General features: G+C 53.2%; 48 protein-coding genes, 1 pseudogene and 1 riboswitch (2 of these 50 running past the window's edge). Of the genes and pseudogenes, 31 read left to right on the top strand and 18 right to left on the bottom strand.

What is annotated here, in order from left to right; genetic code table 11:
* The 5 genes from ACTJKB_RS12475 to ACTJKB_RS12455 form a co-directional block, all read left to right on the top strand.
* Positions 1 to 713, top strand: partial view of a response regulator gene (locus tag ACTJKB_RS12475; protein WP_440834752.1) — the 3' portion only. The gene continues 937 nt to the left of window position 1, outside the view; the window shows 713 of its 1650 coding nt (coding positions 938-1650); its start codon lies off the left edge, out of view; its stop codon occupies positions 711 to 713.
* Between the two features lie 90 nt (positions 714 to 803).
* Positions 804 to 2192 (top strand): ABC transporter substrate-binding protein, encoded by a 1389-nt coding sequence (locus tag ACTJKB_RS12470; RefSeq protein WP_440834334.1) that lies wholly within the window; start codon positions 804 to 806, stop codon positions 2190 to 2192.
* A gap of 140 nt (positions 2193 to 2332) precedes the next feature.
* Positions 2333 to 2707: a winged helix-turn-helix transcriptional regulator gene (locus tag ACTJKB_RS12465; RefSeq protein ID WP_074088430.1), complete on the top strand. Its 375-nt coding sequence runs from the start codon at positions 2333 to 2335 to the stop codon at positions 2705 to 2707.
* 175 nt (positions 2708 to 2882) lie between these two features.
* A complete protein-coding gene (locus tag ACTJKB_RS12460; RefSeq protein ID WP_440834333.1) occupies positions 2883 to 4019 on the top strand; it encodes an NADH-dependent flavin oxidoreductase in 1137 nt (378 codons plus the stop codon).
* Between the two features lie 154 nt (positions 4020 to 4173).
* Complete coding sequence (locus ACTJKB_RS12455; RefSeq protein WP_074088432.1) at positions 4174 to 4614, top strand: winged helix-turn-helix transcriptional regulator; 441 nt, start codon at positions 4174 to 4176, stop codon at positions 4612 to 4614.
* Between the two features lie 59 nt (positions 4615 to 4673).
* On the opposite strand, the gene pepT is transcribed toward ACTJKB_RS12455, so the two are convergent.
* The 4 genes from pepT to ACTJKB_RS12435 all read right to left on the bottom strand — a co-directional run bounded on the left by pepT (position 4674) and on the right by ACTJKB_RS12435 (position 9303).
* Complete coding sequence (pepT, locus tag ACTJKB_RS12450; protein WP_440834332.1) at positions 4674 to 5906, bottom strand: peptidase T; 1233 nt, start codon at positions 5904 to 5906, stop codon at positions 4674 to 4676.
* Positions 5907 to 5965: 59 nt separating this feature from the next.
* Positions 5966 to 6637, bottom strand: coding sequence for a sortase (locus ACTJKB_RS12445; RefSeq protein ID WP_440834331.1), 672 nt, complete (start codon positions 6635 to 6637; stop codon positions 5966 to 5968).
* A gap of 30 nt (positions 6638 to 6667) precedes the next feature.
* Positions 6668 to 7756 carry a hypothetical protein gene (locus ACTJKB_RS12440; protein ID WP_440834330.1) on the bottom strand — a complete coding sequence of 363 codons (1089 nt, stop codon included), beginning with the start codon at positions 7754 to 7756 and terminating at the stop codon, positions 6668 to 6670.
* Between the two features lie 482 nt (positions 7757 to 8238).
* Complete coding sequence (locus tag ACTJKB_RS12435) at positions 8239 to 9303, bottom strand: LLM class flavin-dependent oxidoreductase (protein ID WP_440834329.1); 1065 nt, start codon at positions 9301 to 9303, stop codon at positions 8239 to 8241.
* A gap of 334 nt (positions 9304 to 9637) precedes the next feature.
* Between ACTJKB_RS12435 and ACTJKB_RS12430 the strand changes: the two genes are divergently transcribed.
* The 5 genes from ACTJKB_RS12430 (at position 9638) to pgmB (ending at position 17758) form a co-directional block, all read left to right on the top strand.
* Entirely contained in the window at positions 9638 to 10642 is a 1005-nt protein-coding gene (locus ACTJKB_RS12430; protein WP_440834328.1) for a LacI family DNA-binding transcriptional regulator, read from the top strand.
* 208 nt (positions 10643 to 10850) lie between these two features.
* Positions 10851 to 12278, top strand: a complete 1428-nt coding sequence (locus tag ACTJKB_RS12425) for an ABC transporter substrate-binding protein (RefSeq protein WP_440834326.1) — start codon at positions 10851 to 10853, stop codon at positions 12276 to 12278.
* A 204-nt stretch (positions 12279 to 12482) separates the two neighbouring features.
* Positions 12483 to 13598, top strand: a complete 1116-nt coding sequence (locus ACTJKB_RS12420) for a carbohydrate ABC transporter permease (protein ID WP_440834324.1) — start codon at positions 12483 to 12485, stop codon at positions 13596 to 13598.
* Positions 13599 to 14690, top strand: coding sequence for a carbohydrate ABC transporter permease (locus ACTJKB_RS12415; protein ID WP_440834323.1), 1092 nt, complete (start codon positions 13599 to 13601; stop codon positions 14688 to 14690). It abuts the gene before it with no gap.
* A gap of 53 nt (positions 14691 to 14743) precedes the next feature.
* Positions 14744 to 17758, top strand: a complete 3015-nt coding sequence (gene pgmB, locus ACTJKB_RS12410) for a beta-phosphoglucomutase (protein WP_440834322.1) — start codon at positions 14744 to 14746, stop codon at positions 17756 to 17758.
* Positions 17759 to 17869: 111 nt separating this feature from the next.
* Here pgmB and ACTJKB_RS12405 read toward each other — a convergent pair whose 3' ends face one another.
* A complete protein-coding gene (locus tag ACTJKB_RS12405) occupies positions 17870 to 18331 on the bottom strand; it encodes a DinB family protein (RefSeq protein ID WP_440834320.1) in 462 nt (153 codons plus the stop codon).
* Positions 18332 to 18513: 182 nt separating this feature from the next.
* Positions 18514 to 19491, bottom strand: a complete 978-nt coding sequence (locus ACTJKB_RS12400; protein ID WP_440834319.1) for a LacI family DNA-binding transcriptional regulator — start codon at positions 19489 to 19491, stop codon at positions 18514 to 18516.
* A gap of 260 nt (positions 19492 to 19751) precedes the next feature.
* On the opposite strand from ACTJKB_RS12400, the gene ACTJKB_RS12395 reads away from it, so the two are divergent.
* On the top strand, positions 19752 to 22718 hold the full coding sequence (locus ACTJKB_RS12395) for an ABC transporter substrate binding protein (protein ID WP_440834317.1): 2967 nt from the start codon (positions 19752 to 19754) through the stop codon (positions 22716 to 22718).
* Positions 22719 to 22910: 192 nt separating this feature from the next.
* On the opposite strand, the gene ACTJKB_RS12390 is transcribed toward ACTJKB_RS12395, so the two are convergent.
* Entirely contained in the window at positions 22911 to 23294 is a 384-nt protein-coding gene (locus ACTJKB_RS12390) for a RidA family protein (RefSeq protein ID WP_440834316.1), read from the bottom strand.
* 151 nt (positions 23295 to 23445) lie between these two features.
* Entirely contained in the window at positions 23446 to 24153 is a 708-nt protein-coding gene (locus ACTJKB_RS12385; RefSeq protein WP_440834314.1) for a Crp/Fnr family transcriptional regulator, read from the bottom strand.
* 141 nt (positions 24154 to 24294) lie between these two features.
* Between ACTJKB_RS12385 and hcp the strand changes: the two genes are divergently transcribed.
* The 4 genes from hcp to ACTJKB_RS12365 all read left to right on the top strand — a co-directional run bounded on the left by hcp (position 24295) and on the right by ACTJKB_RS12365 (position 29368).
* The gene (hcp, locus tag ACTJKB_RS12380) at positions 24295 to 25947 is read left to right on the top strand and encodes a hydroxylamine reductase (RefSeq protein WP_440834312.1); all 1653 of its coding nucleotides are present in this window, start codon (positions 24295 to 24297) and stop codon (positions 25945 to 25947) included.
* Positions 25948 to 26166: 219 nt separating this feature from the next.
* Positions 26167 to 26826 carry a response regulator transcription factor gene (locus ACTJKB_RS12375; protein WP_440834310.1) on the top strand — a complete coding sequence of 220 codons (660 nt, stop codon included), beginning with the start codon at positions 26167 to 26169 and terminating at the stop codon, positions 26824 to 26826.
* 3 nt (positions 26827 to 26829) lie between these two features.
* The gene (locus ACTJKB_RS12370) at positions 26830 to 28188 is read left to right on the top strand and encodes a sensor histidine kinase (protein WP_440834309.1); all 1359 of its coding nucleotides are present in this window, start codon (positions 26830 to 26832) and stop codon (positions 28186 to 28188) included.
* Between the two features lie 94 nt (positions 28189 to 28282).
* Positions 28283 to 29368: a hypothetical protein gene (locus tag ACTJKB_RS12365; protein ID WP_440834308.1), complete on the top strand. Its 1086-nt coding sequence runs from the start codon at positions 28283 to 28285 to the stop codon at positions 29366 to 29368.
* Positions 29369 to 29454: 86 nt separating this feature from the next.
* Here ACTJKB_RS12365 and ACTJKB_RS12360 read toward each other — a convergent pair whose 3' ends face one another.
* Together ACTJKB_RS12360 and ACTJKB_RS12355 are read right to left on the bottom strand one after the other, a co-directional pair.
* Positions 29455 to 30435 (bottom strand): aldo/keto reductase, encoded by a 981-nt coding sequence (locus ACTJKB_RS12360; RefSeq protein ID WP_440834307.1) that lies wholly within the window; start codon positions 30433 to 30435, stop codon positions 29455 to 29457.
* Positions 30436 to 30469: 34 nt separating this feature from the next.
* On the bottom strand, positions 30470 to 31381 hold the full coding sequence (locus ACTJKB_RS12355) for a LysR family transcriptional regulator (protein WP_440834306.1): 912 nt from the start codon (positions 31379 to 31381) through the stop codon (positions 30470 to 30472).
* A gap of 95 nt (positions 31382 to 31476) precedes the next feature.
* On the opposite strand from ACTJKB_RS12355, the pseudogene ACTJKB_RS12350 reads away from it, so the two are divergent.
* Both ACTJKB_RS12350 and ACTJKB_RS12345 read left to right on the top strand, forming a co-directional pair.
* Positions 31477 to 32369 (top strand): annotated as a pseudogene (locus ACTJKB_RS12350) (DMT family transporter).
* 13 nt (positions 32370 to 32382) lie between these two features.
* Positions 32383 to 32985 (top strand): flavin reductase family protein, encoded by a 603-nt coding sequence (locus tag ACTJKB_RS12345; protein WP_440834304.1) that lies wholly within the window; start codon positions 32383 to 32385, stop codon positions 32983 to 32985.
* A gap of 98 nt (positions 32986 to 33083) precedes the next feature.
* On the opposite strand, the gene ACTJKB_RS12340 is transcribed toward ACTJKB_RS12345, so the two are convergent.
* Together ACTJKB_RS12340 and ACTJKB_RS12335 are read right to left on the bottom strand one after the other, a co-directional pair.
* Positions 33084 to 34970 (bottom strand): flagellar assembly protein A, encoded by a 1887-nt coding sequence (locus ACTJKB_RS12340; protein WP_440834302.1) that lies wholly within the window; start codon positions 34968 to 34970, stop codon positions 33084 to 33086.
* Positions 34971 to 35073: 103 nt separating this feature from the next.
* Positions 35074 to 35167, bottom strand: a riboswitch (cyclic di-GMP riboswitch).
* A 304-nt stretch (positions 35168 to 35471) separates the two neighbouring features.
* Entirely contained in the window at positions 35472 to 36572 is a 1101-nt protein-coding gene (locus ACTJKB_RS12335) for an FUSC family protein (RefSeq protein WP_440834300.1), read from the bottom strand.
* Between the two features lie 298 nt (positions 36573 to 36870).
* Between ACTJKB_RS12335 and ACTJKB_RS12330 the strand changes: the two genes are divergently transcribed.
* The 4 genes from ACTJKB_RS12330 to ACTJKB_RS12315 are packed head-to-tail and all read left to right on the top strand — an operon-like array spanning position 36871 to position 40685.
* Positions 36871 to 37995: an ABC transporter ATP-binding protein gene (locus tag ACTJKB_RS12330; protein WP_440834299.1), complete on the top strand. Its 1125-nt coding sequence runs from the start codon at positions 36871 to 36873 to the stop codon at positions 37993 to 37995.
* A complete protein-coding gene (locus ACTJKB_RS12325; protein ID WP_440834297.1) occupies positions 37985 to 38788 on the top strand; it encodes an ABC transporter permease in 804 nt (267 codons plus the stop codon). The genes ACTJKB_RS12330 and ACTJKB_RS12325 overlap by 11 nt, the downstream gene beginning before the upstream one ends.
* On the top strand, positions 38788 to 39615 hold the full coding sequence (locus ACTJKB_RS12320; protein ID WP_440834295.1) for an ABC transporter permease: 828 nt from the start codon (positions 38788 to 38790) through the stop codon (positions 39613 to 39615). Before ACTJKB_RS12325 ends, ACTJKB_RS12320 begins: the two co-directional genes overlap by 1 nt.
* On the top strand, positions 39612 to 40685 hold the full coding sequence (locus tag ACTJKB_RS12315; RefSeq protein ID WP_440834293.1) for an ABC transporter substrate-binding protein: 1074 nt from the start codon (positions 39612 to 39614) through the stop codon (positions 40683 to 40685). The genes ACTJKB_RS12320 and ACTJKB_RS12315 overlap by 4 nt, the downstream gene beginning before the upstream one ends.
* Before the next feature lie 807 nt (positions 40686 to 41492).
* Here the strand turns inward: ACTJKB_RS12315 and ACTJKB_RS12310 are convergent.
* The 4 genes from ACTJKB_RS12310 to ACTJKB_RS12295 form a co-directional block, all read right to left on the bottom strand.
* Positions 41493 to 42176: a hypothetical protein gene (locus tag ACTJKB_RS12310; RefSeq protein ID WP_440834291.1), complete on the bottom strand. Its 684-nt coding sequence runs from the start codon at positions 42174 to 42176 to the stop codon at positions 41493 to 41495.
* Between the two features lie 206 nt (positions 42177 to 42382).
* Positions 42383 to 43207 (bottom strand): methyltransferase domain-containing protein, encoded by an 825-nt coding sequence (locus ACTJKB_RS12305; protein ID WP_440834289.1) that lies wholly within the window; start codon positions 43205 to 43207, stop codon positions 42383 to 42385.
* A 335-nt stretch (positions 43208 to 43542) separates the two neighbouring features.
* A complete protein-coding gene (locus ACTJKB_RS12300) occupies positions 43543 to 44382 on the bottom strand; it encodes a 1,4-dihydroxy-6-naphthoate synthase (RefSeq protein ID WP_440834751.1) in 840 nt (279 codons plus the stop codon).
* 11 nt (positions 44383 to 44393) lie between these two features.
* The gene (locus ACTJKB_RS12295) at positions 44394 to 45095 is read right to left on the bottom strand and encodes a futalosine hydrolase (RefSeq protein ID WP_440834287.1); all 702 of its coding nucleotides are present in this window, start codon (positions 45093 to 45095) and stop codon (positions 44394 to 44396) included.
* 263 nt (positions 45096 to 45358) lie between these two features.
* Between ACTJKB_RS12295 and ACTJKB_RS12290 the strand changes: the two genes are divergently transcribed.
* The 9 genes from ACTJKB_RS12290 to ACTJKB_RS12250 all read left to right on the top strand — a co-directional run bounded on the left by ACTJKB_RS12290 (position 45359) and on the right by ACTJKB_RS12250 (position 54771).
* Positions 45359 to 45829 (top strand): MarR family winged helix-turn-helix transcriptional regulator, encoded by a 471-nt coding sequence (locus tag ACTJKB_RS12290; RefSeq protein ID WP_440834285.1) that lies wholly within the window; start codon positions 45359 to 45361, stop codon positions 45827 to 45829.
* A gap of 177 nt (positions 45830 to 46006) precedes the next feature.
* Positions 46007 to 46408, top strand: a complete 402-nt coding sequence (locus ACTJKB_RS12285) for a DoxX family protein (RefSeq protein WP_074087425.1) — start codon at positions 46007 to 46009, stop codon at positions 46406 to 46408.
* Between the two features lie 50 nt (positions 46409 to 46458).
* Positions 46459 to 47409: a ring-cleaving dioxygenase gene (locus ACTJKB_RS12280; protein ID WP_440834283.1), complete on the top strand. Its 951-nt coding sequence runs from the start codon at positions 46459 to 46461 to the stop codon at positions 47407 to 47409.
* A complete protein-coding gene (locus tag ACTJKB_RS12275; RefSeq protein ID WP_440834281.1) occupies positions 47406 to 48026 on the top strand; it encodes an alpha/beta hydrolase in 621 nt (206 codons plus the stop codon). Before ACTJKB_RS12280 ends, ACTJKB_RS12275 begins: the two co-directional genes overlap by 4 nt.
* 144 nt (positions 48027 to 48170) lie before the next feature.
* On the top strand, positions 48171 to 49400 hold the full coding sequence (locus ACTJKB_RS12270; protein WP_440834279.1) for a multidrug effflux MFS transporter: 1230 nt from the start codon (positions 48171 to 48173) through the stop codon (positions 49398 to 49400).
* Positions 49397 to 50308, top strand: a complete 912-nt coding sequence (locus ACTJKB_RS12265) for a DMT family transporter (RefSeq protein ID WP_440834277.1) — start codon at positions 49397 to 49399, stop codon at positions 50306 to 50308. Before ACTJKB_RS12270 ends, ACTJKB_RS12265 begins: the two co-directional genes overlap by 4 nt.
* A 131-nt stretch (positions 50309 to 50439) precedes the next feature.
* Positions 50440 to 50796, top strand: coding sequence for a FlxA-like family protein (locus tag ACTJKB_RS12260; protein WP_440834275.1), 357 nt, complete (start codon positions 50440 to 50442; stop codon positions 50794 to 50796).
* Positions 50797 to 51053: 257 nt separating this feature from the next.
* Complete coding sequence (gene mprF, locus ACTJKB_RS12255; protein WP_440834273.1) at positions 51054 to 53714, top strand: bifunctional lysylphosphatidylglycerol flippase/synthetase MprF; 2661 nt, start codon at positions 51054 to 51056, stop codon at positions 53712 to 53714.
* A gap of 193 nt (positions 53715 to 53907) precedes the next feature.
* Positions 53908 to 54771, top strand: coding sequence for a nitroreductase family protein (locus ACTJKB_RS12250; protein ID WP_440834271.1), 864 nt, complete (start codon positions 53908 to 53910; stop codon positions 54769 to 54771).
* Here the strand turns inward: ACTJKB_RS12250 and ACTJKB_RS12245 are convergent.
* Positions 54764 to 56458: an ATP-binding cassette domain-containing protein gene (locus ACTJKB_RS12245; RefSeq protein ID WP_440834269.1), complete on the bottom strand. Its 1695-nt coding sequence runs from the start codon at positions 56456 to 56458 to the stop codon at positions 54764 to 54766. The two genes, ACTJKB_RS12250 and ACTJKB_RS12245, sit on opposite strands and share 8 nt — an antisense overlap.
* Positions 56455 to 57267, bottom strand: a complete 813-nt coding sequence (locus tag ACTJKB_RS12240) for an energy-coupling factor ABC transporter ATP-binding protein (protein WP_440834267.1) — start codon at positions 57265 to 57267, stop codon at positions 56455 to 56457. The genes ACTJKB_RS12245 and ACTJKB_RS12240 overlap by 4 nt, the downstream gene beginning before the upstream one ends.
* A 107-nt stretch (positions 57268 to 57374) precedes the next feature.
* Here ACTJKB_RS12240 and ACTJKB_RS12235 point away from each other — a divergent pair, with 107 nt between their 5' ends.
* On the top strand, positions 57375 to 57671 hold the 5' portion of the coding sequence (locus ACTJKB_RS12235) for a biotin transporter BioY (protein ID WP_440834265.1). It continues 330 nt past the right edge of the window; only the first 297 of its 627 coding nucleotides appear in the window; its start codon is at positions 57375 to 57377; its stop codon lies beyond the right edge, outside the window.

Genomic DNA, 57671 nt, shown 5'->3' with positions numbered 1-57671 from the left:
CAGAGTCGGATACTGTACTGCCAAGATACTCGTATGACAAGGAGAAAGAGCTGCTCTATTGCCTGCGCTCGGCGAACCTGCCCAAAGCAGAGGAGCAGCTGGATGACATTTGGGATGAATGGCTTACGGCATCGGAACTTCCCAACCCGGCCATTGTCAAAACGCTGTGTCTTGAGCTCGCCCATTCCATCCATCGGATATTCTCGGAAAAAGCATCGGATGCCGAAGTCAAAATGCTGGAAAAAAAGCTCGCCGACATGAATGGTGCGGCTTCCTTCGAAGAGCTCCGCAGACAGATCCGGGAATTCTGCAGCCAGGGCTGTGCGTATGTGCACATACGCCAGTCCAGCGACGCGCGCGTGCTTGTGGAGCAGGCCATTACCCATATCAATGGAAATCTGCATCAGAATCTGTCGGTAGCCGACTGTGCAAGAGCGGTCCATCTCAGTCCCAGTTATTTCTCCAATCTGTTTAAAAGGGAGACGGGGATGACACTGGCCCAATTTATTATCGGCAGAAGAATGGACAAGGCCAAGGAACTGGTGCTGGAAGGCATGCAGGTTCAAGACATCGCCGTCTCTCTGGGGTATGAGGACCGCCCCTATTTTACCGAGCTGTTCAAAAAATATACCGGGTTGACGCCGACAGACTTTCGCGCAAAATATGCCTCAGCCCATGAGCAGGGAAACAGTGATTTCGTCTCCCCTGAATAGTTGTTTTCTCCTTCACCTACAATCAGGCTGGCATTTTATACTTCTCATATGAAATGAATGCGATTACAAGAGAAAAGGGAGGCAATTTAGATGAAAAGAAATAAATGGATGCTGGCTGGGGCTTCGCTGCTGTTGGCCGGTTCACTGACGGCTTGTTCGTCATCGAATGAAAAAGCGGAGAACGGACCAAATGACGCCGCCGCCAAAAAAACAAAGCTGGTCTATTGGACCATCGACCGTCATGACTCTGATTTTATCGAGCAAAAGATCAGTGAATACGAGGGTCTCCATCCCGATATCGATATTGAAATGAAGGTGATGGCGGAGAACTACACCCAGTCGGTGGATATTGCCTTCGCCAGCAAGCAGGCGCCGGATATTCTCCGTGTAGATACGGGCAATGTGCCTACCTGGGTCAAAAAAGGCTACCTGGAATCCTTCGACAGCTACATTACACCGGAGATGAAAAGCCGCTTCGAGAACGTACTCATCAATGAGAAAAATACCGTTGACGGAAAAATATACACCCTGCCGAACATCGGCCAGTTCTGGCGCCTGATCTACAACGTGGATCTGTTCGAGAAAGCCGGCATCACTACCCCGCCGAAGAACCTGGCCGAGATGGTTGAGGATGCCAAGAAGATCACGGAAGTGGGTAAGGACAGCGGAGCTTACGGCTTCGCCGGAAACTTCAAAAGCGCCAGCGGATTTGAGCGCATTGCTTATCCAATAACAACACTTAGCAAGACTGTGGGCACAGAGGGGTTCAACTTCCAGACCGGCCAGTTCGACTTTGGCATGTATAAGGAGGTTGCCGAGGCACTGCGGCAGATCAAGGTGGACGGAAGTATGATGCCAGGCTCGGAATCACTTGATATCGACCCGCTGCGTGCGCAGTTCGCCCAAGGCAAGATCGGCATGTATTTCAACCATTCTGTTGAACCGAGTGTCTACAAAACCCAATTCCCGACGAATATCCGCTGGGCAGCAGCACTCCCCCCGACTGTGGATGGCAAGCAGAACGGTGCCAGTCAGGTTATCGCCGGCAGCTATCTGGCTATGAGCAAAGATTCAGTCCAAAAGGAAGCGGCCTGGAAATTTATCGAATGGATGTACAGTGATGATGTGCAGATAGCCTACCAGGAAGGCGGATACGGGGTTTCGGTTATTCCTTCGGTTGCCGCTGTGGCAAAGGCACCGGACATTGCGGGTATCGAGGCCTTCCTGCCAACAAAGCTTGACGGGATTTATCCTGCAACACCGATGGTCATTACCGAAGGACGTCTCGAAGGAATGAAAAAAGTCGATGTCTTCAACAAATATATTTTTGCCGGCGGTGATCTGGACAAGGAGCTCCAGGACTTGAATACCCGCTACAATGCGGCACTGGAAAAAGCCAAGGCTGCGGGCGACACTGATATTGCAGCGCAACCGGATTTCAGTTCGGTCAGTCTGCAGGGATCATTAGCTGACAAGTAGATTTGAAGAAATGGACACAGACCGCCCGCTTACAAGCTGGCGGTCTGTGTCGTATATGGAGCCATATTTGGCGCCTCCGCAGTCATGTGCGTCTCCCTGGTGATCTGTAGTATGATTAAGAAGGAAGGGGGCTGTTTCAATTGGCAACGGAGATTAAGGACCGTATTAACCTGAAGGAAATCAACTGCGAGAAGGAGCTTACGCTTGCTGTCATTGGCGGGAAGTGGAAGCTGATTATTCTGTGGCATCTGGGCCTGGAAGGGACCAAACGCTTCAGCGAGCTGAAGAAGCTGATTCCCCATATTACACAGAAAATGCTGACCAACCAGCTCCGTGAGCTGGAAGAGGATCAGCTTGTATTCAGACAAGTGTATGCCGAGGTTCCGCCGAGAGTGGAATATTCTTTGACGGAGTACGGGCAAAGTCTGCTTCCTGTGCTGCATATGATGTATGACTGGGGCAAAAACTACGGAGAGAATGTAATCTGGAAGGACATCCCTCCAGGCGAGAGATAGCAATGGGATAGAAATTTCTATGCTCATATCGATAGTATCTGCAAGGAAAGTACGTTACATAAATGTGCCTGCTTTCTTTTTGTGCCCAACTAGATTACACTAAGTATGAAGCTTACTAAAAGATATTAGATATTCGGTATTTGGTATATAAACGATATTGGAGGGATTACAGAAAATGTTAAAAACAGATTACAGTCCGTTGCTTGAATCATTCCAGTTCGCAAGCGGGATTTCGTTGAAAAACCGCGTAGTAATGGCGCCTATGACCAACTTCTCCTCGAATGAGGATGGGACGGTATCCGGACCGGAGCTTGATTATTACATCCGCCGCTCCAAAGGAGCAGGAATGGTGATTACCGCCTGTGTATACGTATCGCGTGGAGGCAAGGGATTCGCAGGTGAATTCGGCGCTGACCGTGATGAGCTGATTCCCAGCCTGCGCCAGCTCGCTGAAGCTATCAAGGGTGAGGGCGCGAAGGCGGTTCTGCAGATTTTCCACGGCGGACGCCAATGCCCGCCGGCGCAGCTGCCTGACGGACAGCCCGTCAGCGCAAGCAATGTGCCGTCAGAGCTTCCGGGCGGCGGACATGGACCTGTTCCCCGTGCGCTGACCGATGAAGAAATTGAAGGGATCATCGCCGATTTTGGTGCGGCTACCCGCCGGGCGATCGAAGCCGGATTCGACGGCGTGGAGATTCACGGAGCAAATGGTTATCTGCTACAGCAGTTCTTCTCTCCGCATTCCAACACGCGTGAAGACCGCTGGGGCGGAGATGTACAGAAACGCCTGGCCTTCCCGCTGGCCGTTCTGCGCGCAGTAAAAAGTGCAGTGAACGAACATGCATCATCGCCGTTTCTTGTCGGCTACCGCTTTTCTCCTGAGGAACCGGAAACACCTGGAATTACAATGGCCGAATCCTTCGTACTGATCGATGCGCTGAAGGAAGAAGGGCTGGATTATCTCCATGCCTCGCTGCAGGAACTCTGGTCGCTGCCGCGGCGCGGAACCGAAGATAGCCGCCCGCGGATTGAACAGATCGTTGACCGCGCGGGCAGCGGACTGCCGGTGATTGGCGTCGGTTCGCTCTACAGCGCAAATGATGCGCTGAAGGGCCTGACCAGCGGAATCCGTCTGGTGGCGCTGGGCCGTCCGCTGCTGATTGAACCGGACTGGGTGCAGAAGGTTGCTGAAGGCCGTGCCGATGAGATCCGTACAGAGCTGGACACTGCTGCACAGAGCACACTTGTCATCCCCGATCCGCTGTGGGGTGCTCTGACCCATACTCCAGGCTGGATTCCAGTGAAGTCTTAAGAAGACCGCCAGCTTAATGAAATATGCTGTTCATAACCTCTCGCTGCTGCTTCATCAGGGCAGTGAGAGGTTATTTGCGTAGATTCCAAGGGATGTGTGATACAATCATATTTATTGGCGATATACATAATTTGGGCAAAGGGGATCACACCTAATGAATGTACAGCGGAGCAGCGGAGCATCTACTTCAAATGAATACCCGGAATCCCTTCAGAGCACGCTTGAACTGATCAGCGGGAAGTGGAAGGGGATTCTTCTCTATCATCTAATCAGCGGAACTAAGCGATTCAACGAAATCCGCAGGCTCTGCCCGGACATCACCCAGCGGATGCTGACTCTTCAGCTCAGAGACATGGAGCGTGCAGGGCTTGTTCATCGAAAGGTGTATCCGCAGGCTCCCCGGAAGGTGGAATACTCCTTGACGGACTGTGGCCGAGGCTTGGAGACAGCCCTTCTGAATATCAAAAGCTGGGGTGAAACTTACCGCCAGGAACTCTTCAGGGAGCATCCCGGGCTGCCTGAATTGCCAGCCTCTGCTTCTCCGGCTGCAGAACCGCAGGCAGAGCCAAAACAAATATCCCCGGCTAGGAGCTAATGCTCCTGCCGGGGATATTGTTGCATATAAGGGGGTGTGTACCCGCTGCACCTAAGCCGTTAGGCTTTCTGCTCAGTCAGCTTGGCGATCTCGACAATGACCTGCACGGCCTTTAGCATTACATCCACGGAGGCATACTCGAATTTTCCATGGAAATTCTCGCCGCCCGTGAAAATATTCGGTGTCGGCAGCCCCATATACGACAGCTGCGAACCATCGGTGCCACCGCGGATCGGGCGGATCACTGGGGTAATACCGAGGTTCTCCATGGCTTCCTGGGCGATATCGACGATATGCCTTACAGGCTCGATTTTTTCGCGCATATTATAGTATTGATCCTTCATTTCCAGAACTACATTCTCTGCTCCATAGGTAGACTGGAATTCCTCAACAATCGCTGCGATATGCGCCTTGCGGTTCTCGAAGGACTCACGGTTAAAGTCACGGATGATATACTGCAGCTTGCTGTGCTCCGCTGTACCCGACATAGAGATCAAATGGTAGAAGCCTTCATAGCCCTCAGTGAATTCAGGCGCTTCACCGGACGGTAGTCTGAGGTGGAATGCCATGGCGATTTTGGATGAATGAATCATCTTGCCTTTGGCAGTTCCGGGATGCACGTTTACACCGTGGCAGCTGATTTTGACACCGGCAGCGTTGAAGCTTTCGTATTCCAATTCCCCGAGCGGTCCTCCGTCCACCGTATAGGCATGGGAAGCCCCGAAGCGCGCAACATCGAATTTATGCGGCCCGCGTCCAATTTCCTCATCGGGGGTAAAAGCGACTCTGATCTTCCCATGCTTAATTTCCGGATGCTCCAGCAGGTAGGCCATGGCAGTCATAATCTCAGCGATTCCCGCTTTATTGTCTGCCCCCAACAGAGTGGTGCCATCGGTTGTGATCAGCGTGTGTCCTTTGTATTCAGGCAGCTCCGGAAAGCTCTGTGTAGAGAGCACGACACCCAGTGCTTCATTCAGGACAATATCCTTGCCATCGTAGTTCTCGATAATCTGCGGCTTCACATCCGCTCCGGTGAAATCAGTCGCAGTATCCAGATGTGCCAGGAAACCGATCGTCGGAACTTGCTTTTGTGTGTTGGCAGGCAGTGTAGCCATGACATAGGCATGCTCGTCCACTGTAACCTCCACAAGACCCAGCTCCTGAAGCTCTGCTACCAGCTTGTGGGCCAGGTCCATCTGCCCCGGTGTGGAAGGACAGGCTTCATTGTCATCATTCGATTGAGTATCCATTTGGGCATACGAAATAAACCGTTCTATCAGCTTTTCTTTCATTAACAGGTCATCTCCTCTATCTCATCGTATATCTATAGTATCACTTTCCATACAATGTCTCATCCCTTGTCTCCAGATTGGGAAACCGGCTCTTTGCGGAGCAGAGAGGCTGAGAGCAGATAGCGGTCTGGTGCCGGGCCGATATAGGTAAACGGATAGCAGGTAATCAGAGTAAGCACTGCTTCGCTGTGCTGCTGCTTGATTACACCTCTTGCGTCACCGTCTACAATCGTACTGCCGGTAATGCTGTAAATGAATTTTCCGCCGACAGTTTCAACCTCAATTAGATCACCCTTCTTCAAAGTGCCAAGCCCCCGGAACACCGTATCACGGTGGCCGGCCACCACACTGTTGCCCAATGTACCGGGCGGGGCGCTCCCTATATCATGCCCTGCACCCTTTTTAAGCTGCGGCCGCTGCGTGCCTTCCAGGATGGCAATCCGTTTATTCAGTTTGGGCAGATAAATCTCTCCGATAATGTCTCCTTCCTTGTAGACAGGCTTTGAAGTACTTTTTGTTTCCGATGGACTGATCATGCCGTCAGGCAGGGGTGTTTCGTCATTAGACTGGGATATAATGGGAGCTTCCTCCCTCTTTTTCTCCCATTCCTGCAGTGCCTGGCGTGCTTCGGCGGGTGCCCGGAAGATTTGGAAGGCTGAATAGAGCATGATACACAAAGAGAGTACGAAGATCAGCTTCACGGCAATGACCAGCCCGGAATGCTTCTTCATACTCTCGCCTCCAACTTATAGTGAAATGGGTTACTTCTTCGAGCTCAGTCTGCGCAAGACGATTATACTCACAACTGCTACCGCCAAGCTGATTAGAATCAGGTTATACCAGGGTTCTGCAGTGTCCGGCAGCTTCTCGCCGCCGTCTGGTCCCCCTAGCGGAAGCTCATCATCCCCTAGTGTCACTCCAGGATCCGGTGATGATGTTGCTTCATTGCCGGTTCCCGGTGAAGCCGAAGGTGGACTTCCGCCGCTGCTGTTATTGCCGCCCAGTGGAACCGGCGGGTCGGTGACCGTAGCTTCGTTTAAACCCGGTGAAGCTGTTGCTGCAGGTGAAGCAGCAGGTGTAACGATTGTTCCCGGCACCGAGCTGGCGGTTGGCGCTGCGGTCGGGCCGTCTGTCGGATTCGGAGTAGCAGAAGCCGAAGGTGTAGCGCTAGGAGTAGCCGACGGATTCGGAGTAGCAGAAGCCGAAGGTATAGCGCTAGGTTCAGCCGACGGATTCGGAGTAGCAGAAGCTGAAGGCGTGGCGCTAGGCGAAGCCGACGGATTCGGAGTAGTAGAAGCCGAAGGTGTGGCGCTAGGCGCAGCCGACGGATTCGGAGTAGCAGAAGCCGAAGGTGTAGCACTAGGCGAAGCCGAAGGATTCGGCTCACCGGAAGCGGAGAATATAAAGGCTACACGGGTTGTTTTCGCCTGATATTCATTACCAGCCTCATACGGAAAAGTTACATCCATTTGGATAGCCTCCTGGGCTCCCCCGGACAGTGTTCCTACTGCCACCCGCCCCTCCGCCTCGCTCATCACCCCCGAATAGAGGATTACTCCCTCTTTTTGCAGGGTCATTTGCAGGATATTGTACAATTCCTGGTCCCCGGACATAAATTTGAAGTCTACATAGTAATTGAAGGGCTCATTCCCTTCATTAATCACGGTATAGTCTGAGGAGGTGACATCACCCGGCTGCATATTGTTCATCTTCGCCAAACTGGTTGTGTGCGAATTCACCGTAAGCTTTATCGTGTCCTCTGCACTTGCGCCCCCGGCATGCCAGACAACCCCAGCCAGAACGATCAGAATATAGACGCCAATAATTGCCTTGTGGTATTTTTTCTTCACTTGCCCGCTCCTTTCTTTCTGGAAGCTCTGCCTTGCTACCCGCAGACATTCGGCATAAACTCCGCTTTATTCCCAGCTATTTGCGCACACCTTGTCGAAAAGAGTGGTTTTTTGAAGAACCACTACATATATAAAGCGATAAGGAGGTATCAAGGTTGTAAGGGGATATGTATGTTCGTTATAACGAATAATATCAGTATAATCAAAATCTCAGATAAGTAAAAATGGGAATTAGTGTGTATATTCGTCTTATAGGATCAAAAAGCAGAAAAAATAGATGGATATTTAAGAATAGCTTCCGATTTCTGTTTATTTCTCAGGATTAAAGAATAAGTGTGTATTTTATAAAGAACGTTTGCAATAGTTCGTTCGACTCCATCAGCGGGTGTGTTGTTTCCAATACGTCAAAAAAGAGAAAGCAACAATACGTTGCCTTCTCTTTTTGATCTGAATATGATTATCTTAACCCGGCGTTAGATAGCTTAGCTTTCCTTCGCCAGTTCGGCGACAAGCTCATAGGAATGCAAGCGTGCAGAGTGGTCATAAATCTGCGAGGCCACGATGAATTCATCGGCCTGGGTTTCTTCTGCGATTTGCAGCAGTCTTTCCTTGATCGAGGTTTGATCTCCTGCGATGGAGTAGAGTTGCTTGCTGAGCAGCATGGCTTTTTCCTGAGGAGACCACAGTCCCTCCATGCTGTCTACAGGAGGCTGGAGCTTGCCGGTCCGGCCGCGGATAATATTGAGAAATTGCTGCTGCTGCGAAGTCGCAAGCCAACGAGCCTGTTCTGTGGTTGCGGCCGCCGTAATTCCAAGCCCCACCATGACATGCGGCTTATCCAGCGTCTCTGACGGCTTGAAGCTGGTGCGGTACAGATGAAGGGCCGGCAGCAGATAATCGGGTGCGAAGTGGCTGGCAAAAGCAAATGGCAGACCAAGCTGGCCTGCGAGCTGGGCACTGAAGCCGCTGGAGCCTAGCAGCCAGATAGGCACATTCAGGCCTTCACCTGGAACTGCACGGACACCAAGCGGCCGTGAGCCGGCTCCGTCCGGATTAAAGTAGGCTCTGAGCTCACTCAGCTGCTCGGGGAATTCACTGCCGTCACTGCCAAGGCTGCGGCGCATGGCCCGGGCAGCAGCCTGATCTGAACCGGGAGCTCTGCCCAGTCCCAGGTCGATCCGTCCGGGATACAGAGATTCAAGTGTCCCGAATTGCTCGGCAATCATGAGCGGCGCATGGTTACTGAGCATAATGCCTCCCGACCCTACCCGAATGCTCTTGGTGCCTGCGGCAACATGACCGATGACAAGTGAGGTAGCAGAGCTGGCAATACCAGGCATGTTATGATGCTCAGCGAGCCAATAGCGGTGATATCCCCAGTCTTCGGCATGGCGGGCCAGATCTAGCGTGTTATGAAAAGAATCCGCCGCCGTTCCACCCTCCACAATTGGAGCCAGATCCAGCACGGAAAACGGAATGTCCTGCAGTTTTTTCACGAATATCCCTCCCAAATGGATGCTTCTATTAATAACCAGTATTTGCAGCATGGAAATGATCTACCCGGCAATTATAACATGAAAATAAATTATTTACACACTTTAAGTAAGCAGGTGTCCGGAAGTTTGCTGAGACCCCCTTTTTTCCAAGAGCGGTCATGAGACTAAATGAATTCTTTATTGCCTAAATGGCAACAATGAAAGCGCTTAAAAAAAATCTGTTGTCAATTATGGAAACCCCTGCTATAATCGCTTTGAAAAGCTTTTCCAAGTACAAACGGCATCGTCATTCTTTGTAGGACGGTATCCGTTTCAGAGAGAAATATAAGGATAATTTATTGTGAAACAAATATATTCTTATATTTTAAAAAAGGAAGTTACGCTAATGAAGCCAACCATCAGAGATGTTGCCAAAATGGCGGAGGTGTCGATCAGTACCGTATCCCGCGTGATGAATGCACCGAATACCGTAGTTGAGAGTAAACGCAGCCGTGTAATTGAAGCCATAGAGAAGCTGAAGTATCAGCCCAATGCCTTCGCCCGGGGATTGATTTACAAGAAGTCTAATATGCTGGGCTTGCTTATCCCTGATATTGAGAACCTTTATTTTGCCGGAGTGATCCGGGGAATGCAGGATGCCTGCATTAAGCTGGGTTACAGTCTGATGATCTGCAATACCGACCGTGATAAGGACCGGATGCTGAGCTACATTGACACTTTTCATGAGAAGCAGGTAGATGGAATTGTGTATGCCAGTGATGTCCTGTACCCGGAATGTTATGAGAAGCTGACCGGCTGCAGAATTCCCTTTGTGCTGGTCTCATCCCACTCCGAAGAATTCGATGTGCCTACGGTGGAGATTGATGATGAAAAGGCAGCCTACGACGCGGTCCGATTTCTGATTGAGCTGGGTCACACCGAAATTGGCATGATCGGGTTCGATCATGTGAATTCTGTATCGGGTCCACCAAGGTATGACGGGTTTGTAAGGGCATTGACGGAAGCCGGACTTGAATACAATGTGGAGAAAGTCAGATATGCCAATCACCGTTTTGAGCATGCCTATCAAGCTGCGCATGAGTTGTTTGTGGATTATCCGGAAGTGACGGGCTTATTCTGTGTCGCTGATGAGTTCGCGATGGGGGCAATCTCGTATTTGAAAGACCGCAATATTCTCGTGCCGGGTCAGGTATCCGTTATCGGGTTCGATAATCTGCGGATGTCTGGGATGTTCATTCCGAAGCTGACCACGATTGCACAGCCGATTTATCAACTGGGCTATAGAGCCGCCGAGAAGCTGCATGAGCTGCTGACCACCGGAAAAGTGGAAGTAACCACAGAAAAAATGGAGCATAAGCTGATTGTGAGGGAATCCTCACGGGAACGATGAGTCCTGCTCATTTTGAAAAGCTTTTCATAAAAGTGGAATGAAGGCTAACTATTTTAAATATAGTATTGGAAACGCATACAAACCAAGATAGCCTTATGCTCCACTACTTCTTGCAAGGAGGTGATCCCGCAGGCAAGCGAGCAACAACCGAACGTAAGCACAAGAAATGCAGTCTCACAAACCATAATTAAAGGGGATGTATGACGAAATGAAAAAGGCTACGGGACGAAAACTGTCACTCGCCATGGTGCTATGCTTATCCTTCACCATGCTGCTTAGCGGTTGCGGCGGGAATAATAACACGAATAATGCGGCTAAGACCGATCCGCCAGCGGCTACAGAGGCACCGGCTGCATCTAACAATCAGGCATCACCTGATCCTACAGAGGCCGCTGCTGCGGGCTCACCGCTGGATTTGGCTATGAAAGGTGATTATAAAGGAACCAAAGTCACGATGTTCGGACCCTTCGTAGATGCTGACCAGGTGAAGTTCGAGAAAAGCATCAAGGAATTTGAAGACAAGACCGGCATCGACATTCAATATGAAGGCTCCAAGGAATTCGAAGCGACGATCAATATCCGCGTCGACGGCGGAAATGCGCCGGATATCGCTGACTTCCCGCAGCCTGGCCTGCTGGCTTCCATTGCCAAAACCGGCAAGGTGGTTGACCTGACAGGAGTGTTGGACCAGGAGAAACTGAAGGCCAACTACAATAAAAGCTGGCTCGATATGTCCACTATGGATGGCAAAGACGGCAAGATTATGGCCGGGATCTGGAACCGCAGCAATGTGAAGAGCCTGGTGTGGTATCCAAAAAAACAATTCGAAGATGCCGGATATAAAGTTCCTGAAACCTGGGATGAGATGATGGCACTGACCGAGCAAATCGCCAAGGACGGCGATCCGGCCTGGACCATCGGTATCGAAAGTGGTGCAGCTACAGGCTGGGCGGCAACGGACTGGGTAGAGAACATCATGCTGCGGACAACCACGCCGGAGAACTATGACAAATGGGTGAAAGGCGAGCTGCCGTTCACTTCCCCGGAAGTGAAGAACGCCGTTGAAGTCATGTCCAAGATCTGGCTCAACAAGGATTATGTCTATGGCGGAACCAAATCGATCGTAACAACAGCTTTCGGGGATGCGCCAAAACCGATGTTTGAGAACCCTCCAAAGGCCTGGTTCAACCTGATGGGCAACTTTATCACAAGTTTCTTCCCGGAAACCGCTAAGGTGGATCAGGATTACGACTGGTTCTACCTGCCGCCGATTGATCCGCAGTACGGCAAGCCGGTGCTGGTAGCAGGCGATATCTATGCCATGTTCAATGACCGTCCGGAAGTCCGTGCAGTAATGGAATTCTTCACCACCGGTGAATCCATCAAGAGCTGGGTGCAGTCCGGCGGTGTAATCGCTCCAATGAATGATGCTTCTCTGGATTGGTACACCTCTGAATCCGACCGCCGCATGGCGAAGCTGGTGCAGGATGCTTCCACGCTCCGTTTCGACGGTTCTGACCTGATGCCGGGTAAAGTGGGTGCGGGCACGTTCTGGAAAGGCATGACCGACTATGTGAGCGGAACGGCAACACTGGATAAGGCTCTGGAACAGATCCAGTCAGGCTGGAAAAACTAAGCGGAACTTATTAAGTCATATAATCATCTAAAAGCGGGGCAGTGTGCAGCGAGTATGGCCTGTCCCGCTTTTTCTCTGTTAAGGTATTTTGACCGAACAGATCGACCATGTACAAGGCTTACGAAGAAAGTTTTGCTCGGCAAAACCAGAGCCTATGCTTGCGAGGAAAGTTTTGCTCCAGCAAAACTTATAGGAGGAGCTAATATGGATGCACAAATAAAGCCGGAATCCAGTGTTGCGGGTGCCGGGGCGAAGCAGAAAATCAGCCTCAGGGCAGTGCTCCTGTCCCTTGTTGTACTACTCTCCAACATCGTTATCAATGGTCTGATTTTCATGTTTTTCCGGGATTCCACGCTGAATCCTCTGCTCACGGCGGTTCTTGCTGTACTGTGGGGCGTGCTGGGGGTGTATCTGATTTACTATACGCTGACTTGGGCGGTGGAGCAGTACCCGGACTATATCCGCAGGAAGGTGCTGCCGTATATTTTTATCGGGCCGGCAGTAATCATTCTGGGCTGGCTGCTGGTGTTGCCTGCACTGCGTACATTATACCTGAGCTTCTTTAATGCTTCCTCGGAGAAATTTGTCGGATTCAGCAACTACGCTGCGATATTCAGCGACCATCTCATGGCGACTGCACTGCGTAATAATCTGCTCTGGGTGTTCGTGGGGACGCTGGCTTGTGTCTGCTTCGGGCTGCTCATCGCCATCCTTGCCGACCGCAGCAGCTACGAGAAAATCGCCAAGTCAATCATCTTCATGCCGATGGCTATATCTTTTGTAGCCGCAGGCGTAATCTGGAAATTCGTCTATTACTATCAGCCGGGTGATGAGCAAATCGGACTGCTGAATGCGGTCGTGACCTATTTTGGCGGCGAGCCGCAAGCCTGGACGAGTATGCTGCAGCCCTGGAATAACTTTTTTCTCATTGTCATTTTGATCTGGATGCAGACCGGGTTTGCGATGGTGATTTTCTCTGCTGCGATCAAAGGAGTCCCTGACGATATTCTGGAGGCTGCGCGTGTAGATGGGGCGGGTGAGGTGAAGATTTTCTTTGGCATAATGATCCCGTTCATTTCGGCGACGATCCTGACCGTTACCACCACCATTATCGTCTTTACATTGAAAATTTTTGACGTCGTCATGGTGATGACAGGAGGTCAATACGATACGGAAGTGGTAGCGACACAGTTCTACCGGCAGTTCTTTATGTACCGTAATTTCGGGTACGGCTCGACGCTGGCTATTGTTCTCCTGATCGCGGTCTTGCCGGTCATTATTATTAATCTTCGTCAGTTCCGCAAGCAGGGGGGATTCTAAATGGTCGGCAAAAAGAAAAGAAAAGGCGGTAAAACCATCGTCAATCTGGTGCTGGGTGTCATTTGCTTCATCTGGCTGCTTCCCACGCTGGGCCTCTTTATCTCCTCGTTCCGTCCGGCAGCGGATATTCTGCAGACCGGCTGGTGGAAAGTGTTCCCCCATCAGGAGTGGAAGGCAGGCGAAACGCTGCAGCTGTCCAAGGATGTGGATCTGCGCCAGCCGATTGAGGTGAACGGCAAAACCTACACAGACGACCAGTTGAAGGCAGGCGTGGAAGTGGACGATAGCCGTCTGATGTGGGAAAACCGCAGAGCGCGCACGGTCAATATGCAGGAGCAGGGCTGGGAGACCAAACCTGATTTCACACTGGATAATTACAATAATGTGCTGTCCGGCAAAGAGTACAAACTCACGGAGGCTGACGGCAGTGAAACGGTGCAAAAAGGAACGGGGTTGTCGCAGGCCTTCTGGAACACGCTGACGATTGCGGTTCCGGCTACGGTTATTCCGGTGCTGATCGCCTCTTTTGCCGCGTATGCCTTCGCCTGGCTGCGGTTCCCGGGCCGCAAAACACTGTTCGTGATCATTATCGCCATGCTCGTGATTCCGATTCAGGTCGCACTGATTCCTGTGCTTAAGGATTATACCGCACTGGGTCTGAACGGAAGCTATCTGGGGATCTGGCTGGCGCATACCGCCTTCGGTCTGCCGCTGGTCACCTATTTCATGTATAACTTCATCAGCCAGCTGCCTAAGGATTTGTTTGAGTCGGCCTTTATTGATGGCGCGAGCCATTTCACTATCTTCAGCAGACTGATTCTGCCGCTGTCCGTTCCTGCCCTGGCTTCCATCGGTATCTTCCAATTCCTGTGGGTATGGAATGATTATCTGGTCTCACTGATCTTTATCGGTAACCAGCCTTCGGTACAGGTCATGTCGATGAAGATCGCCGATCTGGTCGGCTCGCGCGGCAACGACTGGCATCTGCTGACCTCGGCGGCGTTTATTTCGATGCTGATGCCGCTGGGAATCTTTTTCCTGCTGCAAAAGTACTTCGTCCGCGGCCTGATGGGCGGTTCAGTGAAAGGATGACCGAAGGGCTGGAGGGTTCATAAGAGTCTCGCGATCAGGAGGAGATGTTCAAGATGAAGATGAAGATGAAGCCCTATGAGCATCCGGCGGCACTGTATCCCTACCGGGATTGGAGCCTTGGCGAGGATGCCTACGAGGATGAGCACAACCAGAGGAGCGAGAGCGTGTTTGCGCTGGGCAACGGATATATCGGCATGCGCGGCAATTTCGAGGAAGGCTATCATGGCCTGGCGGGAACCTCGGTGGCCGGTAACTACCTGAACGGATTCTTTGATTCTGAGCCGATTGTGTATCCAGAGGGGGCGTACGGGTATCCTGAGCACAACCAGGCCATGCTGAATGTAACCGATGCCCGGATCATCGAGCTGAGTATTGAAGGCCATGCCTTCCATCTGAACAGTGGTACGGTACACCGCTACGGGCGCAGGCTGGATATGCGAAGCGGCATCCTCCACCGTGAAGTGGAGTGGGAATCGCCGTCAGGCCACCGTGTCCTGCTGCAGATCCGGCGGATGGTGTCCCTGAAGCATAAGCATCTTGCCGCCACCCACTATAGCGTAACGGCGCTTAATTTCGACGGTACGCTGACGTTCAGCTCCGCTATGGACGGGAATATCGTCCGGCAGGAGGCAAGCGGAGATCCCCGGCTTGGATCGGGTAGCAGTGAACCGAGCCTGCTGCTGGAAGGCACGGGCTATGATGAGACTGCAGGAATGCTGTGGATGAAGCAGCGGACCCGGCATACGCAGTTCGCACTGCTGACAACAATGAGCCATAGGCTGCAGGCGGAGTCTGGCCATAAGTTAAGCCGCCAACTGACCGGGCCGCGGATCTCGGAATGTTATACCGCTGAAGTGCTTAGCGGACAGAGCGTTTCGCTCAGCAAGTATATTTCGTATCATACCTCCAAGGATTATGATGAGGAGGAGCTGCATAGCCGGAGCATGGCCGTACTGGAGATGGCAGCGGATTGCGGCTTTGACGGGCTTGCTGCTGAACAGCAGGCCTACCTGGATGTCTTTTGGAGTCACACGGATGTAGAGATTACCGGTGACCCGGCGCTGCAGCAGGGGATCCGCTTCAATGCCTTTCAGCTGCTGCAGTCTGTAGGCCGTGACGGTGTAACGAATATCGGAGCCAAAGGCCTCACCGGTGAAGGCTATGAGGGCCATTATTTCTGGGATACCGAAATGTACATGCTGCCGTTCTTCACGTACACACAGCCCGAAGTGAGCCGTGCACTATTGGAGTTCCGCTATGCCACACTAGGTAAAGCGCGGGAGCGGGCGGCAGTGATGTCGCAGATAGGGGCGCTCTATCCCTGGCGGACGATTGACGGCGCGGAGAACTCGGCTTATTTCCCGGCAGGCACGGCCCAGGCGCATATTAATGCGGATATCGCGTATGGCATCAAGCAGTATGTGCAGGCGACAGGCGATGTAGAGTTTCTCGCCGCCAAGGGTGCGGAGGTTCTGTTTGAAACGTCGCGCTTCTGGGCGGATCTGGGCCATTACAATCCGGCACGCGGCGGAGCCTTCTGTATTGATGCCGTAACCGGTCCCGATGAATATACAGCCATTGTGAACAATAACGCCTATACGAACCTGATGGTGCGGGATCAGTTTCTGTACGCTTTTGAAACGGCTGATCTGCTGCGCCGGGATTACCCCGAAGATTACGAACGGCTGGAACGAAGTATAGGACTGACCATACAGGAGGCAGAGGGCTGGCTGGAAGCTGCGGAGAAGATGTATATCCCTTTTGATAGGGGCTTGGGCATCTATGCGCAGGATGATACGTTTCTTAGCAAGCGGAAATGGGATTTCGAGCGGACCCCGGCGGATAAATATCCGCTGCTGCTGAACTATCACCCGCTTGTAATCTACCGCCACCAGGTGCTGAAGCAGGCCGATCTCGTTATGGCATTGTTCCTGCTTGGCGATCAGTTCAGCCTGGCTGATAAAATCCGCAATTATCAGTATTATGAGCCGCTGACGACCCATGATTCTTCCCTGTCGCCGTGCATTCACAGCATCGTCTCCGCTGAAATCGGTGATTTGGCAGGAGCCTATGCCTACTTTGACCGCACGGTGCGGATGGACCTGGATGATATCAACCGCAACGCTAAAGACGGGCTGCACATGGCGGCAATGGCAGGCTCGTGGATGTCGATCGTGAACGGCTTCGGCGGAATGCGCCAGTATGACGGCGTGCTGTGCTTCCATCCGGCGCTGCCGGAGCAGTGGCAGAGCTACCGCTTCAAAATCACGTCCAGGGGTCAGCTGCTGGATGTGTATGTAGACCGTGAGACGGCAGTTTATACGCTGCTTGAGGGGGAAGGCCTCACGATTCGGCACCTGGAGCAGACGCTGCAGCTGTCTCCGCGGGAGCCGGTGACCGTGTCGCTTGCGAGACGGCTGGAAGCGGTGATCTTCGATCTGGACGGTGTGATTACCGACACAGCCGAATATCATTATCTGGCCTGGCAGGCGCTGGCCGATGGCCTGGGTGTGCCCTTCAGCCGGGAGAAGAATGAACGGCTGAAAGGCGTGAGCCGCATGGAGTCGCTGGATATTATCCTGGAGGACAGCGGCCTCGCCTTCACGGAAGCCGAGAAGCAACAGCTGGCGGAGCAGAAGAACGATCATTACAGGGAAATGATCGGGCGGATCACCCCGGAGGACCTGCTGCCGGGGATCCCGGAGCTGTTAGATTCCCTGCGGGAGCGGGGAATCCTCTTAGGGCTGGCCTCGGCGAGCCTGAATGCTCCGCAGATTCTGGAGCGTCTCGGCGCAGCCCGCTGGTTCCAGGCGATCGCCGACCCGGCTAGTCTGCGGAAGGGCAAGCCCGACCCGGAGATCTTCCTGCAGGCGGCGGAGCTGCTTGGGGTCACGCCGGGCCATTGCATCGGCGTGGAGGATGCGGCAGCGGGCGTTGCCGCGATCAAGGCTGCCGGCATGAAGGCAGTGGGTATCGGTAGCGCAGCGCGGCTAGGCGCGGCTGATCTGCTGGTACCCGGGCCCTCGGGGCTGAGTGTAGAGAAGCTTATGGAGCTGATCCAGCTCTAAATGGAAATACCCCGTCTACCCTCCATGGTTGGAGGAGAGACGGGGTATTCGCATTTAGAACTACGTTCCGGAATGGAGGCTCTGTTCCGAATATGTATTAGAGCCAGCCGGTTACAGCAGATGTTGATCCGGGAAGATTTGCTCCAAGTGATGCTTCATGTGATCCAGATAATCCTCAATTAACCATTGCAGGGTGACGGTTCCGCCGTTCTCCATCAGGAAAACAAGCTGGAGCTGGTCCGGGGTAAGTCTTGTAATCACCCGCAGAATGGCCTGATTGAGGCTGGTCCATAGGGCAGATACCTCCCCTGGAGCAGAACTGCCGTGCTGCTGGGCGGCCATCCATTCATCCTGATCATACAAGGCTAGGCGCAGCGGTTGCGGTTCGTATTGTACTTTAATGAAGCGTGCGAGATTATTGGTAGCCGAATCGCACAAATGTCCGAGCAGCTGCAGCTTAGACCATTTGCCCCCTGGGCGCAGGGCGGTGGCTTCTTCAGGAGAATAGGAGGCGAACGCGGCGGGTACCTCCTTCAAGAGTGACTGCAGTGCTATTATCGTAGTCTGAATCATTTCTCCTCACTGCCTTTCAATCTGAATTTAAAATATTGAAATTCCGGAAAAATAGGATAATCCCGGTTCGCATTATGGCTAGCTGTAGAAGGGGTGGTTGTATTTCGTACAACTACACTCCGCCTTACGTTAGCTGTTCGCGATCCACCGCTTTCGTCATGCGGTTCGCTCTCGCCTAAGCTTTATGTCGTGGCCCCTACCGCGAGTTCTACCGGCAAAATATTCTCGGCAGCAACGGAGGCGCCTTCGACCTGCTTCACGATCAGTTCTACCGCCAGCCGGCCCATCTCATCCATCGGCTGGCGGATGGATGAGATAGCGGGATGGAACAGGCTGCGCAGTGCGATTCCGTCATAGCCGATAATCCGCACATCTTCAGGCACGCTGCGGCCGCTCTCCCGGCAGGCCTTCAGCGCGTAGGCAGCGATGAGGTCACTGCCGGCGAAGATACCGTCAATCCCGGGATGCTCCCGGAATAGCTGCTCCAGCAGCCTTTCATAAGCCTGCATATCGAAGCTGTTATTGTCCGTATGCAGTGAAGTTTGCCATACGCCATGCTCCCGGGCAGTATCGGCAAAAGCCTCATACCGGAGGTGGGATAAGAGGTTCAGCTGAGGATGGCCGCCAATATGGGCGAGCTTCCGGCAGCCCTTTTCTATTAATAATGTGGTAGCCAGTTGTCCTCCGGCATAGTTGTCTGAACAGACATAAGGGATATCCGGTGAAATTTGCCGGTCAAAGGTGACCAGGGGCAGATTCATTTGCCGGTAGGCTTCCACTTCAAGCGTATGACTGCCCATAATGATGCCGTCGACCCGGCTTGCGCGCAGCATATCGATATACTCAAGCTCTTTGATTTTGTCTTGTTGGGAGTTGCAGAGCAGCAGTTTATACCCGCTCCGGTAGGCATGCTCCTCAATCCGGCTCGTCAATTCACCGAAGAACGGCAGTGAGACATGGGGAATAATCAGTCCGATAATATTGGACCTGGAGCGGCTCAGCGAACGGGCCAGCTCATTGGGTCTGTAGTTTAGTTCCTCCATCGCGGCATAGACCTTTTTCTTCAGCGTGTCGCTTAAGTAGCCTCTGCTGTTCAGCACCCGGGACACGGTTGTCGCCGATACGCCCGCTTTGAGAGCCACATCTTTTATGGTAGGCATAACATAAGGTCTCCTGTCTAAGGGGTTACTGCTAATTTATTCTATCCCGTATGCCTTAAGCTGTCTAGAAAGCCCGGGTTTTAAAAAATAAACGTTCCCCGTATAATTAAATGAAAAGATACATAAAGAGGGAAGCTGAAGCTGGTCAACGAATTAGTATATTGTCGAAACACCTCGTTTTGTTGTGCGGCTCCTAAGGATGTGGGGATCTGCTTTTGGAATAGAGGAAGACTTTGGGATAGATGCATGGGGGTATACTAATGGGCGTAGGGAGATTTCATCTCAAAGGTTTGCAGGGCTGGCTTGTGCCTCTGATTCTGTGTGTCATTCTGTTGGCATTTCTGTATCCGTCATTCACCGCCAGCGCCGAGGAGGCTCTTCCGAAGAATGTGCTGGTACTTCATTCCTATCAGAAGGGTTTCGAGTGGACGGATGATCAAAGCTCGGGTATCGAAGAGACTCTGAAAGGTGCAGGCAATGTGCCTTTGATCTATACGGAGTATATGGACTGGAAACGCTACCCAAGCCAGGAAAATCTCCAGCAATTGTACAATAGACTCAAGTTCAAATACGAAAATACTCCTATCGATGCCATCATTACAACAGATGACGCCGCGCTTAGCTTCGCCTTGAAATACCGGCAGGAGCTCCTGCACGATGCACCGATTATATTCAGTGGTGTCAATGAACGGGGTGTGGCCAGCATCCGGGACAAGCACAATCTGACCGGTGTGATCGAACAGATCAACTCTACCCAAACTATACAAATGGCACTGCATATTAATCCCCTGATCCGCAAGGTATATGTTGTGTTTGACAACTCTGAAAGCGGACTCTCCACGGGCCAAATGGTTATGGATCAGATTACCTCGCTCCATCGGGGTCTCGAGATCATTCCTATGAACCGTTTCTCCATTGAACAAATCAAACAAAATGTCTCTACCCTTTCATCAGACAGCATTGTACTAATGACTACATATTATAGTGATTCCACCGGTAGAATTATCGAATTTGATAGATTCGCCAGTGAGCTGGCAAGCAGCAGCAGCGTACCGGTATACCATCTATATGATTTCGGCTTGAACTATGGGGCTTTTGGCGGAAGCCTGATCAGCGGCAAAATCCAGGGGCAGACTTCGGCCAGCCTGGCGCTGCGTATTCTTCAGGGGGAACGTGCCGATGAACTGCCGATCGTTACAGACGGCACCAAACGGAATGTTTTCGACTACAACGAGCTTCGGCATTTTGGCATTTCCGTGAATAAACTGCCGAAGGGCAGCGAGATTATCAACAAACCGTTTTCCTTCTATGAAACCTATAAGACGCTGGTTCTGAGCATTATCGCTGCTTTTGCCGTGCTGGTGACCTTTATCTTTATCTTGTTGTTCTACGTGCAGCTGGCGAAGCGGATGAGAAGCAACCTGGAGAAAAGCAATGAGCGCTTTAGTCTCGCTGCCTATGGTTCGGATGCGGTGATCTGGGACGTGGATATGTCCACGATGATCTATTATTTCTCGGACAGTTGGTATGAGCTGCTGGGCTATGAACGTGATGAGATTAATGAGAGCCATGGGGGATGGAGGGATATTGTCCACCCTGAGGATGCAGAGCAGCAGGAAAAGGCGCGGTCACAGCATCTGGAGGGACGTTCTTCCTATTATTATGCGGAATACCGGATGCGCTGCAAGTCAGGGGAGTATAAATGGTTTCAGGCCCGGGGCAAAGTGCTGCGGAATGCTGCCGGAGGGTATGTCCGTTTTGCGGGATCGATGATCGATGTTACGGACCGCAAGGACTATGAGAGCAAGCTGCAAATGAGCTATCAGGAGCTGGAGTCCACTTATGAAGAGCTCACGGCGTTGCAGGATGAGCTTCTGGAGCAGTACAACAAGGTTGTGGAGAATCAGGGGCTGCTGCAGACCAGTGAAGAGAAATACCGGTATTTGGCCTATAACGATGTCCTGAGCGGTCTGCCGAACCGTCTGTCTCTGTCTGAAGAGCTGGAGAATTTTATCGAAGAGCATCCGGGCGGGCAAGCCGCACTCTTTTTTCTCGATATCGATAACTTTAAATACATCAACGACACTATGGGCCACACCCTGGGCGATCAGCTGCTAGTGAAGGCGGGTGAACGGCTGCTGGAGTTATCAGACGGGCGGTGTTTGCATTTCCGTTTTGGCGGGGATGAGTTTGTCATTCTGATCAAGGATATTGACGGATATTCTGAGGTGATTTTCTGTGCGGAGTCGCTGGTTCAGGGCTTCGGTGAACCTTTTGAGCTTGATAACAGCAGTGTGCATATCTCGGTCAGTGTCGGAATTGCCAGGTATCCGGAGAATGGGACCAGTGCGGGGGAGCTGCTGAAGAATGCTGATATCGCGATGTACAAGGCAAAAGAGGAAGGCAAGGGTACTTATATCATGTATGGTGAGGAGATGCAGCGACATTTTGATGAGCGGATGATTGTGGAGCATCATTTAAGAAATGCGATTGCGAACAATGAGTTGTCGCTGCACTATCAGCCGCTGGTGGATATCGGCTCAGGCGACATTTGGGGCTTTGAGGCATTGATCCGCTGGAACAATCCTGTGCTTGGCTTTGTGTCTCCGCTGTCATTCATCACCATCGCCGAGGATTGCCGGCTGATTGTTCCGATTGGCGAATGGGTCCTCCGGAATGCCTGCCGCTTCACGAAGGATCTGCATGCACAGGGTTACGAAGGTTATCACATCTCGGTCAATATTTCAGTGGTCCAGCTGATACTGGATGACTTCACGGAAATGGTGCTGACTATACTTAGCGAAACTGGGCTTGCACCGGAGTATCTGGAGCTGGAGATTACGGAGTCGATCTTTATGGAATCCTTCGAGGCGATCAGCTCCAAGCTGGAATCTCTGAAGCAGAAGGGGATCGGTATTGCGCTGGACGACTTTGGGACAGGTTACTCCTCACTCAGCTATCTGAAACAGCTGCCGATTACTACATTGAAGATCGATAAGTCTTTTATCGACAGTATTGATGCACCGAACAACATGTCACTGGCCAGCTCCATTGTCACCATCGGACATGACATGGGACTGAACGTAACCGCCGAAGGCGTAGAGACACAGGACCAGCTGGCTTTCCTGGAGCGTACAAGCTGTGACAAGATTCAGGGCTACTTTATCAGCAGACCGATCCCGGAAAAAGAGGTTGCCGCCTGGGTTGCCGCCAGAACTGCCGGCTGAACCTGAGGAGAATTTGAGAGGCCGTTGTTGAAGCGCCGGAGGCTAGTGTGATCTGAAACAACGGCAGGAGCGCCGTTGTTTCGGCGCCGGAGGCTAGTGTGTTCTGAAACAACGGCAGAAACGCCGTTGTTAAGCGCCGATGGCTAGTTTGCTCAGAAACGACCGGAGGGAGGTAGCCGTTTCTTCCTTTTTTCAGGGTGCAATAGCTTCTACTTCAATTTCAATCAGCAGATCGGGGGCGATCAGTGCTTGTACCTCAACCATTGTCGCAACAGGCTGGATATCCTTGAAAAACTCCCCATGGGCTTTTCCGAATTCCTCCCATTTGGAGATATCCGTAACGAACATTCTGGTTCTTACAACATTTGCGAGACCTGCGCCCAATTCGCCAAGCGCCTTCTCAATAATCTCCAGGATATACCGGGTCTGCCCATAGGGATCTCCTTTACCGACAACTTCACCGTCCTTCATCGCTGTTGTTCCTGCCACTTCAATCCGGTTCCCAACCCGGATGGCCCGGCAATACCCTACAGTTGACTCCCAAGGCGAGCCTGTAAACACCTGTTTTCGCTCCATAACAGTTCCTCTCCATCCTAGGCTTGTTCTACTTTTTTTGTGGTGCTGTTTCCAGCATCCTGAACCTTCCATCGTATATAACCTCCGGCACTTTTGCCCATACGTAAGTTCTTTAGCTTATTTATATCCTCTATATTTCAGTTGAACCGCTTCAGCGGTTGTCCCCGGGAGCAGCCTCTACGCTGTGAATGTAATCCTTCATTTGAATCATGTCCAGCAGGGCAATCTCCCTGCCCTTGAACTGAATCCAGCCCTGATCGCGCAGAATCCCCATTTCACGGGAAAGCGAAGGCCTTGCTGTATTTAAATGCTCTGCCCATTCTTTTCTGCTGAAAGGAAGTCGGATCTGATCGGAAGACTGGAGTTCGGCCTGCTCCAACAGGAAATCTACAATCCGGCGACGAAGCGGCCCGGCCGAGAGTATCTCAATCTTGCGGTTGACCAGCACCAGACGCTCGGACAGGTTCTCAATGAATCGGGTCAGCATGTCTGTATCTGCCGTGAACATGCGCAGCAGCTCCTGCTTGCCGATGAACATAATGGTGCAGGGGTCAGCTGCGGTTGCCGTGGCGGGAACGCTGTTGTTCCTGCGGAACAGTACGGCTTCGCCAATGGTCTGGCCTTGATTCAGATGGGCGATGGTGACACCGCTGCCGGTGGGATGGTTCTTCTGCACTTCCACCCGTCCGGAGAGCACGATGCCTAGACGGTCAGCCGTATCACCCTCAGCCAGGATTACGGCTTTCTTCGGATACTCGCTGACGGTGTAGATCATCTTTTGCAGCAGCGCCTCAATCTCTTCCACAGACCGTCCCCGAAACAGCAGACAGGCCTGCAGCACGGCAGGGTGCGGTTTCATAGATTTCCTCCTGAATTTAAAGTATCCGGTAACATCCGTTACCGATTGTTCGACGAAAGTCTACTACAATTACTGGTAACTGTAAAGGCGGGATGAAGAGGTCCTGGCAAGGTTCCAATAACCCATAAGGAGTGAACGTGAATGAGCGAAATGTTCTGTTTTCAATGTCAGGAGGCGGCAAAGGGATCAGGCTGTACGATCCAGGGAGTCTGCGGTAAAACCAGCGAGGTGGCTAATCTCCAAGATCTGCTGCTGTATACGCTAAAAGGCATTGCGATCTTTGCACGGCGGGGCCGCGAACTCGGGATCACCGATCCCGGTACGGAGAAATTTATGACCGGGAGCATGTTCGCCACCATCACCAATGCGAATTTCACCCCGGAGCATTTTACCGCAAGCATCAGGGAAGGCGTGAAGTTTCGTGACCAGTGGAGAGACAGACTGAAGCTGACAGGGGCAGAGGTTGCCCTTTCCGGTCATGACGCAGCCCTCTGGGTTGCCGGTACGGACGAAGAGCTGATGCTGAAAGCACAAGAGGTAGGTGTTCTTGCCACAGAGCATGAGGATATCCGTTCCCTGCGCGAGCTGCTGACCTATGGGCTGAAAGGGATGGCGGCTTATATGGAGCATGCGGCGGTGCTGGGATATTACGAACCCGGTGCACAGGCTTTTATGGAAAAAGGGTTGGCGGCGGTGCTGGACGATACACTAAGCGGTGATGAGTTGACGGCACTTGTTCTGGAATGCGGGAAGCTGGGCGTGGATGTGATGGCGCTGCTGGACCGGGCGAATACATCGACTTACGGCAACCCGGAGATCACCAAGGTGAATATCGGCGTGGGAACCCGTCCGGGGATTCTGATCAGCGGGCATGACCTGAAGGATATGGAGGCGCTCCTGAAGCAGACGGAAGGGACCGGAGTGGATGTGTACACACACAGTGAGATGCTGCCGGCCCACTATTACCCTGCCTTCAAAAAGTACAGCCATTTCGTAGGCAATTACGGTAACGCCTGGTGGAAGCAAACGGAGGAATTTGCGAGCTTTAATGGTCCGATTCTGATGACTACGAACTGTATTGTACCTCCTAAGGAGAGCTATATAAACCGTCTGTACACCACAGGCCATACCGGCTTCCCCGGAGTGCGGCATATTGCGGCTGATGAGAACGGAGAGAAGGATTTCTCTGCGGTCATCGAACAGGCCAAGAACTGCGAGGCACCTACTGAAATCGAGACCGGAGAGATTGTCGGCGGCTTCGCCCATGCTGCGGTAATGAATGTGGCCGATCAGGTAGTAGAAGCAGTACAAAGCGGCGCGATCAAGCAGTTCTTCGTGATGGCAGGCTGCGACGGCCGGATGAAGAGCCGGAGTTACTATACCGATTTCGCTGCCGAACTGCCGGAAGATACAGTGATCCTGACGGCCGGCTGCGCGAAGTATAAATACAATAAGCTGGCGCTTGGCGAAATCGGCGGGATTCCCCGCGTGCTGGATGCCGGACAATGCAACGACTCCTATTCTCTGGTCGTCATTGCGCTGAAGTTGAAAGAGGTATTCGGACTGGATGACATCAATGATCTGCCGATTGCCTACAATATTGCCTGGTACGAGCAAAAGGCAGTTATTGTCCTACTGGCTCTGCTGCATCTGGGTGTCAAGAATATTCACCTCGGCCCGACATTGCCGGCCTTCCTCTCCCCGAACGTGGCCCAGGTGCTGGTAGACACCTTCGGGATTAGCGGTATTACCACTGTAAAAGAGGATATGGAGCATTTTATCGCTGCTGTGTAACGCTGTGTAATATAAACAGTTAAATAGGCCGGACGCTTAATCCCGCTGGGAGAATAGCGTCCGGCCTATTGGCATTTAAGATGGATAGGCTCCATACTCAAAGGGTTAAGGAACGGCCACAGGGTTTGTAAAATAGAGGGAATTGGGTTAAAATGTCGAACCACAACGTCTGTTGTATTGAACGGGTGCAGATGGATAAGCAAAGATGGGGGTTTGGGGATGGCAACGATATTGGTGGTTGAGGACGAGAAGCCAATCAGTGATCTGATTACAATGAATTTAAAGCTGGTTGGCCATCAGTTTTTTAAAGCCTTTGATGGGGAGCAGATGCAGCGGATTCTGGAGCAGGAGAAGATTGATCTTATTTTGCTGGATGTGATGCTGCCCGTCATGGATGGATTTGAATGGATGAGGCAGCATCACCATCCGGGTGTTCCGGTTATTTTTATTACCGCCAAGGATTCTTTGGCTGACCGCATCACCGGCTTTGAGCTGGGCGCGGACGATTATATCATTAAGCCATTTGAAATTTTGGAGCTACTGGCCCGGATTAATGTCGTTTTGCGCCGTACCGTTAAGGAAGAAGAGGGATTTCTGGCCGGGGATGTTGAGGTTCGTCTGCAGGCGCGGAAGATCTATAAGAGTGGACAGCTTGTTGAACTAACGGCTAGAGAATTTGAATTACTGGAGGTTCTGATTCAGAACAGAAATATTGCCTTGTCCCGGGATAAACTGCTGGAACTGGCCTGGGGTTATGAATTTGAAGGAGATACCCGGACAGTGGATGTGCATATCCGGCAGCTGCGCAAAAAACTGGGCTGGGAAGAACGGATCAACACGGTGTACAAGCTGGGTTACCGTCTGGAAGCGGAGAGGTGAGCGATGAGATTCTGGCAGAAAACGCTGGTGCTGATGCTCGTCTTGTTCGTCGTGGCACTGGATGTGAGCGTCATTATGATTATGAACAAAAGCTGGCAGCTGAATATGAAAAGAGAACAGCAGCGGGCGGCAAGTGATCAGGCCCTGATTGCCAACAATATCTATGAAAATCTGAACTCTATTAAATCACGGGGCATGCAGATTAACGATACGATTCTGCTGGATGTTGCCCGTTCCTATGGGGAGTATTACCGGGAGCGGGGGATTTCACTGGAATTGTCGAACCAGGATACTCCCATCTATGCTAGGCCAGCGGAGTCGTCCGCCCGCTATATCAGCGTAACGAATGAGCTGCCGGCGCCTTACGGGCATTTGCATCTAACCTACCGGCGGGATATTGAAGCGCTGTATGTCGGCCAGGATGAGTTGAACCGGTATTTTGTCTATATCAACTGCGTCTCTATTCCTGTTCTTGCCGCTCTCATGTATGTGTTGATCCGCAAGCTGACGAAACCTCTGCAATCATTGGCGGACAGCACCAAAAATATTGCCGAAGGAAACTATGGCAAACGGGTGCAGCTTAAGAACAGGGATGAATTCGGGGAGCTGGCGCAGCATTTCAACCGTATGGCAGATGCTGTGGAAAGGCAGGTTACGGATCTCTCCGCAATGGCTGAGGTGAAGCAGCGGATGGTGGACAACCTGGCTCATGAACTGAGAACACCGCTGACCAGTCTGCAGGGATTCGCCCAGTATTTGAATGCCGCCCATATCGACGAAGAAGAGCGGATAACAGCAAGCGGCTATCTCTGGAGCGAGACGCTGCGCCTGAAGAATCTGGTCTTCAAGCTGCTGGATCTATCCATTCTCAGCCATCAGCCGGTGGAACGGAGCCGGATACCCGTTGTGGAACTGTTCGAATCCGTGCGTCGGATGGAGCAGGTGAATCTGGACGCGGCGGGGATTGAGCTGCTTCTAGATGCGGGTATTCCCGCGGTATGGGGCGACCGGGAACTGCTTGAATCGTTCCTGGTCAATTGCCTGGAGAACTCAATTCATGCTTCAACCCCAGGCTCGGAGATCAAGCTGGCTGCGTATGAACAGGATACTGCGGCGGTTCTGGAGGTAACAGACTCCGGCAGAGGCATGAGCGCAGTACATCTGGAGCGTGTGTTCGAGCCGTTCTACCGGGTGGACCATGCCCGTTCAAGAGAACATGGCGGCGCCGGACTTGGTTTGGCCCTGTGCCGCCAGATTGCTGAGGCGCATCAGGCCCAGCTGTCCCTAAGGTCGGAAGAGCAGAAGGGGACGACCATCAAGCTTATTTTACAACTCCATAACAACGGGCCCCTTACTTTATAACATCTTTATCTTACAGTAAGGCTATGACAAGCCCACTTACACATTGGAGGTAATGAAGAAGATGAACAGGAATGACGTTAAATCAGCCCTTGGAGTGATATTCATATCGGGAGGACTGCTGGGTCTCAGTGCTTTTGCGGTGCCGCATATTGTTGCTCACACAGAAATGGGCCGCCAGGTGCCGGAGGCGAATGTGTCCTACTATCAGCAGCACACCGGGACGCCTGCTGTTCAATTGGCGAGCGGCCAGATTCCGGTGTTGAAGATCGAGGCGGAGGCTCCGGTCTCGACGATACAGACATATTTGGAGCGCACGGTCACTGAAGAGGAAATCAAGGAGTCCAATGCGTACGCCGAAAAGCTTAGATATATGGATCATGAAATATTCACGCGGGAGATGACCGAGCAAGAAAGCAAGCGGCGGCTTATCCTGGACGATCAATATCGATTCGATGGCCTGCGTCCCAAGCAGAAGCTGCCCATGAAGGCCGGGAACTACGAGTTTTATCTAGATCGGAGCAAGGCTACTTATGTACTCCCCAAGCGTGCCCTTACGGATGAGGAACTACTGCAGTTTATCGATTGGACTTATCGCTTCAACTATGTGTTGGGCCTGAGCTATGTGAAACCGCAACCCGATCAGAAGGACATCAGCGAGGCTGAAGCCCTGGGCAAAGCAAGAGAGAGTGTGACCCGTCTGTTCAATGTGGATCTGTCCAAGATGGAGTTCACGGCGTTTTATACAAAAATGGGTCTTGAGAAAAAAGGGCAGTGGCTCGTCTCTATCCATCCTTACCGGGAAGGGACGCTCCAAGCTCAAGGAAAGCCCTATTTCAGTTATAATGTGTTCGTTGATCCGCTGAACGGAACAGTCTTGGATACGACGATTGTGGAACGGAGCTATAAGAGAACACCGATCACAGCAGAGATGGACGGGCGGATCAGACAGGATTCCAGCTGGCTCCAAGCCGCGCGCACCATTGTTGCGGACAAACAGGGCGACACCCGTGAGATTATCGGCACTACTATTATTAAAGACAGCATATATGACAAACGTGGGGTTGTAGCAGTTTTGGTTAAACTGAAAGACGGAAGCTCCTACACCGCAGAACTTCGTTATCCCGAGAAGAAACTGCGCTGCCTGATTTATACTCCGGCCTCCCCGGCCTCCAAGTCATAAAGACTGTTATTGTCTTGTGCACAAGCGCCTACGTTATAGTAATCAGCCGCCGCCATTCACAAAAGGCAGCGGCTGAGCTGCGTTGTCTACGGCAGCCGGTAGTATGCGAACGGCTCGCCGTGCCGGAAGCCACGGCTGGCTTCGTCCAGCCGGTGCAGGCTGCCGGCATCCAGAGCGAGCGCAGCGCTCTGAATGCTTTCTTGCAGCTGCGCGGTCTTTGTAGCGCCGACAATGACGGTGGAGACGGCCGGCTGGTGCATCAGCCAGGCCAGCGACAGCACGGTGGGGGAGGTCGCCAGCTCAGTGGCGATGCCTCCCACCGCATCGCCAAGGGCGATCCGGTCTTTGGTCAGGAAGCGGCTGAAGTTCGGATCGGTCTGCGCTCGGGAGCCGGCAGGCGCAGGCCCGCTCCCGCTCCCGCCATATTTGCCTGTGAGTATGCCTCCGGCCAGCGGGAAGTAAGGGATAATGCCGATTCCCTGATCCAGACAGAGGGGAAGCAGCTCGCCCTCCGGTGTGCGGTCGGCAAGAGAATAGCTGGTCTGAATGGAAACATACTTGACCAGGTTGCGGGCTTCGCTGATCCCCAATGCCTTCATGAGCTCCCAGGCAGCATAATTGGAAGCGCCGATATAGCGGACCTTGCCTGCGGATACCATATCATCTAAGGTACGGAGGGTTTCTTCCAGTGGTGTATAGGGATCGAAGGTATGAATCTGATACAGATCCACATAGTCTGTCTTCAGGCGGCGCAGGCTTCCCTCCAGCTCCTGCATCAGATGATGACGGGAAGAGCCGCTGCCCCCGGGTCCTCCATGCACCGGCAGCCCTGCCTTGGTGGCCAAGACCGCCTTTTGCCGTCTCCCTTCAAGCGCCAGTCCGATAATTCGCTCTGATTCCGTCCCGGCGTAAATATTCGCGGTATCTATAAAGTTAATCCCCTGATCGAGCGCGGCATGAATAATATCAATGGAGGTCTGCACATCGGCTCTTTTTCCGAACGCATTGGTTCCGAGGCCCAGCGCAGAGACCTGCAACCCGCTGTGGCCCAAACGATTAATTTTCACTTCATCTCACTCCTTTTTCATTCCATCTGAACAGTTATACTCGTCCGCCCTGGATGGACTTTGGTACAACAGTACCGGGTTCCGAGGTTAGCCGCAGCGCGGTATCCATGAACAATCTGACGGCAATCGAAACCTCGGCAAGGGAGTTGACCGCGAGATGAATATCCCGGTAGGCATCGGGAGCAAGCTCCCGGATAATCACACCCGGAGGAAGCGAGAGCAGTGAGAGCTGGGACATCACGCCCACAGCCAGCCCTTCCTTCACCATACTCAGTGCAGTCATATAGCTGCTGACCTCATATTTCACATTCAGCTTACTGTCGCCCCTCTTGAATAAATCAACTACCGGAGGCTCATACCCGGATCTGCAGATCAGCATCGGCTCATCTTCCAGATCCTTCACGCAAATGACGTGCTTGTGCCGGAGCGGATGGTCCTCCTGGAGCACAGCATACAGCTTCTCCCGATAAAGCGGAACGGAGTCGAACTCCCCTTCCGGCGGAATGATCAGTCCCACATCGATGATCCGGGCTTCCAGCCATTCCTTTACCTCGGCTACGGTTCCTTCATACAGCCTGATCTCAATTTCGGGATAGCTTGCCGCGATTTCGCGAATAATCTTCGGCACCAGGTGGGCCGAGGCAACCGGAAATGCCCCGATCCGGATCAGCCCCTTCTCCAGCCCCTTCTCAGCGGCGATCTCCTGTTCCACTTTGTCATACCCGATCAGAATCTCGCGGAAAACAACAAGGACACGCTTGCCGATATCGGTCAGCATCAGCCCGTTGCGCCGGTCACGCAGCAGCAGCTTCACCGCAAGCTCTGTCTCCAGTGCAGATATCGCCCGGCTGACTGCCGGCTGGGTCATATTCATTTCCAATCCGGCTTTGGTAAAGCTGCCGCTTTCCGCAATGCTGACAAACAAACGAATTTGAGTATTGTTCATATCAGATCTGGTATGCCCCTTATGAGTATAATTCATTTCAATTATAACTAATTTTAATGTATCATTAGGCTGAAAATAGAACAAGAGGTGAATATATGCATCAGCAGAGGAAAACCATAGCCCTGCTTATCTTTCTGGTTATTGTCTGGGGCATCAATTGGCCTCTTTCCAAAATTGCTTTACATTACGCTCCGCCGCTTTTGTTTGCCGGCATCCGGACCGTGATCGCTGGTGTAATTCTTATATTTGCTGCGCTTCCGAAGTGGAAGAAGCTTGAGCTCAGGCGGCTGTGGCCGGTCTATCTGATTTCGGCTTTTCTAAGTATCGTCTTCTATTATGGCTTCCAGACCATTGGCCTGCAGTATGTGCCCTCCGGCCTGTTCTCGGCCATCGTCTTTCTGCAGCCGGTGCTGCTTGGTATCTTCGCCTGGATCTGGCTGGGGGAGAGCATGTACGGGCTGAAGCTGGCCGGTCTCCTGCTTGGTTTCCTCGGCGTGCCTCGCTTAGCATCGGCGGCTTCAACGGGAGTATCTCGGTCCAGGGAATTGTGCTCGCCTTGGCCAGTGCGCTCAGTTGGGCGTTTGCCACGGTCTATACCAAACGCAATGCGGCGCGGGTAGATATGCTCTGGATGACCGCCATGCAGATTATGATCGGCGGCATCATTCTGCTGGCTGCAGGGTCGGTGACCGAGAGCTGGGCGGATATCACCTGGAATGCGGCTTTTATCTTGAATACCCTGTTTATTTCCGTATTTGTGATTGCCCTGGGCTGGATGGTATATTTCAATCTTATTAAGGATGGGGAGGCTGGCAGAGTAGGTTCTTTCACCTTCCTGATTCCGCTAATCTCCATCGGTTCAAGTGTAGTGCTGCTGCATGAGCGGATTACCTTGAATCTGGTGATTGGCCTCCTGCTTATTGTAAGCAGCATTGTTCTCGTTAATGTTAGAATAAGCCGAAGAACCCTAAGACGTCCTACTCATTAATTGGAGGTGTACCATGTATATCAAAGCTTCTGAACAAACAGCGCATGACAACTACAAGCTGCTGATCGGCAGTATTATTCCCCGGCCCATTGCCTTTGTCACCTCGATGAACGAACAAGGCGTAGTGAACGCCGCCCCGTTTAGCTTTTTTAATATTGTGAATGATGAACCTCCAATGATTATGATCTCCTGTGTGCGCAAGGCAACCGGAGAGATGAAGCATACCGCAAGCAATATTCTGGGGAATGGAGAGTTTGTTGTACATATCGTGGACGAGGATAATGTTGGCGCTATTAATCACACCTCGATCAATGCCCCTGAAGGCATCAGCGAGGTGGAGTTGGCTGGACTTACGCCAATACCCGGGCTGATGATCCGGGTTCCGCGTATAGAGGAGTGCAGGATCGCCATGGAATGCCGTCTCGTGCGGCATGTGGCGCTGGGACACTGCGATATGCTGGTCGGTGAAGTGCTCTGTTTCCATATAGAGGATGAACTGATTCAGGGTGGGCGTATTGACGCTGCCAAGCTGAAGCCGGTCAGCCGTCTTGCGGGAGCTTCATATGCGGCAATCGGCCGGACGTTTGAGCTAGAAAGACCCCAGTACGAATCTTGAGCGCTCGGAAAAGAGACTCTACAGGATGCCGCCACGCGGCTCTGCAGGGTCTCTTTTTTTCTTTTGGCGATTCAGCTGTATGTAACGGATTCTGGTGGTTATTCGACGGGAACAGCGCCTGATTCTTTGCATTTTTGTTTCAAGCTCTTGGCTGTAAACGTAAATCCTCCGCCGGGTTTAGCAATCTCCAAGGAATACCCGTCTATGGTTACTGATGCATTATGAATGGTGCTCGCTGTGATTTGGTGACCTGCAACAAGAAGCGATCCGGGAAGGGACTCTCCGCTAACATTCTGAGCTGTGATCGTTCCCTCTGCTTCCATAGCGGAGTCGGAGCACATGGAACCATCCTTCGCAAAATAAATATCGCCACAGGAACACAGCGTGCTCCGGCCAATCCCTTCCCCATGAATATGAATATCTCCGCCGGATTTAATGATGCTGTTCAGTGCCCCCGAAATATCGATCCGGACTTGCTCCTCCTGCATGAGGGAGATTCCCTCGATAAGCTTTTTAAGCAGACTCAGAAAAGAGCCTATTCCCGCATCTGTAATGAGGTCAGTAAACTGTCCGGGTTTCAGAAAAATATCCATCATGTGCCTCACAATCTTGGTGTCCTGCGGGTAGTCAGCGCTCAAGTCCGACAATAGTTCCCGCATATCGCCAATCAGAAGGGGGAGATGATCATATTTGCTCTCCAACAGCAGCATGATGACTAAGCCGTACTTCACCGTCTGCATCGTGGACTCGACCGTCTCGGCAAGGTTCTTGGCTGCTTCTCTCAGACTGGAGATCTCTTGAATCAGCAGCTCGGAAAAGCTGCACAGACGGTGATGTGCGGCGCCGAACGCTCCGGCATACAATTCACTATCCACGGCCTTGCCGCTGATAAATATACTGCCTGTTGCCGCAATTCTGGAGTGGTGAACATCACCGTATATGTATACATTACCCAAGGCTTCAATAACCGTGTTCTTGTTCAGAGGATGAACTGCAATAATATCTCCCGGGAACCTAATGGTGGCAGGTTCCACGGTATCATTCTGCGGAACCCTATAGGTTTGGGGGAAATCAATCGTTTTTACAAAGGTTCCGTTTCCGGTAATACGCGGTCTGCCTTTACAGCGGGCAGCGATCTGTCCCCCTGGAAGCAGTACCGCATAGTGTCCGGTCAATAGAGTAAGGTCCCGCGGCGGGGGCGGGGGAAGGACACCGCCATACACGGTAAATCCGGGAAGGCCCTCTTGGGGGGGGAGCTTGTGTGCAAACACTTCGCCTTCTTCTACAGTAAGGAATTCATAGTGGCTGGATTCATCATCAGAAAGGCCGGTCCCCTTGAAAGCATTTTCTATCTTCTTCTGAAACAGCAGCTCCAGCCTCGCATTGGTCCCGGGTACGGGAGCCTTGCCTTCTGCTATGCAGACAGGAAGATAGGTCGGGTTGTTCAGCTCTTCATAGAGAGCAGGGATGTTGAGCGAGCTGACAATGGATCTTTTCTCAAAGCCAGACATAATCTGCTCTATCGACAGAACGGACAACAAGGAATCGCGGTTCATTTCTGCACGGACAGTGACATTGGCTGAAGCCGGACTGTTGACCAGGTTCCAGGCATATCTTTCGGCACGGTAAAGCGTAAAGTACACTTTGAGCTTATCATCGGATACAGTAATCTGATATTGTGGCTTCTCGCAAATCTCCCAGGTGAGATCATCTGCAGACGTGATTGGCGTTGGCTCTGTGAGGGTTTGGCCATTGATCTTAAGGATTACGGGATGGACAGCTGAAATTACAGCGGGCATGCCGCCAGGCAGAGGAGGCGTGATGAAAATTTGGTTGTTCTGGATAATGATAACGCCGTTCTTCGCTCTGTCTGTTCCGCCAAACGTCTGAGCATCCACAGAATAAAGATCCATGAGATTGTGCTTTCCAAGAAGCATGGAAGCAATGAACTCGTACCGTGAACGTTCGATAATATGCTGCGGCATTCTCGTAACCTCACTTTTCGTATAATCAATGGTATCTGAACAGAAAAGAACATCATGGAGCCGTGATGCGATATCTTGGGATATCCGACCAAATGGCGTCTCTATTGGCAACCTGGCGACCATAAAACAGCAATACCTGTACTTTTAGGCCCATGGCTTTGCGTCCTGCCCTTTCAGACAGTTTGCCTTTAGGAATAGATCAATGATATATACTCAGTACAAGGCCCATTAAATCGACTATAATCGACAAAAAACTGGTCAATACTGGCACTCTGTCCAATAAAAACTTCAGCAAACAACATTAATTCTAGTACTTAAGTAGCGAATTTTCAACTGGAATAATTGATTTAGACTATAAATAATGATAAATGTAACTAATTGTTGATTTATTGTAAATTAAATGTAATTAAGGATTTTTTCTATTTATTGAATTCTAAACTAAAAGGGGATTTAGCGGGGGATTATGGCCGATACTCCAGAAAAAAAAGGACGCTCCCAAGCCTAAAGCTTGTGGGAGAGTCCCTTTTGTATGAAGCGCATTGCGCGGGCTGCCTCAGTCTTGCTGTTCTGCGGTGCGGCTGACATCACCACGTAGTCGGCCTGTTCGATTTCCTCCAGCACCCGGTTCAGGTGGGAGAAGACCGCCCCGAGATCGCGGATGGAAGTCAGTGAGCATTTTCCCTGCAGCTCCGAGAACCAGGCTAGTTGAAGGTCGCGGGCCCGGCGCAGTGACTCGGGAAGCGAATGCTGGCTTTCGGCATCTGAGAGAGTTTTAGTACCATAGAGGGCGATACAGTCTGCGGTGGCGGTTACGATCTCCACCATCCAGTCAGCCGCGGCATGATGTGTTGGCAGCAGCGCAATTTCTGAGCTGATCTCCTTGACATAGCATTGAATTTGCTTGAGATGTGCGGTGGCTTGGGAGAGTCCGCGAAGCTCGCTGCGGCACTGGTAATGCGTTAAGGTATAATGCAGTTCCTTTTGCTGCTGCTCGCTCTTCGCCAGCAGCGAAGCGGAACGTGTCAGCGTATCTGAAACCTGAGGTGCCCCCCGTCCGCCACCGGCCAGGCCGCTTAAGGCATCAGCCAGCAGCAGACTGCCTTCGAGTGCCAAGCCTTTGACCTTGACGAACCCCTTGGGCGGAACGATAATCATATTGATGATTAGAGCAATAATGACTCCGATAAGCGTTTCGGCGACCCGCCACTCGATATAATGATCATGATAGAAGGTAAGTGCCAGAACAGAGGTTACACCGACCTGTGAGATGGCTTGGATATTTATCCGGCAGGCAGTAGCGACTCCGATGCCAATCAGCAGCATCAGCAGAATGGAGAGCGCTCCGACATCGAAGAATCGTCCCACGATCAAGCTCACAATCCCGCCCAGCACAACGCCGGTCATCCGGTATACACCCTTTTCCAAGGAAGCCTTGACACTCCCCTGAGTGATCAGAATCGCCGCCAATGGAGCGAAATATAAGTAGCTGTCTCCATACAGGGTGTGTACCGTCAGCCAGGAGAGTGAAGCAGCCAGTGTAACGCGTATCATATATAAAGACAGTCCGAATTTCTCCAGGCGGTCCTGTAATCCTTCGTTCATGAGGGTCATCTTCTTTCAGGTTATTAAGAGAAAAAATGAAGTGACTTTCAGCCGTTTTCATTATAGCACCGCAAAACAGGCCGGAAGAGCTTTAATTTTTACGAACTTGTTAAGTTTCCGGTGCTGATTTTTAACAAAGTATGGTATCGCATATATAGGTCTTATCCTTTATGCTGTATATTATGGAAGTATGTCGAAGGAAGGGAGGAACTGTCGCTTACTCGCGCTGAGCATGCCACTTCGATTGTCCCCCGCAAGAAGCGGGTAAAATAGGTTGTATTACATAAGGTAAGGGAGGTTGTTAGCTATAGCTACCCCGGAAGGCACTATTATTTCTTTTGACCAGGTGGTTAAACAATACGACGATGAAGAGCCGGTACTAAAAGGCGTCAGCTTTGAGATCGAACGCGGCAAGTTCTATACCCTGCTGGGCCCTTCGGGCTGCGGCAAGACGACTATTCTGCGGTTGATCGCCGGCTTCGCCGAGCCAACGGAAGGCTCAATCATTCTCAATGGCCAAATGATCAACCACATTCCCGCTAACGAACGGCAGGTCAATACGGTTTTTCAGGATTATGCCCTGTTTCCGCACCTGAACGTATTCGAGAATGTGGCCTTCGGACTGCGCATTAAGAAGCTTAAGAAGGATGTGATCACGCAAAAGGTGCAGGAAGCGCTGCGCTTTGTGAACCTCGTAGGCTACGATCAGCGCGCCATTAATGAAATGTCCGGCGGACAAAGACAGCGTGTAGCGATTGCCCGCGCCATCGTCAACGAGCCGCAGGTGCTGCTGTTGGATGAGCCGTTATCAGCACTTGACTTGAAGCTTCGTACAGAGATGCAGTATATTCTGCGGGAAATGCAGCAGCGGCTGGGCATTACCTTCATCTTCGTGACCCATGACCAGGAAGAGGCGCTCGCGATGTCGGACTGGATCTTCGTCATGAACGGCGGACGGATCGAACAGAGTGGCACGCCCAATGATATTTATGATGAGCCGATCAACCGGTTCGTGGCCGATTTCATTGGGGAGTCGAATATTGTGCCGGGTGTGATGATTGACGATTACTTGGTGGAGTGGGGCGGGCACCGGTTTGAATGTGTTGATGCGGGACTGAAACGGAATGAGGCGGTAGAGATTGTAATTCGTCCTGAGGATCTGGAAATCGCCACACTTGAGCAGGGCAAGCTGCGCGTGCGTGTGGATTCCCAGCTGTTCCGGGGCGTACATTACGAGATCAGCTGCTATGATGAATCCGGCCATGAGTGGCTGGTCCATTCTACCCGGAAGGCCGAGGTCGGCAGTGAAATCGGGCTTTATTTTGACCCGGAAGCGATTCATGTCATGCGTTTCGGTGAAACGGAGGAAGAATTCGACAAACGTCTGGAAGCGTACGGCGAGGTGGAAAGCCATGAACAGTAAGGGCCGGTCGTATGTTCTCATCCCTTATTACTTGTGGATCGCGCTGTTTGTCATTGCGCCGGTGCTGCTGGTCCTCTATTATTCCCTGTTTGACCTGGACGGGCATCTCACTCTGGATAATTACATTAATTTCTTCACACCAGTATATATGCGGATGATGCTTAACTCCTTCTGGTATGCATTCCTGATCACGGTGTTCTCTCTTTTGGTTGCTTATCCGGCAGCCTATCTGCTCACACGGACCAAGCATAAGCAGCTGTGGCTGCTGCTGATCATTCTCCCTACATGGATTAATCTGCTGTTGAAGACATATGCATTCATCGGTATCTTTGGCACCTTTGGGCCAGTTAATAATTTCTTTGACCTGCTCGGGATCGGGGAACAGCAGATTCTGTTCACGGGTTTTAGCTTTGTATTTGTGTCGGTGTATATCTTTATTCCGTTCATGATCCTGCCGATCTTCAGCGCTCTGGAGGAGCTGAATTTGTCGCTGGTGGATGCCGCGCGCGATTTGGGCGCATCCGGGTGGACAACCTTCCGGCGGGTGATTTTCCCGCTGACGATCTCGGGAGTGCGTTCCGGCTGCATGGCAGTGTTTATTCCGGCATTGTCGCTGTTCATGATTACGCGCCTTATCGCCGGCAACCGTGTGATTACCCTGGGTACCGCGATTGAGCAGCATTTTCTGGTCACACAGGACTGGGGCATGGGCTCTACCGTTGCCGTTTTCCTGATCGTCATCATGGCGCTGTTCATGGTGCTGACGGGCGGTTCACGGAAAGGGGTGCGCTAGTGAGGAATAAAAACGGATTTGCCAACCTGTATCTGGTCCTGGTCTTCGCCGTGCTCTATGCGCCGATTCTGTATCTGATGTATTACTCGTTCAATAGCGGGGGCACGATGCATGAATTCGAAGGCTTCACGCTGGATTATTACCGCGAAGTCCTTCAGGATACCCGGCTGATGATTATTGTCATTAACACACTGGTCATTGCGCTGCTGTCATCGGCGATTGCCACGCTGATTGCGATTATCGGCGCACTGGCCATTCAGCGTACCCGCAGCCGCCGGGCCAAAAATACGCTGCTCTCGCTGAACAATGTGCTAATCGTCAGTCCCGACGTCATTATCGGGGCCTCTTTCCTCATCCTGTTCACCATTGTCGGCGTTAAGCTCGGCTTCACGTCGGTCCTGCTCTCGCATGTGGCATTCAGTGTGCCGATTGCTGTGCTGATGATCCTGCCGCATCTGCAGGAGATGAGTCCAACGCTGACCGATGCGGCCCGGGATCTCGGGGCCAGCCGCCGTGATGTGCTGACGAAGGTCGTGCTGCCGATTATCAAGCCGGGGATTTTCAGCGGGTTTTTCATGGCCCTGACATATTCACTGGATGATTTCGCGGTGACGTTCTTTGTCACCGGGAATGGATATTCCACGCTGTCGGTGGAGATCTACTCCCGCGCGCGGCAAGGTGTATCTCTGTCGATCAATGCGCTATCGACGCTGATCTTCCTGTTCACCATTCTGCTGGTGACCGGGTATTACTTCCTGAACCGACGCAAAAACCGCCCGGCAGCTCCGCTCACCGAGCCTGCCGCCGAAATGGGGGTGCCTAGATGAAGCAACTGGTAAATGCTTTTCTGGCGATTCTTATTGTGGCCTTCGGGCTGATGTTCCTCGCGGCCCGGCTGAACTCGGCTGAGGGATATTCCGGGGGGAATACGCTGACCATCTACAACTGGGGCGATTATATTGAGCCTGAGCTGTTAAAGCAGTTCGAGAAAGAGACCGGAATCACGGTCATCTACCAGACGTTTGACTCCAATGAAGCTATGCTGACCAAGGTTGAGCAGGGCGGGACGAACTTCGATGTCGTGGTCCCATCCGACTACGCCATTGCCAAAATGCGGGAAGAGAACCTGCTGCTGCCGCTGGATAAAAGCAAGATTCCGAATCTGGCCAACATCGATTCGCGGTTTATGAATCTGTCGTTCGATCCGGGCAACGTGTATTCCGTGCCCTACTTTTGGGGGACGGTCGGGATTATCTTCAACCCGGACATGACCAAGGGCATGGATTTCAGCAGCTGGGATTCCCTGTGGGACAGCAGGCTGAAGAATAATATCTTCCTTGTGGATGGTGCCCGCGAGGTCATGGGTATGGCGCTGAACAGCCTGCACTATTCGGTCAATGACAAGAATGAGGACCATCTGCAGGAGGCGCTGGCCAAGCTTGACAGGCTCTCGCCTAACGTGAAGGCGATTGTCGGCGATGAGATCAAGATGCTGCTGGCGAATGAAGAAGCGGCTGTTGGAATCGTATGGTCCGGTGATGCCTCGGAAATCATGGACCAGAACGACAAGCTGGATTACGTGGTGCCGAAGGAAGGCTCGAACAAATGGTTTGATAACATGGTCATTCCGCGCAGGGCAGCCAACGTGGAAGGGGCGCACAAGTTCATCGACTTCATGCTCCGGCCCGATGTGGCCGCCAAAAACGCAGAGTATGTCGGCTACTCCACTCCCAACATTCCGGCGCTGAAGCTGCTTCCCGAGGATATCTCCGGGGATACCCGCTTCTACCCGCCTGCCGAAATCACCGACAAGCTGGAGGTCTACGACAACCTCGGCAAACGGATGCTCGCTCACTACAACGAGCTGTTCTTGCGGTTCAAGATGAACAAGAAATGAGTGGCGGAGGGATAGTTGGACTGGTAGTAGGCTGAGCTGAGATAGAACGGTTGAGAAGGCTGGGAACGGGTCTGAACAAGCGCTTGGCAGCACACTCAGCAACATCACTCGGCAAAAAAGCCTGACGCGGAACTGCGCGTCAGGCTTTTTCCGTGGAGCCGTGGGTGGTGGAACCACGCCTAATGAGTTACGAAGACGGCTACGGAAAAAGTCGAGTGGGTTGGAATGTGGGGCCCCCGTAACCCCGTAACCCCGTAACCCCGTAACCCCGTAACCCCGTAACCCCGTAACCCCGTAACCCCGTAACCCCGTAACCATTGAAAACTTCGGCCCTTTACCGGCTAGTTTTTTAACTTCGCTCAGTGGATTTTTCGTTTTCAATTTAGTGGGAATTTCTCCATATAAATGCCCTGGCCCACCAATTGAAGGGGTGCTAGTGGGAAAAAGTATACTTAAAACAGCCTAAAATCAAGAGTTTAGGTAAAATGATTCTATTTAAGTTTACTTTTTCCACATAAACGTCCTGAAACTAAATAAATGTACAAATTAGGTTTCCTTTTTCCACTTAATTCTGAGATCGAATGTTGGCTAAAGGACAAATGCGATTCACTGCTGACCATTGATTGAACGTGACCGGCAGCCTGACAATCGGAGAGCACAAGCAACCGGATAAAGGGGCGCATCTGGTACATAGCATGTAGGTTACTCGAAACATAACCACTGCAGCCCGCAAGCCCGCAAACTTGTGCCATCCATTGGCGATAGTCCACCGATAACCAAACTACTTAATCAAACTACTTAATCAAACTAATGAAAGTACTCCAGAACCCCGTGTACCAGCTCGTAACGGACAATTCTTTGCAGCCCGGGGTCCGGGGAAGGGAGTAGCCAGCCTTTTTCGGTCAGACTGCGAAGGATTCGAATCGCCGTTTTGTAGGTAATATCGAAATGCTCCTCCACATCCAAGGGGCGGATGGGACGTGCCAGTTGAACGGCCAGCCGGATGACCTCCTGCTCCATCAGCTGAACGCGCGATACAGGCGCTTCAGACGGTTGGTATTTACTTAGAACCATACGCAGCAAGGTCATGCATAGCTCTGGACGTTGTTCCACATCATCATAGGCAAAAGAAATCACATGGTAGCCCATGGCATACAGAAACGTTTCACGGTTAAGCTCGCTGCAGTATTTCTGCCTGTCCATATCACGCACATGTGACGCAAAGCCTTTGATTTCGATGAGCAGCTTCACATATCCGGGCAGCCAGGCAAAATCGGCAAAATAGGATCTTCCTCTCCAGTCGGTCACCTCGTATTCGGGATGAAGCCCAGTAAAAGTGCCCCGAAGCGGCCACCAGACATTGCGCAGGAATAAGGTTTCCGCGTGCAGATGACCTCTCTCCAGCCGTCCCCGCCGTTCTCCCGCGGGTCTGTCCGTCAAATGTCCTTTGATAAATTGCAGATGTGCTTCTTCAAATATCAATAGATTCACTCTCCCTGGAAAATAGAAAACGCCCCGGCTTCCCCTTGGAGGGCAACCGGGACGTTCTTCGTCTCGCTTCAATAAGTATAGGTTAAGCACAAAGTATAGGTCAAACATGAAGTACAGGTTAAGCACGAAGTATAGGTCAAATAAGCGGATATGGCTAAAATAAACACCGCAAATACACAAATACCGCAAAAGCCGCAAAATACCGGCTACTTTACCCCAATCCTCATCCGGTAGCTGATCAGCACAGGCAGTGTCCGGCCTTGGTAATATTGCTCCACCTTTGATGTGAAATCCGCTATATCCTCTTCCAGGGCGGCAGGAGCAAGCTTCAGCACGGTTTGGATACCGCCTTGACTGAGTGTAAGTCCGACATAACGCTGTGCATCGCAGTCCTCCATGTTATGAAACACCATTTCCCGCGCATAAGAAAATGCACCGCTGGCTTTTATTCTGGCTAAATGGCCTGCTTTGTCCCATTTATGCGCCTGTTCGGCTGTGGGTTGTAGCTCGGCCAGCAGATCATCTGCCGCTGCGATCAGCTGATTGTAGTGAGCCTCAATATCCGGCTGCAGAGCCAGCGGCCAATCACAATCATAGGCGGCGAATACGCCGCCCGGACACAGACAGCGGGAGATCTCCTGCAGCGTGCTGGCCGGGTCCATCCAGTGGAATGACTGCGAGCAGGTGATAATGTCTACGCTGCAGGGTGGAAAAGGAAGCTGGTTAGAGAAGCCATGGACAAATGACAGGGCTTCTGCCCCACTCCCGAGAAGATGCAGCTTCTCCAACGCTTTGCCTAGCATATCGGGGTTAGGCTCCACTCCGGTTACGGCATCCGCGGCATCCTTCCATAGAAAGGTGGACAGCCCGGTTCCACAGCCCACATCGGCTACCCGTGAAGGCCTGCGGCCCAGGTAATTGGTCAGCAGTCCAGTCACGATGGGCGGAGCTTCGGGCCGGTAGCGGTCGTAGTCGTCCTGATACCCCAGGAACCGTTCAATATTAGGCTTGCTGTTGCCGCCAGGGATCATATAATCAAAAACCTCCTCGCAAGTGCTGGTCAATACTTCTATTGTAAGGAGTCTAAGACGCCATGCCAAATGGCAGTGAGAGAAATGAAGCTGATTTACCAGCGTTAATGCCGGACAAATGTTAGAGTACAGTGAACGTGAGCGTGTACGTGTACGGTTGCAGGTGCTAGATTGTCAGCATAAAAGTCGTTTGTAGCCAGCAAATACCCAAGCCTCAGTTTGCAGTATAGGATTAGTAGTCATACAGCCTGCAGAGGATAAAGGGAATCTTGAACCGTCAGGTTATAAAATAAGCCGGCTTCCGTAGCGTTGACACGCAGTCCGGGAGCCGTACGCTACCGCAGCAGCGAGGGGTCAACCGCCGGAACCAAATCTTCGGCGGCAGCGCGGTTTAGCAGCGCTGAAATTGCGGCATAGCCGTCGTCTCCGAGGCTCATCGTGAACTCATTGACATAAAGATCAATGTGCGACTTGGCGACCTCCGGCGAGAGCTCCTGGGCATGGTCCAGCACATACTCTCTGGAATCGGTGGGGTGATCCCACGCATACTGCAGTGAGCTGCGGATCCAGCCGGTAATGGCCTCATGGTCCAGGTCGCGGCGGGCGATAATTGCACCAAGCGGTATGGGCAGCCCGGTATCGCTCTCCCACCAGCTGCCCAGATCGGTCAGCAGGTTCAGGCCATAGGACGGATAAGTGAAGCGGGCTTCATGAATCACGAGCCCTGCATCGATCTGCCCGTCACTTACCGCAGGCATGATCTCGTCGAAGGGCAGGACGACGATCTCGGCAGGTCCGCCCGGCACCTGCTGTGCCGCCCATAGGCGGAACAGCAGATAGGCGGTCGAGCGCTCACTGGGAACGGCGATACGGCGTCCCGACAGCTCACGCGGATGCTTGATAGCGCCAGCGCCCTTGCGGGTCAGAACCAGCGGGCCGCAGCCCCGGCCAAGAGCGCCGCCGCAGGGCAGCAGCTTGTACTTCTCCAGCACCCAGGGGAGCGCAGCGTAGGAAATTTTGAGCACCTCCGGTCCGGTACCATCCGCAGCCAAACCGTTGGTGATATTGATATCGGCAAACGTTACATTCAGCTTGGGCGCATCCGGAACTAAGCCATGAGCCCAGGCATGAAATACGAAAGTATCATTAGGACAAGGGGAAAAAGCTATATTCAGCTCTGTTGACATTACAGCACCTCCAGTAGTATAGCGGCTGCTGCCGCGAGCGCATCGAGCGCTTCAGGGATCTTCCACGCGGCCCGGTCACGCGGGCCGACCGGGTTCGAGATCGCGCGCAGCTCCAGTGCCGCGATCCCGAAGCGCTGGGCGGCCACGGCAACCCCGTGGCCTTCCATCGCTTCCGCCGCCGCCTCCGGATGGCGCGCGGCCAGAGCGGCGGCCGTCCCGGCGGTGCCGGTCGCCGTTGACACGGTAAGCACGGTTCCCGTGCTTACCGCAAGTCCGGCCGCTGCCAGCGCGGCCGAAACCGCCTGCACCGTGCCGCTGTTGGCCGGCACGGACACGCTGCCGAAGCCAAGCTCGGCAGCGCTGCGGAAGCCCTCCGGCGTCTCTGCGCCGAGGGCCGCGTCAAGCATCTCGCTGGCGACGACCAGCGAGCCTACGGGCGCACGGCCCGGGAAGCCGCCGCCGATCCCGGCGCTGATGACGCAGCCGTAGCCTCCGGCTGCCAGAGCGGCGGCGGTTCCAGCCGCCGCAGCGGCGGTGCCGGCGCCCGCCGCGATGACATGGAACCTGCTGCTGCCCTTCAGGCCGCGCAGGACCGCGTCCCGCTCTGCCGCGACCGCCGTCACGATCAGGATGCGCGGAGCGTCAGGTAGAAGCCCTGCTTCACCGTGCGGGCCTGGAGCTTGTCTATCGAATGCTTCCATCATCCAGCCTCCTTCTATAATAAGTCACTTTACTATAAGCATAAGTTCAGCGGATCAGTAGCAACTGATCTCCAAGGCAATATCCAAGGATTCAGCTGGCTTTTCCAAGGAAAAGGATACGCCGTTTTTAGAGGCAGGTCAAACCGCGGTGATTTATTTTTTGCAGAAGGTGTTGACAAGTGATCTGGATTGGATTATATTTATCTTAACTTAAAGATGTTTAATTTAAAGATAAACGAAAAAGCGATGGGAGGTGAACAAGGATGAGTGATTCCAAGGAGACATTAAGCATAGCGGCCGATAGAGAGACTGCAGATCAGGCAGCATCGCTGAAACTGTTCGTTGTCCTGTCTAAGGCGTATAAGAGCCTGATGGATCAGGCGGTGAAGGATATGAAGAGCCACGGGCTCGCTTCGGCGGAGTTTATGGTGCTGGAGGTGCTGTATCACAGAACCCGGATTCCATTGCAGCAGATCGGCGAGAAGATCCTTGTCACCAGCGGCAGTATTACTTATAACATCGATAAGCTGGAGAAGAGGGGATTGTTGAAGCGTGTTCCCTGCAGCGACGACCGGCGCGTAACTTACGCAGAGATTACGGATGCGGGACGCGAATTGTTCGATGATATTTTCCCCCGTCATGTCCATTCCATTCACAGTATGATGGGTGGCCTGAATGGAGAAGAGAAGGATCAGGCCATTCAACTGCTGAAGAAGCTTGGCAAAGGCGTATAGACAAAAGGCATCTGACAGCAGGTACAGCAGCAGATACGCCTTGCCAAGGAATAGCGGAGGAACAGCCTCATTGTAAAAGAAAGCATAGTTCCTCAGGAACAACAGCAAGACCAAAAATTTTTACCTAATATCTTAACGTTAAGATAATTAAATCAAAGAGAATGGAGTGTGTTTAAAATGGTTAGTGTAGGTTTATTGTTGATGAGATTGGTAATCGGGATTGCGTTTATCGGGCATGGTTCACAGAAGCTGTTCGGCTGGTTCGGCGGCTATGGTCCAAAAGGGACCGGTGGCTGGATGGAGTCGATTGGGATAAAACCTGGGGTGCTGATGGCGGTGTTGGCCGGATTAATGGAGCTTGTCGGAGGTCTGCTGTTCGCAGCCGGGCTGCTGACACCGCTGGCTGCCGTACTGATTGCCGCAGCTATGCTGGGCGCCATTGTTAAGGTTCATGCTCCGAATGGCTTTTGGTCTACAGCGAATGGTATCGAGTTCCCTCTGACGCTGCTGGTGGTTGCGGTGGGGGTTGCACTGGCCGGACCGGGATCGATCTCGCTGGACGCCCTGTTCTTTAACTGATTTTCGCTGAAACATCATTCTTGCCCATAACATTTCAGGAGGTAATTATAATGACTATGCAAACTCAAGGTATTCACCATATTACTGCTTTTGTTGGAGACGTACAGCGCAATGCTGATTTCTATGCCGGAATTCTTGGACTGCGCCTTGTGAAAAAAACCATCAATTTCGATGCTCCCGAGGTATATCACCTCTATTTCGGAAATGAACAGGGTGCGCCTGGCACGATCATTACGTTCTTCCCCTGGTCTGAGGGACGCAAAGGCCGCATCGGCGGTGGTCAGGTGGGTGTAACCACTTATGCAGTGCCGGTAGGCTCCATGGAATTCTGGAAGCAGCGCCTGGCTGCTTATCAGATCCCGGTGACCGAAGTGAGCCGGATTGGCGAGTCTTACATCTCGTTTGCTGATTTCGACGGATTGCGGATTGAACTTGTTGAACGTGAAGAAGGGGCGCCAAGCACCTGGTCCTTTGGCGGTGTGACGCCTGAGCATGCCATCAAGGGGTTCGGCGGAGCCGTTCTCTACAGTACAGATCCGGAAAAAACAGCAGATACCCTGTCCCGTACACTCGGCCTCGAGCGCATCGCTGAAGGTGACGGATACATCCGCTACCAATCGACCGGAGATCTGGGTAACATCATTGATTTGAAGGCAGCACCGGTTCCGCACGGAGCAGGAGGCACGGGTACGGTCCATCACATCGCCTGGCGGGCCAAAGATGATGCCGAGCATCTGGAATGGGGCCGTCACGTGCAGAGCCATGGCTATCAGCCGACGCCGGTGCAGGACCGCCAGTACTTCAACGCTATTTACTTCCGTGAGGAAGGCGGAATTCTTTTCGAGATTGCAACTGATCCTCCAGGCTTTGCCCGTGATGAAGCACCGGATGCTCTGGGACAGAAGCTGATGCTTCCCGCCTGGTTCGAGCCGCACCGTGCGGTGATCGAAGAGAACCTGACGCCTTTTGAAATCCGCGAAATCGGGGTGAACCAGGGATGATTCATATCTTCCGCAAAGGCACCGATGATCGCTTGCCGACGTTAGTCTTGTTCCATGGTACAGGCGGTAATGAAAAGGATCTGCTGCCGTTGGCTGAACTGCTGGCCCCTGGTGCTTCGGTGCTGGGTATCCGGGGGAATGTGCTGGAGAATGGCATGCCGCGTTATTTCCGGCGGCTGGCTGAAGGCATCTTCGATGAAGAGGACCTGATCTTCCGCACCCATGAGGTTAAGCAGTTTTTGGATGAGGCAGCGGCTAAGTACGGTTTTGATTCCGGCAATCTGGTGGCTGTAGGTTACTCCAACGGTGCAAATATCGCCGGCAGCCTGCTGTTCCACTACGGAAGTATCTTCCGCTCCGCTGTGCTGCTGCATCCGATGGTGCCGCTGCGCGGGGTGAACCTGCCATCCTTGAAGGATGTTGCGGTGTTCATCGGAGCAGGCACAAATGATCCGATCATCCGCACGGAGGAAACCGGGGAACTCGAATCTCTGCTGCAGGGGGCAGGTGCAGAGGTAACCATGCATTGGGGCAATCAGGGTCACCGCCTCAGCTCAGCCGAAGCTGAAAGTGCCCGTGATTGGCTGAAACAGCAAAGTGATTTCCGCCAAGTCTAACCGTATAACCGTCTGCGGGGCCGCTGCCAAGTGACTGTATCAGCCACTTGATAGCCCCTGCGGGCGGTTTTTTGCATTGAATAATCCATCCGGGATGGGTAGTATGAAGGTTACATTGCTACGGAAAGGTTGACGTTATTGCTTATGATTACAAAAATCGATAGTAGGGTGCTGAAAGCGGAAGGGCCGTCACGGAAGCAGCGGCTGCAGATCGCTGTCATTCTGGGGGCTATCTCCGCGATTGGCCCGTTGTCCATTGACATGTATTTGCCCGCGCTTCCGGCGCTGGGGGCACATTTTGGCGCCGGAGCTGCGCTGGTGCAGCTCAGCCTGACCTTTTTTTTGCTGGGACTGGCCTCGGGTCAGCTGGTAGCCGGACCTTTGAGCGACGTTTATGGCCGCCGCACTCCACTGCTCATTGGCATGGTGGTGTATGCAGTCTCCTCCTTGCTGTGCGCGTTCAGCCCTTCCATCGGGCTGCTGGTGATGCTGCGGTTTATCCAGGGGGTAGCCGGGTCGGTAGGTGTCGTGATCTCGCGCGCGGCGGTGCGTGACCTGTATAGTGGCTCCGAGTTAACCAAATTCTTTTCCCTGCTGATGATTGTCAATGGATTGGGTCCGATCCTGGCCCCGGTCATCGGCGGCCAGCTGCTCAGAGTGACAACATGGCAGGGGGTGTTCGTGGTGCTGTTTGCCGCCGGTCTGATCTTTTTTGCCACGATTCTGCTGCGGCTTCCAGAGACCTTGCCCAAAGAGCGGCGTTCCAGGAGCGGGCTTCGCGGTACGCTGCGTACGTTCGCTGTCCTGCTTGGCAATGGAAGATTTATGGGATATGCCCTCTCTCAGGGATTTGTCTCTGCCGCCATGTTCGCGTATATTTCCGGTTCATCCTTTGTTCTGCAGAATATTTTTTGGGTATCCCAGCAAATGTACAGTCTGATTTTTGCCGTCAATGGACTGGGCATTATCCTTTCGGGCCAGGTCGCCGGCAGACTCGCCGGACGATTCGGCGAACAGAGATTTCTGGTGGGCGGCCTGCTGCTCTGCACGCTGGGCGGTGTACTGCTGCTGCTGACCGTTCTGTCCGGAGGCGGGCTCGTGCCCATCCTGATCTGCTTATTCGCAGTGGTTTCCAGTGTGGGCATGGTTGGAACAACCAGCTTCTCCCTGGCCATGCAGGATCAGGGCGAGGCAGCAGGCAGCGCATCGGCACTTCTCGGCCTGCTGCCCCTGTTGCTTGGCAGCTGTGTAGCTCCCCTTGTCGGACTTGGCGGCAGTGAGACCGCCTTGCCTATGGCAATGGTCATCGCAGGGGCTGGCCTGTGCTCCATTCTGTCCTATCTCTTGCTCTGCAAGCCGGGAGGTGCCCGGTGAGCCGCAAGGATTTTGGCACTTTGCTGCTGCTGGCTTTTGCCTGGGGCGCTTCCTTTTTGTTCATGAGAATCGCTTCGCCTGAGCTGGGGCCGGTATTTACGACAGAGCTCCGTGTCACGCTGGCTGCTGCCGTCCTGCTGCTGTATGCGGTATTGAAGCGCCAGAAACTGGGCATCTGGCGGCACGCCAAGCAGTTCCTGTTGCTTGGGGCGGTCAATGCCGCCCTTCCCTTTACGCTGATCTGCCTGGCGGAGCTGCATCTGAGTGCCTCTCTGGCAGCCATCCTTAATGCCACAACTCCAATGTTCACAGCGCTTGCCGCCTGGGGAATCCAGCAGGAGAAGCCGGGACTCACCAAGTCGGCAGGCCTTCTGATCGGGCTGCTTGGAGTGGGTGTTCTGGTAGGCTGGAGTCCTGTTCCAATGGATGGCAAGATTCTGTTATCCGTCTTCTTTTCTCTGGGGGCAGCCCTCTCCTATGGGTTCGGCGGATTATATGCCTCGCGGGTAGGCCGCGGCCTTGAGCCCCTGACGCTTGCCGCCGGACAGCAGCTTGGAGCGGCAGTAGTGCTGTTGCCGCTGGCCATTGTTTTTGCACCCGATCATCTGCCGTCGGCCCCGGCTGTCTATTCTGTTCTCGGGCTGTCCATCTTCTGTACCTCCATAGCCTATCTGTTGTATTTCCGCCTGATCCGCAATGTCGGCGCCGTGAAGACCGTTAGCGTTACTTTTCTGGTTCCTGTATTCGGCCTGGTCTGGGGTGTGATTTTTCTGCATGAACAGGTTTATGCCAATACCATCGCCGGGCTTGTGATTATTCTGCTGAGTGTTACTCTTGTGAACCGGAGAAAAAAAGGCGCTGGACCCGGCAACCCGGGTGAAGTATCGGCCCGTCAGGGGAAAATATAGTCCTCCCCTTATATGCATGGGTGCATTGCAACTCCCGGTATGCCGGATGCCTTTCAGCAAACTTTCAGCGCATTTTAACGTTCCTCCCGGATCAACCGCCTATACTTGGAGAAGTGAAGGGAGGGACAAGCATGAATATTTCATCTGTATCATCGGCATCTTCTACTACATACACATCCTCCAGCGCATCTGATACCGCTGCATTGGAGAAGCAAAAAGCCAAGCTGGAAGCCGATTTGGAAAAGGTTAATTCCAGCAAAGACGATGAGAAGACCAAGGAGACGAAGACCAAGCAGCTGGAGCAGCAGATCAAACAGATCGATGCACAAATTGCCCAGAAGTCTCAGAGCGGAAGCTCCTCTTCGGCAAGCGGCAATGCAGCTCCGCCGGAGAAACCGGCAGGCGGCAAAACGCTTGTGCCTGCAAGTGCGCAGGATATTGCGACAGCCACTACAGACAGCGAAGGAAGATTTGACATCCGGGTGTAGTTCCGTCAAAGCGAGTAAGCAACTGAATTTAAGCAGCATCTGAAAAGAGGACACCTTTGCCGTGAGGGGGTCCTCTTTTTTTGGCGTGTCATAGATTTTTTGAACGCTGTAGTGCAGGGTATTGGGGCTTGCGGGTGGTCTAACCTTTGAAACACTCCAAAAAGAGCCTTTCATCCATAGTCTTGGTATAATGGAGAAATGAAAAAGGGCAAAAGGCTTATTAAGCCCATCATCCGGCAGTAAAGGCAGGAGAAGACATGCACTCCAAGATCCAAACACTCGAACGTTTCAAAATCGTAAGGCTGATTGTCTCGGTCTACCGGCTCAGGGCGGTAAGAGCGCTTATACCGATTGCAATCATAGCTCTTGTATATCTGGAGGGCCAGCATGAGCTGAAGCAGGTGCATCTGGGGCTGATCCTCCATGAACTAAAACGTGTGCCCGCGGAGGCCATTGCCCAGATGATGGGCGTCGCGCTGCTCGCTGTTGCGGTCATGAGCGGCTATGATTATTTGATCCGGCGTCATTTCCGGCTGAATATCGGGCGCTGGAGCACTTTCCGCTACTCGTGGATTGCGAATACCTTCAACAATCTGATCGGGTTTGCGGGTTTGGCTGGGGTCGGTTTACGGACGCTTCTCTACAAAAAAAGCGGTGTGCCTGCCGCCGTCCTTACGCCCGCCATCGTGTTTCTCTCACCGCTGATGATCACCGGGCTGTCGCTGCTCTCCTGGGGCAATATCTTTGGGTTGCTTCCGGCGGCCGCGCTGCTGCACAGGCATCACTGGCTGGTGTTCGCGGTCTGGGGCATGGCGCTGTATTTGCCGTTTTTCGTTATCGTTCAGCGGTCGTTGTTGTTCGCCAGATGGATTAACCGGGACCAGGGCCGAACGCCCTGGCTAACCGTGGGGGCTTCCGTCGGCGCTTCCTTTCTGGAGTGGCTGTTCGCGGGAATCACGTTCTGGACGATCGGAAGCCACCTGCTCGGCGGGGTAGATTTCGTGACCGTCTTTAGTATTTATGTAATTGCCGCGATTGCCGGCATTCTCAGCATGGCTCCCGGAGGTATCGGCGCTTTCGATCTGATTGCCTTGCTCGGGCTTACGCAGCTGGGATACCGAACGGATCAGGCGATGGCCGTATTGGTCATTTACAGACTGTTTTATTATCTGATTCCCTGGCTGATTGGCCTGGGACTGGCCGCACTGGAAATCGGGCTTCAGAGTAAAAAGGACCCCGACCGCAATACAGCGGGTATCGAGCCTTCGCTTAACCGCTGGCAGAAAATCTGGGGCTGGCCCGGCCAATATACGTTCCTGAGCGATCTTGGCGTCTGGGCACTAGGCAAGCTGGTGCTTGTCAGCGGACTTGTTCTGCTGCTGTCAGCAGCCACACCCGAGCTCCTGTACCGGCTGAGGCTTACGGAGGATCTGCTCTCGCTGCCGGTGATGCGGATATCGCATCATCTCTCCGTGCTGATCGGATTCATGCTCATTCTACTGTCGCGCGGAATTTCGCTGCGGATCCGCAGAGCCTATGTCTGGACCAGTGTGCTGCTGTTCGTGGGAGCTGTATTTACTTTTACGAAGGGCTTTGATTATGAGGAGGCTCTGTTCCTGCTGCTGGTAGCGCTCATCCTGTGGATCTCGCGGGCTCGCTTCTACCGGGTCAGTGTGCCGGTAAGCCGGCAGAATACCGTGTGGTGGCTGGTGCTGACCACTTTCATAGCACTGCTCTACTACTGGCTGGGCAGCTATGCGCATCGGGGCTTCCTGAAGCATCTTCCCCAGGGCGTCGATCCCGAGTGGCTGCAGCGTCACAGCAACGTGGCGGTTACCGCAGCAGGCGGGCTGGTGCTCTCCTGGATTCTGCTTACGATGCTGTTTACCCTTCGGCCTAACCATAAAGTGGATGAGCTGTTCGCGGATAAGGACATGGACAGATTAAGCCGATTTCTAGAGGGCAACCCCGGGAATCCCTTAACCCATATGCTGTTCCTGGGTGATAAGAGCTTTTACTGGGCTCAGGGCGGCAAAGTGCTGTTTGCTTTTTCCCGGGCGCGGGACAAACTGGTCGTACTGGGTGATCCACTGGGCCCGCTGGACCTGATCAATGACGGAATTAGTGAATTTCGGCAGGCTGCGGATTTATACGGGCTTGCTGTGGTGTTCTATCAGGCCACTCCGGCTTTTTTGCCGGTCTATCATGAGCAGGGCTACCGTTTTTTCAAGCTGGGGGAAGAGGCAACGGTGCCGCTGGCCAACTTCACACTCCGTGGCAAAAAGAATTCCGACCTGCGGAGTGTAAGAAGCCGCTTTGAGCGGGAGGGATATGTATTCGAGGTGGCGGATTCGCCTCATTCCGAAGCGTTGCTGGACGAGCTGCGCCGGATCTCTGAGGAATGGCTGAACGGCCGAAAGGAAAAAGGCTACTCTCTCGGCTGGTTCAAGCCATCGTACCTCCAGCTGGCGCCCATTGCGCTGCTGAGGACCGAGGAGGGCGCTGTGCTGGCTTTTGCCTCCATCGCACCGGGATATGACGGGGGGACGACCGTTTCAATCGATCTCATGCGTCACCTGAAAAAAACGCCAAATGGCACAATGGACTATTTGTTCGTCCGTCTGCTGGAGTGGGCCAAAGAACAGGGCAGCAGCAGATTCAATCTGGGCAATGCTCCGCTGTCCAGTGTCGGGCACAATTCAGGAGCGCTGAGGGAAGAAAAACTGGCTCATCTGATTTATATACGGGGTGGCCACTGGTACGGTTTTTCCGGGCTGCGCCGCTACAAGGAGAAGTTCAATCCGGAGTGGGAACCCAGATATCTGGCCTATCCGGCCGCGCTTACGCTGTCAATCCTGACACTTGATCTGGTAAGGCTTGTCTCCCGTTACACGGAAGAGGGCAAGGACCGGAAATAAACCTCACCAGATGTGCTATAGGTCCTGGACGATTAGGCGGAAATCGGCAATACTGATTCTGCCGGATTCATGAGCACGAGCAAGCAACATAGATATACATCACTAGAGATGGCTCCTGCGCGATGCAGGCGCCATCTTTTTTTTAAGAAACAAAAGATTCAGGTCTGTTTGATATGAAAAGGAGGACACAGTTATGGGAACCGCCATCATGGAGATTATGGAGAAACGCAAATCGGTCCGCACTTATGAGCAGACACCGATCCGGGAAGAGGCCCGCGCAGCGGTGATGGAATATTTGGCACAGGAGGAGAATCTGCGCGGACCTTTGGGCGGAAAGGCTTCTGTGGAATGGATCACAGTCAAAGGAGGCGTGGCGGAGGCAACAGGCGTTAAGCTTGGCGCTTACGGGGTCATTAAGAACCCGCAGGCGTATCTGGTGGGTGTGGTGCAGAACGGGGAGACGGCGCTGCTGGAGTTCGGCTATATCTTTCACAAGCTGATTCTTCATGCCACCGGCCTGGGCCTTGGAACCTGCTGGATGGGGGGCACCTTTAACCGTAAGTCCTTTTCCCGCGAAATTGAGCTTGCGCCGGGAGAACTTATCCCGTGTATCTCCCCGGTGGGCTATGCAAGCGAGAAGCAGCGTCTGCTGGACTCGACGATGCGATATATCGCCAAATCGAATCAAAGGAAGCCCTGGAACGAGCTGTTCCAGGATGGCGGATTCGGCCACGTCCTGACCCGCGAGGCTGCAGGCAGCCTGGCCGCACCGCTGGAGATGGTCCGGCTGGGTCCGTCGGCTTCCAACAAGCAGCCATGGAGAGTGGTGCTGTCCGAAGACAGGAAACAGGTGCATTTCTATTACCTGCCTACGCCGAATTACAGCGGCAACAAGCTGGGGTTTGAGATGCAACGGATCGATATCGGGATTGCGGCATGCAGCTTCGAGCTCGCGTGCCGGGAGCTGGGCATCTCAGGCGTCTGGACCCGGCAAGACCCTCTGCTACATAATCCGGACCCACATATGGAATACATGCTGAGTTATATTCTTAGGTGAACCGCGAAACCGTCCACAACAAGGCGGCTGCCAGCAGGATACAGAGCATGACGAGTGTATCACGGTTCTGCCAGGACAGCCGGTAGGCAGGCGTCCGCTCTTTAGTAGGGTCATAGCCCCGGGATTCAACTGCAGTAGCCAGCTCATCGCCCATCCCGATGACCAGAATGAGCAAGGGTACAATTAGCAGGGCAACCTGCCTTGGTGTGTAGCGGGCCAGTCCGCGGGCTTTTCTGCCCCGCGAGTTCAGCGCCAGCTGCAGCTGGGCCAGTTTATCGAGAATCCAGGGCACAAACTGGAGCGTGACGGACACCGCCAGCGACCAGTTGCGGGTACGGATGCCCAACTTTTTGAGCGGGGCAATTCCCCATTCCAGCGCTTCCCGCAAGGGGGCGCCGGTGGTAGTCTCCGTGAACAGGAAACCGAGTGCAACCAGCAGCAGAAAGCGGAGCACGTTCAGTCCGCCACGTTCCATACCGGCAAGGCTTAAGCCAACAGGCCCAAGCTTATAATCCGGAGAACTCCAGGTGAGCGCGGACAGCAGCCAGAGGAACAGGAACATCAGCAGGAACGGACGGAAGAAGCGGATCGTCCTCTGCCAGGGAATGCGGGCAGAGAGCATGAGTCCAGTGATCAGCCCTGAGGCCAGCAGCAGCGGCACCAGGGCTTGCATTCCCAGAACGGCCAGTGTGCCCAGCACCATCCCCAGCCATTTGACGCGGGGGTCCAGCCTCTGCCACGGTTTCCGTGCAGAGGCTGTTTGTATATCCGTGGCAGCGGAAGATCGGCCCGCCGTATTCCCTTTGGCGGGCAGCAATTCCTCTCCGCTGCTCCGGCTCCGGCGGGGGCTCTGCTGCGAAGCCGGAGCAGCTTCCTCCGGCGGTGCGGGAAGCGGCAGCTCTGCAAGCGCTGCGAGCAGGCTGTCGAGGCTGTCTGGCAGCTCAGCCAGCAGGCCGCGCTGCCGGAGCCTGTGCCCGAGCCGCGAATAGGCGGGAGGCTCCAGCCCTGCGCCGGTCAGCACGAGCGGATCGGCAGACAGGGTAGAAGCCGGGCCGCTATAATGGACGGCGCCCTTGGACATTACAATCGCCTCATCTGCGATGGGCAGGAAGCTGTCAAGGTCATGAGTGCCAATGACCAGGGTTAAGCCGCTGCGGCGAAGCCCGCGCAGCAGCTCCAGCAGGGACCCGGCCGCCTGCGGGTCCAGCCCGGCTGTGGGCTCGTCAAGGACGAGCAGCCCGGGGAGGGAAGCGATAGCGGCGGCGATGCAGAGCCGCCGCTTCTCGCCGCCGCTCAGCAGGAAGGGCGAGCGCCCGCCGAATTGATCGTAGGGCAGCCCGACTTTGGCAAGCGCACTGCGGATCAGCTCCAGCCGCTGCGGTCCCGGCACTCCGCGCTCAGCTAGGCCGTATTCCAGCTCCTGGTGCACGCTGCCTGCGAACAGCTGCGTCTCCGGCTGCTGGAATACCATGGAGACGTTCCCGGCAGCAGCCTGGCTGCCGTCCAGGAGAACCGTGCCGGCAGCCGGCTCTGCAAGGCCCGACAAGAGGCGCAGCAGCGTAGACTTCCCGCTACCCGTGACCCCGCACAGAACAGTCAGCGTGCCTTCGGGGATGTCCAGATTAATATCCGTAAGGACAGGGAGTCTGTCGTAGCCGAAGGAGACGTGGTTCGCCTGAATCCTCACAGAACCGCCTCCAAATCCCGCTCGGTCAAGGGCAGGCTGTGCAGGGGCCAGCCCTTGGATTGTAGCAGCTGTCCGATGCGGACGGCCGGCGCGGAGGGCCAGCCGAGAGTATCCGGCAGCCCGCTTGAATAGAAAAGCGTCCGCGTGTCTCCGTCATACAGCATTTTGCCTTGGTTCATGACGGCTACACGTGAACTTTCGGCCAGCTCCTCCATCCGCTGGGTCACCCAGAGTACTGTCGTCCCCTGTTCCCACAGCTGGCGGGCCAGCTCCAGGATGTCCCGCCGTCCGGCTGGATCGAGCATGGAGGTTACCTCATCAAAAATGATCATGTCCGTCTCCAGTGCGAGGCAGCAGGCGACCGCCAGGCGTTGCCGTTCACCACCCGAGAGGGTGGAGACATCGGCCTCTGCTTTATGAGCCAGCCCGACCTGGTGCAGAACCTTCTCAATCTGTGCGAGCATCACCTCGCGGCGTAAGCCGCGGTTTTCCAGTCCAAAAGCAATGTCCTCAAACGGTGTGGAGCCGATCGTCTGTGCTTCGGGATTCTGAAATACCAGCTGGATATGCTGCTTGACAGCAGTGCGGTTGCCTGGTAAACGCAGATCCAGACCGGCGGCAGACAGACTGCCCCCGGTTGGAATATTCAGACCGTTGAATGTGCGGATGAGCGAGCTTTTGCCACAGCCGTTGGCTCCGGTTAGGGCCACCCATTCGCCCCGCTTGATATGTATGGAAATCCCCTGCAATACCGGCAACATGCGCTGGCCGTCCCGGTAAGACAAGGTCAATTGCTCAGCTCTGATCATTGTCGTGCCTGCTTCCTTAACTGCTGTAATCGATAATTGCTACCCATTATAGCAAATATTTTAAGATTGATGTATCGGGTAGGGGATGATATAGTGATCCTAAAAAAATGGGGGTAATCCAGCTCATGAAAAAATGGACGACTCGCGGCCTGATCTTCAGTGCCCTATTCGCCGGAGTTATGATCGCACTTAGCTATTTTAGAATATCACTGCCCTTCTCAGCCGTACCTATCACCATGCAGACGCTGGCAGTCATGCTGGCCGGCTCCATTTTAGGCGCACGCTATGGCACTTTGTCCGTGCTGATTGTAATTGGGCTGGCGGCTGCCGGATTTCCCGTAATGGGCGGAAGCGGGGGTTTGGCGGTCCTGGTTGGACCAACGGCAGGCTATATCTTCTCCTGG

It is taken from the genome of Paenibacillus sp. 22594, from assembly GCF_052044425.1.
Classification (GTDB): domain Bacteria; phylum Bacillota; class Bacilli; order Paenibacillales; family Paenibacillaceae; genus Paenibacillus_AQ.
Note: the sequence above shows the minus strand (reverse complement) of the source record. Positions and strands in the feature narration are given on the sequence as shown.

Excerpts from the sequence above, each read along its gene's own strand:
- ACTJKB_RS12395 (WP_440834317.1), top strand. The coding sequence starts at position 19,752 with ATGGGCGTAGGGAGATTTCATCTCAAAGGTTTGCAGGGCTGGCTTGTG.
- pepT (WP_440834332.1), bottom strand. The coding sequence starts at position 5,906 with ATGAAAGAAAAGCTGATAGAACGGTTTATTTCGTATGCCCAAATGGAT.
- ACTJKB_RS12295 (WP_440834287.1), bottom strand. The coding sequence starts at position 45,095 with ATGGAAGCATTCGATAGACAAGCTCCAGGCCCGCACGGTGAAGCAGGG.
- ACTJKB_RS12285 (WP_074087425.1), top strand. The coding sequence starts at position 46,007 with ATGGTTAGTGTAGGTTTATTGTTGATGAGATTGGTAATCGGGATTGCG.
- ACTJKB_RS12430 (WP_440834328.1), top strand. The coding sequence starts at position 9,638 with ATGAAGCCAACCATCAGAGATGTTGCCAAAATGGCGGAGGTGTCGATC.
- ACTJKB_RS12335 (WP_440834300.1), bottom strand. The coding sequence starts at position 36,572 with ATGAACGAAGGATTACAGGACCGCCTGGAGAAATTCGGACTGTCTTTA.
- ACTJKB_RS12340 (WP_440834302.1), bottom strand. The coding sequence starts at position 34,970 with ATGCCGCAGCATATTATCGAACGTTCACGGTACGAGTTCATTGCTTCC.
- ACTJKB_RS12415 (WP_440834323.1), top strand. The coding sequence starts at position 13,599 with ATGGTCGGCAAAAAGAAAAGAAAAGGCGGTAAAACCATCGTCAATCTG.
- ACTJKB_RS12355 (WP_440834306.1), bottom strand. The coding sequence starts at position 31,381 with ATGAACAATACTCAAATTCGTTTGTTTGTCAGCATTGCGGAAAGCGGC.
- ACTJKB_RS12435 (WP_440834329.1), bottom strand. The coding sequence starts at position 9,303 with ATGCTGCAAATACTGGTTATTAATAGAAGCATCCATTTGGGAGGGATA.
- ACTJKB_RS12325 (WP_440834297.1), top strand. The coding sequence starts at position 37,985 with ATGAACAGTAAGGGCCGGTCGTATGTTCTCATCCCTTATTACTTGTGG.
- ACTJKB_RS12275 (WP_440834281.1), top strand. The coding sequence starts at position 47,406 with ATGATTCATATCTTCCGCAAAGGCACCGATGATCGCTTGCCGACGTTA.
- ACTJKB_RS12455 (WP_074088432.1), top strand. The coding sequence starts at position 4,174 with ATGAATGTACAGCGGAGCAGCGGAGCATCTACTTCAAATGAATACCCG.
- ACTJKB_RS12405 (WP_440834320.1), bottom strand. The coding sequence starts at position 18,331 with ATGATTCAGACTACGATAATAGCACTGCAGTCACTCTTGAAGGAGGTA.
- ACTJKB_RS12385 (WP_440834314.1), bottom strand. The coding sequence starts at position 24,153 with ATGAAACCGCACCCTGCCGTGCTGCAGGCCTGTCTGCTGTTTCGGGGA.
- pgmB (WP_440834322.1), top strand. The coding sequence starts at position 14,744 with ATGAAGATGAAGATGAAGCCCTATGAGCATCCGGCGGCACTGTATCCC.
- ACTJKB_RS12270 (WP_440834279.1), top strand. The coding sequence starts at position 48,171 with ATGATTACAAAAATCGATAGTAGGGTGCTGAAAGCGGAAGGGCCGTCA.
- ACTJKB_RS12470 (WP_440834334.1), top strand. The coding sequence starts at position 804 with ATGAAAAGAAATAAATGGATGCTGGCTGGGGCTTCGCTGCTGTTGGCC.
- ACTJKB_RS12445 (WP_440834331.1), bottom strand. The coding sequence starts at position 6,637 with ATGAAGAAGCATTCCGGGCTGGTCATTGCCGTGAAGCTGATCTTCGTA.
- ACTJKB_RS12425 (WP_440834326.1), top strand. The coding sequence starts at position 10,851 with ATGAAAAAGGCTACGGGACGAAAACTGTCACTCGCCATGGTGCTATGC.
- hcp (WP_440834312.1), top strand. The coding sequence starts at position 24,295 with ATGAGCGAAATGTTCTGTTTTCAATGTCAGGAGGCGGCAAAGGGATCA.
- ACTJKB_RS12315 (WP_440834293.1), top strand. The coding sequence starts at position 39,612 with ATGAAGCAACTGGTAAATGCTTTTCTGGCGATTCTTATTGTGGCCTTC.
- ACTJKB_RS12460 (WP_440834333.1), top strand. The coding sequence starts at position 2,883 with ATGTTAAAAACAGATTACAGTCCGTTGCTTGAATCATTCCAGTTCGCA.
- ACTJKB_RS12390 (WP_440834316.1), bottom strand. The coding sequence starts at position 23,294 with ATGGAGCGAAAACAGGTGTTTACAGGCTCGCCTTGGGAGTCAACTGTA.
- ACTJKB_RS12345 (WP_440834304.1), top strand. The coding sequence starts at position 32,383 with ATGTATATCAAAGCTTCTGAACAAACAGCGCATGACAACTACAAGCTG.
- mprF (WP_440834273.1), top strand. The coding sequence starts at position 51,054 with ATGCACTCCAAGATCCAAACACTCGAACGTTTCAAAATCGTAAGGCTG.
- ACTJKB_RS12400 (WP_440834319.1), bottom strand. The coding sequence starts at position 19,491 with ATGCCTACCATAAAAGATGTGGCTCTCAAAGCGGGCGTATCGGCGACA.
- ACTJKB_RS12420 (WP_440834324.1), top strand. The coding sequence starts at position 12,483 with ATGGATGCACAAATAAAGCCGGAATCCAGTGTTGCGGGTGCCGGGGCG.
- ACTJKB_RS12375 (WP_440834310.1), top strand. The coding sequence starts at position 26,167 with ATGGCAACGATATTGGTGGTTGAGGACGAGAAGCCAATCAGTGATCTG.
- ACTJKB_RS12240 (WP_440834267.1), bottom strand. The coding sequence starts at position 57,267 with ATGATCAGAGCTGAGCAATTGACCTTGTCTTACCGGGACGGCCAGCGC.
- ACTJKB_RS12280 (WP_440834283.1), top strand. The coding sequence starts at position 46,459 with ATGACTATGCAAACTCAAGGTATTCACCATATTACTGCTTTTGTTGGA.
- ACTJKB_RS12250 (WP_440834271.1), top strand. The coding sequence starts at position 53,908 with ATGGGAACCGCCATCATGGAGATTATGGAGAAACGCAAATCGGTCCGC.
- ACTJKB_RS12260 (WP_440834275.1), top strand. The coding sequence starts at position 50,440 with ATGAATATTTCATCTGTATCATCGGCATCTTCTACTACATACACATCC.
- ACTJKB_RS12290 (WP_440834285.1), top strand. The coding sequence starts at position 45,359 with ATGAGTGATTCCAAGGAGACATTAAGCATAGCGGCCGATAGAGAGACT.
- ACTJKB_RS12305 (WP_440834289.1), bottom strand. The coding sequence starts at position 43,207 with ATGATCCCTGGCGGCAACAGCAAGCCTAATATTGAACGGTTCCTGGGG.
- ACTJKB_RS12370 (WP_440834309.1), top strand. The coding sequence starts at position 26,830 with ATGAGATTCTGGCAGAAAACGCTGGTGCTGATGCTCGTCTTGTTCGTC.